At 72.2% G+C, this 50,537-nt stretch carries 45 protein-coding genes; 33 read left to right on the top strand and 12 right to left on the bottom strand.

Features of this window, described 5'->3' with window-relative positions:
• The coding region (locus ACTZWW_RS13975; protein ID WP_444781573.1) for a DUF2339 domain-containing protein at positions 1-1,599 on the top strand (1,599 nt) is incomplete at its 5' end.
• A 102-nt stretch (positions 1,600-1,701) separates the two neighbouring features.
• Positions 1,702-3,339 (top strand): alpha-D-glucose phosphate-specific phosphoglucomutase, encoded by a 1,638-nt coding sequence (locus tag ACTZWW_RS13970; protein WP_444781572.1) that lies wholly within the window; start codon positions 1,702-1,704, stop codon positions 3,337-3,339.
• 12 nt (positions 3,340-3,351) lie between these two features.
• On the opposite strand, the gene ACTZWW_RS13965 is transcribed toward ACTZWW_RS13970, so the two are convergent.
• Complete coding sequence (locus ACTZWW_RS13965; protein WP_444781571.1) at positions 3,352-4,434, bottom strand: tyrosine recombinase; 1,083 nt, start codon at positions 4,432-4,434, stop codon at positions 3,352-3,354.
• A complete protein-coding gene (locus tag ACTZWW_RS13960; protein ID WP_444781570.1) occupies positions 4,431-4,577 on the bottom strand; it encodes a histidine kinase in 147 nt (48 codons plus the stop codon). The genes ACTZWW_RS13965 and ACTZWW_RS13960 overlap by 4 nt, the downstream gene beginning before the upstream one ends.
• Before the next feature lie 297 nt (positions 4,578-4,874).
• On the opposite strand from ACTZWW_RS13960, the gene ACTZWW_RS13955 reads away from it, so the two are divergent.
• Genes ACTZWW_RS13955 through ACTZWW_RS13945 form a run of 3 tightly spaced genes read left to right on the top strand, consistent with a single transcriptional unit; the run spans position 4,875 to position 8,454 of the window.
• Positions 4,875-6,944 carry a CHASE domain-containing protein gene (locus ACTZWW_RS13955; RefSeq protein ID WP_444781569.1) on the top strand — a complete coding sequence of 690 codons (2,070 nt, stop codon included), beginning with the start codon at positions 4,875-4,877 and terminating at the stop codon, positions 6,942-6,944.
• Positions 6,941-7,366 (top strand): response regulator, encoded by a 426-nt coding sequence (locus ACTZWW_RS13950; RefSeq protein WP_372424127.1) that lies wholly within the window; start codon positions 6,941-6,943, stop codon positions 7,364-7,366. Before ACTZWW_RS13955 ends, ACTZWW_RS13950 begins: the two co-directional genes overlap by 4 nt.
• Positions 7,367-7,371: 5 nt before the next feature.
• A complete protein-coding gene (locus tag ACTZWW_RS13945) occupies positions 7,372-8,454 on the top strand; it encodes a sensor histidine kinase (protein WP_444781568.1) in 1,083 nt (360 codons plus the stop codon).
• Between the two features lie 8 nt (positions 8,455-8,462).
• Here ACTZWW_RS13945 and ACTZWW_RS13940 read toward each other — a convergent pair whose 3' ends face one another.
• The 8 genes from ACTZWW_RS13940 to ACTZWW_RS13905 all read right to left on the bottom strand — a co-directional run bounded on the left by ACTZWW_RS13940 (position 8,463) and on the right by ACTZWW_RS13905 (position 19,414).
• Positions 8,463-8,918 carry an acyl-CoA thioesterase gene (locus tag ACTZWW_RS13940; protein ID WP_444781567.1) on the bottom strand — a complete coding sequence of 152 codons (456 nt, stop codon included), beginning with the start codon at positions 8,916-8,918 and terminating at the stop codon, positions 8,463-8,465.
• A 90-nt stretch (positions 8,919-9,008) separates the two neighbouring features.
• A complete protein-coding gene (locus tag ACTZWW_RS13935) occupies positions 9,009-10,376 on the bottom strand; it encodes an L-serine ammonia-lyase (protein WP_444781566.1) in 1,368 nt (455 codons plus the stop codon).
• A gap of 27 nt (positions 10,377-10,403) precedes the next feature.
• Positions 10,404-10,973 (bottom strand): sarcosine oxidase subunit gamma, encoded by a 570-nt coding sequence (locus tag ACTZWW_RS13930; protein ID WP_444781565.1) that lies wholly within the window; start codon positions 10,971-10,973, stop codon positions 10,404-10,406.
• Entirely contained in the window at positions 10,957-13,959 is a 3,003-nt protein-coding gene (locus ACTZWW_RS13925) for a sarcosine oxidase subunit alpha family protein (protein ID WP_444781564.1), read from the bottom strand. The genes ACTZWW_RS13930 and ACTZWW_RS13925 overlap by 17 nt, the downstream gene beginning before the upstream one ends.
• Entirely contained in the window at positions 13,956-14,249 is a 294-nt protein-coding gene (locus ACTZWW_RS13920) for a sarcosine oxidase subunit delta (protein WP_444781563.1), read from the bottom strand. Before ACTZWW_RS13920 ends, ACTZWW_RS13925 begins: the two co-directional genes overlap by 4 nt.
• A 12-nt stretch (positions 14,250-14,261) precedes the next feature.
• Positions 14,262-15,518 carry a sarcosine oxidase subunit beta family protein gene (locus ACTZWW_RS13915; protein WP_444781562.1) on the bottom strand — a complete coding sequence of 419 codons (1,257 nt, stop codon included), beginning with the start codon at positions 15,516-15,518 and terminating at the stop codon, positions 14,262-14,264.
• A 158-nt stretch (positions 15,519-15,676) separates the two neighbouring features.
• On the bottom strand, positions 15,677-16,690 hold the full coding sequence (locus tag ACTZWW_RS13910) for a GlxA family transcriptional regulator (RefSeq protein WP_444781561.1): 1,014 nt from the start codon (positions 16,688-16,690) through the stop codon (positions 15,677-15,679).
• A gap of 213 nt (positions 16,691-16,903) precedes the next feature.
• The gene (locus tag ACTZWW_RS13905) at positions 16,904-19,414 is read right to left on the bottom strand and encodes a GcvT family protein (RefSeq protein WP_444781575.1); all 2,511 of its coding nucleotides are present in this window, start codon (positions 19,412-19,414) and stop codon (positions 16,904-16,906) included.
• A 238-nt stretch (positions 19,415-19,652) separates the two neighbouring features.
• On the opposite strand from ACTZWW_RS13905, the gene ACTZWW_RS13900 reads away from it, so the two are divergent.
• The 10 genes from ACTZWW_RS13900 (at position 19,653) to ACTZWW_RS13855 (ending at position 31,284) form a co-directional block, all read left to right on the top strand.
• Positions 19,653-20,732 carry a GlxA family transcriptional regulator gene (locus ACTZWW_RS13900; protein WP_444781560.1) on the top strand — a complete coding sequence of 360 codons (1,080 nt, stop codon included), beginning with the start codon at positions 19,653-19,655 and terminating at the stop codon, positions 20,730-20,732.
• Between the two features lie 194 nt (positions 20,733-20,926).
• Positions 20,927-21,625, top strand: coding sequence for a lytic transglycosylase domain-containing protein (locus ACTZWW_RS13895; protein WP_444781559.1), 699 nt, complete (start codon positions 20,927-20,929; stop codon positions 21,623-21,625).
• Positions 21,626-21,757: 132 nt separating this feature from the next.
• Positions 21,758-23,299 carry an aromatic amino acid lyase gene (locus ACTZWW_RS13890; RefSeq protein WP_444781558.1) on the top strand — a complete coding sequence of 514 codons (1,542 nt, stop codon included), beginning with the start codon at positions 21,758-21,760 and terminating at the stop codon, positions 23,297-23,299.
• A gap of 68 nt (positions 23,300-23,367) precedes the next feature.
• A complete protein-coding gene (gene osmF / locus ACTZWW_RS13885; protein ID WP_444781557.1) occupies positions 23,368-24,279 on the top strand; it encodes a glycine betaine ABC transporter substrate-binding protein OsmF in 912 nt (303 codons plus the stop codon).
• 126 nt (positions 24,280-24,405) lie between these two features.
• On the top strand, positions 24,406-25,605 hold the full coding sequence (locus ACTZWW_RS13880; RefSeq protein ID WP_444781556.1) for an ABC transporter permease: 1,200 nt from the start codon (positions 24,406-24,408) through the stop codon (positions 25,603-25,605).
• On the top strand, positions 25,602-26,537 hold the full coding sequence (locus tag ACTZWW_RS13875; RefSeq protein ID WP_444781555.1) for an ABC transporter ATP-binding protein: 936 nt from the start codon (positions 25,602-25,604) through the stop codon (positions 26,535-26,537). The genes ACTZWW_RS13880 and ACTZWW_RS13875 overlap by 4 nt, the downstream gene beginning before the upstream one ends.
• Positions 26,534-27,268 carry an ABC transporter permease gene (locus ACTZWW_RS13870; RefSeq protein ID WP_444781554.1) on the top strand — a complete coding sequence of 245 codons (735 nt, stop codon included), beginning with the start codon at positions 26,534-26,536 and terminating at the stop codon, positions 27,266-27,268. Before ACTZWW_RS13875 ends, ACTZWW_RS13870 begins: the two co-directional genes overlap by 4 nt.
• A 281-nt stretch (positions 27,269-27,549) precedes the next feature.
• Complete coding sequence (locus ACTZWW_RS13865) at positions 27,550-28,929, top strand: dihydroorotase (RefSeq protein ID WP_444781553.1); 1,380 nt, start codon at positions 27,550-27,552, stop codon at positions 28,927-28,929.
• Positions 28,926-30,185 carry a Zn-dependent hydrolase gene (locus ACTZWW_RS13860; RefSeq protein ID WP_444781552.1) on the top strand — a complete coding sequence of 420 codons (1,260 nt, stop codon included), beginning with the start codon at positions 28,926-28,928 and terminating at the stop codon, positions 30,183-30,185. The genes ACTZWW_RS13865 and ACTZWW_RS13860 overlap by 4 nt, the downstream gene beginning before the upstream one ends.
• 4 nt (positions 30,186-30,189) lie before the next feature.
• The gene (locus tag ACTZWW_RS13855; protein WP_444781551.1) at positions 30,190-31,284 is read left to right on the top strand and encodes a DUF917 domain-containing protein; all 1,095 of its coding nucleotides are present in this window, start codon (positions 30,190-30,192) and stop codon (positions 31,282-31,284) included.
• Between the two features lie 18 nt (positions 31,285-31,302).
• Here the strand turns inward: ACTZWW_RS13855 and ACTZWW_RS13850 are convergent, their stop codons facing one another.
• Entirely contained in the window at positions 31,303-32,220 is a 918-nt protein-coding gene (locus ACTZWW_RS13850; RefSeq protein ID WP_444781550.1) for a LysR family transcriptional regulator, read from the bottom strand.
• Between the two features lie 88 nt (positions 32,221-32,308).
• Between ACTZWW_RS13850 and amaB the strand changes: the two genes are divergently transcribed.
• The 8 genes from amaB to ACTZWW_RS13810 all read left to right on the top strand — a co-directional run bounded on the left by amaB (position 32,309) and on the right by ACTZWW_RS13810 (position 40,262).
• On the top strand, positions 32,309-33,838 hold the full coding sequence (amaB, locus tag ACTZWW_RS13845; protein WP_444781549.1) for an L-piperidine-6-carboxylate dehydrogenase: 1,530 nt from the start codon (positions 32,309-32,311) through the stop codon (positions 33,836-33,838).
• Positions 33,839-33,880: 42 nt separating this feature from the next.
• A complete protein-coding gene (locus tag ACTZWW_RS13840) occupies positions 33,881-35,110 on the top strand; it encodes an acyl-CoA dehydrogenase (RefSeq protein ID WP_444781548.1) in 1,230 nt (409 codons plus the stop codon).
• A 29-nt stretch (positions 35,111-35,139) separates the two neighbouring features.
• Positions 35,140-35,538 carry a hypothetical protein gene (locus tag ACTZWW_RS13835; RefSeq protein ID WP_444781547.1) on the top strand — a complete coding sequence of 133 codons (399 nt, stop codon included), beginning with the start codon at positions 35,140-35,142 and terminating at the stop codon, positions 35,536-35,538.
• 88 nt (positions 35,539-35,626) lie between these two features.
• Positions 35,627-35,848 (top strand): hypothetical protein, encoded by a 222-nt coding sequence (locus tag ACTZWW_RS13830; RefSeq protein ID WP_444781546.1) that lies wholly within the window; start codon positions 35,627-35,629, stop codon positions 35,846-35,848.
• Positions 35,849-35,904: 56 nt separating this feature from the next.
• The gene (locus ACTZWW_RS13825) at positions 35,905-36,288 is read left to right on the top strand and encodes a hypothetical protein (protein ID WP_444781545.1); all 384 of its coding nucleotides are present in this window, start codon (positions 35,905-35,907) and stop codon (positions 36,286-36,288) included.
• 20 nt (positions 36,289-36,308) lie between these two features.
• Complete coding sequence (locus ACTZWW_RS13820) at positions 36,309-37,487, top strand: CaiB/BaiF CoA transferase family protein (RefSeq protein WP_444781544.1); 1,179 nt, start codon at positions 36,309-36,311, stop codon at positions 37,485-37,487.
• 219 nt (positions 37,488-37,706) lie between these two features.
• Entirely contained in the window at positions 37,707-39,389 is a 1,683-nt protein-coding gene (locus ACTZWW_RS13815) for a thiamine pyrophosphate-binding protein (protein ID WP_444781543.1), read from the top strand.
• A 96-nt stretch (positions 39,390-39,485) separates the two neighbouring features.
• Positions 39,486-40,262 carry a (Fe-S)-binding protein gene (locus ACTZWW_RS13810; protein ID WP_444781542.1) on the top strand — a complete coding sequence of 259 codons (777 nt, stop codon included), beginning with the start codon at positions 39,486-39,488 and terminating at the stop codon, positions 40,260-40,262.
• A gap of 33 nt (positions 40,263-40,295) precedes the next feature.
• On the opposite strand, the gene ACTZWW_RS13805 is transcribed toward ACTZWW_RS13810, so the two are convergent.
• The gene (locus ACTZWW_RS13805; protein ID WP_444781574.1) at positions 40,296-40,730 is read right to left on the bottom strand and encodes a pilus assembly protein N-terminal domain-containing protein; all 435 of its coding nucleotides are present in this window, start codon (positions 40,728-40,730) and stop codon (positions 40,296-40,298) included.
• Positions 40,731-41,440: 710 nt separating this feature from the next.
• Between ACTZWW_RS13805 and ACTZWW_RS13800 the strand changes: the two genes are divergently transcribed.
• The 10 genes from ACTZWW_RS13800 to ACTZWW_RS13755 all read left to right on the top strand — a co-directional run bounded on the left by ACTZWW_RS13800 (position 41,441) and on the right by ACTZWW_RS13755 (position 50,409).
• Positions 41,441-41,635, top strand: coding sequence for a Flp family type IVb pilin (locus ACTZWW_RS13800; protein WP_444781541.1), 195 nt, complete (start codon positions 41,441-41,443; stop codon positions 41,633-41,635).
• Positions 41,636-41,716: 81 nt separating this feature from the next.
• Positions 41,717-41,926 (top strand): Flp family type IVb pilin, encoded by a 210-nt coding sequence (locus tag ACTZWW_RS13795; RefSeq protein ID WP_444781540.1) that lies wholly within the window; start codon positions 41,717-41,719, stop codon positions 41,924-41,926.
• 16 nt (positions 41,927-41,942) lie between these two features.
• Positions 41,943-42,458 (top strand): A24 family peptidase, encoded by a 516-nt coding sequence (locus tag ACTZWW_RS13790; protein ID WP_444781539.1) that lies wholly within the window; start codon positions 41,943-41,945, stop codon positions 42,456-42,458.
• A 108-nt stretch (positions 42,459-42,566) separates the two neighbouring features.
• On the top strand, positions 42,567-43,370 hold the full coding sequence (gene cpaB, locus ACTZWW_RS13785) for a Flp pilus assembly protein CpaB (protein ID WP_444781538.1): 804 nt from the start codon (positions 42,567-42,569) through the stop codon (positions 43,368-43,370).
• 11 nt (positions 43,371-43,381) lie between these two features.
• Positions 43,382-44,881, top strand: a complete 1,500-nt coding sequence (locus ACTZWW_RS13780) for a type II and III secretion system protein family protein (RefSeq protein ID WP_444781537.1) — start codon at positions 43,382-43,384, stop codon at positions 44,879-44,881.
• Between the two features lie 60 nt (positions 44,882-44,941).
• The gene (locus ACTZWW_RS13775; protein ID WP_444781536.1) at positions 44,942-45,637 is read left to right on the top strand and encodes a CpaD family pilus assembly protein; all 696 of its coding nucleotides are present in this window, start codon (positions 44,942-44,944) and stop codon (positions 45,635-45,637) included.
• A gap of 29 nt (positions 45,638-45,666) precedes the next feature.
• Positions 45,667-46,917, top strand: a complete 1,251-nt coding sequence (locus tag ACTZWW_RS13770; protein WP_444781535.1) for an AAA family ATPase — start codon at positions 45,667-45,669, stop codon at positions 46,915-46,917.
• A gap of 31 nt (positions 46,918-46,948) precedes the next feature.
• Positions 46,949-48,442 carry a CpaF family protein gene (locus ACTZWW_RS13765; protein WP_444781534.1) on the top strand — a complete coding sequence of 498 codons (1,494 nt, stop codon included), beginning with the start codon at positions 46,949-46,951 and terminating at the stop codon, positions 48,440-48,442.
• Between the two features lie 16 nt (positions 48,443-48,458).
• On the top strand, positions 48,459-49,436 hold the full coding sequence (locus ACTZWW_RS13760; protein ID WP_444781533.1) for a type II secretion system F family protein: 978 nt from the start codon (positions 48,459-48,461) through the stop codon (positions 49,434-49,436).
• A gap of 10 nt (positions 49,437-49,446) precedes the next feature.
• Positions 49,447-50,409, top strand: coding sequence for a type II secretion system F family protein (locus tag ACTZWW_RS13755; protein ID WP_444781532.1), 963 nt, complete (start codon positions 49,447-49,449; stop codon positions 50,407-50,409).
• Positions 50,410-50,537: the final 128 nt, after the last annotated feature.

The following is a 50,537-nucleotide window of genomic DNA, read 5'->3' as shown; positions in this document are numbered from 1 at the left end:
GCCGTCGCCGCCGTGCTGACCGCGACCGCCCTGCGCTTCGCCCCCGCCGCCTCCGGCGCGCTCCTCGCCGCCATCGTCGTCGCCGGCGCGCTCGCGACCTGGCCGCTCGCCTGGGAGATGGCGGGCGAGCCGCAGCGCCTCGTCCCCGGCGGCGTCGCGCGCACCCCCTGGCCGGAGGCGCTGGGGACCTTCCTCGCCTTCGCCGTCCTGGCGGCGTCGGCGATCGCGGCCGCGTCGGGCCTGAGGCTCGTGCGCGGGGCTGCGCTGCCGCGCCTGCCCGCCGCGGCGCTCGCCGCCGCCGCTTCGGGCGCACCGCTCCTCGTGCTGGTCACCGTCTACTGGGTCCTCACCGACGCCTTCCGCAGCCTCGACGCCGCCCCCTTAGTGCCCTTCGCGGCGGTCGCGGCCGGTCTCGCCCTCGCCTATGCCGGCATCGCCGCATGGCTCCGGCCGCGGCTCGCGGGGGAGGACGGGGAGACGCCGGGGCGCCTGCTCCTGGCCGGCAGCGCCGCGGCGGCGCTCGCGGCGCTCTCCGCCGGCCTCGTCTTCACCCTCGACCGTGGCTCGCTGACGGTGGCGCTGGCGCTCTCGGCGCTCGGCAGCGCGTGGGTCGCGGACCGCACCGGCATCGCGACGCTCAGATGGGCGGTGGGCGTGCTGGGCGTCGTCGTGCTCGCGCGCCTCGTCGCCGATCCCGTCCTCGCGGACGATCCCGGCCGCATGATCCTCCTCAACTGGCTCCTCGTGGGCTACGGCGCGCCGGCGGTCTCCTTCGCTCTGGCGGCGCGGCTCCTCGACCGCACGCGGCGCGACGGCGTTTCGCGTTTCGCCGAGAGCCTCGCCTTCGTGCTCGGCGCCTTCCTCGTCTTCTTCCAGATCCGCCACGCCCTCCACGGTGGCGACCCGCTGGCGCAGGCGACGGACCACGTCGAGATCGGCCTTCTCGCCACCGCCTCCCTCGCCTTCTCGGTCCTCGCGACGCGCCTCGACCTCGCCCGCCGCGACCCCGTCACCGGCATCGCGAGCCTCGCTTTCGCGGTTGTCTCGCTCGCGCTCGTCGCGCTGGGCCTCGGGCTCGGCGCGAATCCGCTGCTCACCGACGAGCCGATCACGGGTGTCGCGATCCTCAACGACCTCCTCCTCGCCTACGGCCTGCCCGCGGCCCTCGCGGCCGTGCTGGCGATCGCCGCCCGCGGGGTGCGGCCGCCCTGGTTCGTCGCCGCCGCCGGCTGGCTCTCCCTGGCCCTCGGCGTCGCCTGGATCGGCCTCGCCATCCGGCATGCGGCGCTCGGTCCCCGGATCGGCCTCGACCGGCCGGCCACGGAGGGCGAGATGTGGGCCTACTCGGCGGCGCTGATCGCGCTCGCGCTCGCGGCCCTCGCCGTGGGCTTCCTGCGCGACTCGCGGCGCGCGCGGCTCGTGGCCATGGCGTTCCTGGCGGCTGCGGTGGCGAAGGTCTTCCTCGTCGACCTCGCCAATCTCGAGGGCGTGCTGCGCGCGGTCTCCTTCATCGGGCTCGGCCTCGCCCTCGTGGGCATCGGCCTCGTCTGGCAGCGTCTGCTGGCCCGGCGTCCCGCGCCGGAAGAGCCGGGCGCGTAGGCGAGGCGCATCGGGACGACGACGGCGCGGGGTCTGGATCGGCGCGCGTCGATCGCTATGCTGCCGGCCACGCACCCATCCCCATCCGTCACGGGAGATCGCATGACCATCGCCGTCGAGACCGTCGAGACGACCCCCTTCCCGGACCAGAAGCCCGGCACGTCCGGCCTGCGCAAGAAGACCGCGGTGTTCCGCCAGCCGCACTACGTCGAGACCTTCGTCCAGGCGATCCTCGACGGCGTGCCCGACAAGCCGGCTGCGACGCTCGTGGTGGGCGGAGACGGGCGGTATCTCGTGCGCGAGGTCGTGCAGATCATCGTGCGCATGGCGGCGGCGAACGGCGTCGGGCGCCTCGTCGTCGGCGCCGAGGGCCTGCTCTCGACCCCCGCCGCCTCGGGCCTGATCCGCGCGCGCAGCGCCGCCGGCGGCATCGTGCTCTCGGCGAGCCACAATCCCGGCGGCCCGGACGGTGATTTCGGCATCAAGTTCAACGTCTCCCACGGCGGTCCCGCGCCGGAGAGCGTGACCCGCGCGATCCACGAGCGCGCGAGCGCCATGCGGGCCTACCGCATCGCCCGCGCGCCGGATCTCGACCTCGGCTCGCTCGGAGAGACCCGGCTCGGCGACACCATCGTCGAGATCGTCGACCCCGTCGCCGACTATGCCGAGCTGATGGGGCGGTTCGTCGATCTCGACGCCATCGCCGGCCTGTTCGCCCGCGGCTTCCGCATGCGCTTCGACGCGATGAGCGCGGTCACCGGCCCCTATGCCACGGCGATCCTCGAGGAGCGGCTCGGCGCGCCGGCGGGAACCGTCGTCAACGGCACGCCGCTCCCCGATTTCGGCGGGCACCACCCCGACCCGAACCCGGTCCACAACGCCGAGCTCGTAGCGCTGATGACGGGCCCCGACCGGCTCGACTTCGCGGCGGCGTCCGACGGCGACGGCGACCGCAACATGATCGTCGCGCCGGGCATGTTCGTCACGCCGAGCGATTCGCTCGCGATCCTCGCGGCGCACGCGCACCTCGCCCCGGGCTACGCGAACGGCATCGCCGGCGTCGCCCGCTCGATGCCGACGAGCCGGGCCGTCGACCGCGTCGCCGCCGCGCTCGGCGTGAAGTCCTACGAGACGCCCACCGGCTGGAAGTTCTTCGCCAACCTCCTCGACGCCGGACTGATCTCGCTGTGCGGCGAGGAGAGTGCGGGAACGGGCTCGTTCCACGTGCGCGAGAAGGACGGCCTGTGGGCGGTGCTCTTGTGGCTCGACATCCTGGCCAAGACCGGGGAGAGCGCCGACGCGCTGGTGCGGGCGCACTGGAAGCGCTTCGGGCGCGACTACTACCAGCGCCACGACTACGAGGAGGTCGATGCCGAGGCCGCCGCGGCATTGATGGACGACCTGCGCGCGCGCCTGCCGACGCTTCCCGGGTCGGCCGCCGCGGGCCTGCGCGTCGAGGCGGCGGACGACTTCGCCTACACCGATCCCGTCGACGGCTCCGTCACCGCCGCGCAGGGTGTGCGGATCTACTTCGCCAATGGCGGGCGCGCGGTCTACCGCCTCTCGGGCACCGGCACCGCGGGGGCGACGCTGCGGGTCTATCTCGAGCGCTTCGAGCCGGCCGACGGCGACCATGATCTCGACGTGGGCGCGGCGCTGGCGGAGGTGGTCGCCGCGGCGAGGGAGATCGCCGGCATCGAGGCGCGCACCGGTCGTGCGGAGCCGAGCGTGATCACCTGAGGCGCGATCACTCTAGTCCTCGGCCTCCGGTTGCGCGGCCGGGTGCGGACGCGCGTCGCCGAGCGGATGGAGGTCGCGCACCATCGCGGCGACGCGGGCGTCGAGGACGTGGGTGTAGATCTGCGTCGTGGCGATGTCGGCATGGCCGAGCAGCTCCTGGATGACCCGCAGGTCGGCGCCATTCTGCAGGAGGTGGCTGGCGAAGGCGTGGCGCAGCACGTGCGGGCTCACCAGCCGCGCCGGGATGCCGGCGGCGCCGGCGAGCGCCTTCAGCTCGCGGGCGAAGGCCTGGCGGGTGAGGTGGCCGCTCTCGCTGTCCGCCGGGAACAGCCAGGCCGATCCCGCCGGAGGCTTTCCGGAGCCCGCCGGAGGCTTTCCGAAGCCCGCCGGAGGCTTGCCCGATCCGGCATCCTCCTCTTCCAGCGCCGCGAGGTAATCCTGCGCGGCGGCCCGGGCGGGCTCGGTGACCGGCACGAGCCGCTCCTTGCCGCCCTTGCCGCGGATCACGAGCGCGCGCTCGCGGGTGCGCGCCGCCGAGCGCGGCAGCGCGACGAGTTCGGAGACGCGAAGCCCCGTGGCGTAGAGATATTCGAGCAGGCAGCGCAGCCTGAGCGCCCGCAGGCGCGCCTTCGGGCCGATGCCGGGCACGTCTGCGGCCTCGGTCGCGGCCGCGAGCAGCCGGTCGACCTCCTCCACCGAGAGCGTCTTCGGCAGGCCGCGCGCCTGCTTGGGGCCCTGCAGCGTCGCGGTCGGATCGTGTCCGGCGATGCCCTCGGTCAGCAGGAAGGCGTGGAAACGGCGCACCGCCGAGAGCCGCCGGGCGCTCGAGGAAGCCTTGAGGCCGCGCTCGGCGATGGAGGCGAGGAAGCCGCGCACCGTCTCCGCCCGCGCCTCGACGGCGCCGGTTCCGACCTCGGCGAGGTAGTCGAGGTAGTCCGCGAGATCGCGACCGTAGGCGTCCAGCGTGTTGCGGGCCGCCCCGCGCTCGGCGGCCAGCATGTCGAGGAACAGCCCCACCAGCCGTTCGTCGCCCGGCCGCTCGTCGCCACCCCGCGCCGCGCCCGCCGACGGAAGGCTCCGTCCCGGCGCGCTCATCGCGGGGCGAGCCGCGAGGGCGGCACCGTCGTCGAGATCTCGCGCACGTCGGGCTCGACCAGAACGGCGAGCGCCCACATGCCGGCATAGGCCAGGCCGGCCAGCAGGCCGAGCATCACGACGAGGCGGAACAGGGTGGGCACGGTCTGGCGGCTCCCGGGCTGTCGGACGGCACGAGCACCATGAAAATGCCCGCGTCGCGCCATTTCCGGGCCACGGGGCCGGGCTAGGCGCAGTGCGCGAACCCTAGGCGCCCGCTGTCGGCTTGCCTAGCCCCGTGAGGACCACGAGTTCTCGGGTTCGTGTCGCGGCCGATCGCGACGGGACCGCACCCGGTGGAACCATCCCCCCTGCGGCGCGTTGCCTCTCGTGGCATTCCGGCTTCGCCCGGCCTCATGCCGCATGGACGGGGCCCGGGACGAAGAAGCAAGAGCGACGGAATGGACGACATGAACGCCGCACGGCGGGACGACGCCGGCGGTGCCAAGAAGCGCGATGAACGGCCGACGCGCATGGCCGGTCGCAACCTGCTCGCTCCCGCAATCGTGTTCGCGGTCGGCCTCGCCAGCACCCTGGTGGTCGGCCTCGCCTACGATCGCGTGGCCGCCGAGCGCGATGCGCAGCGCTTCCAGTCCCTCGTGGCGCAGCGCGTGATCTCGATCGACGAGCGCATGGGCTTGTATGTGGGGCTCCTGCGCGGGGTCGCAGCGTACTTCGCCGCCGAAGGCGAGGTCGATCGGGCGGGCTTCGACGCGTTGATCCAGCGCATGCGTATCGACGAGGAGTATCCCGGCGTGCAGGGTGTCGGCTTCACCGTGCTGATCTCGAGCGCAGCGGAGGAGGCGGCGCTGGAGGAAGCGATGCGTGCACAGGGGATGGAGGCCTTCTCCGTCTGGCCCGGCGACGACGATGCGCCGCCGGGAGCCGCAGACGCTGCGGGCGCGGGCGAGATCCTGCGGACCTCGATCGTCTTCCTGCATCCGGATGACGACCGGAATCGTCAGGCCCTCGGCTTCGACATGGCCTCCGAGGAGACGCGCCGGGACGCCATGCTGCGCGCGCGCGACCGCGGGCTCTCCACTGCCTCCGGCCGCGTGCGGCTGGTGCAGGAGACCGCCACCGACGTGCAGCCCGGCTTCCTCATCTACGTCCCCGTCTATGCCGGGGGGCGCATTCCCGGCACCGTCGAGGAGCGTCGGCGCCTGCTCGAGGGCTGGGTCTACGCGCCCTTCCGCGCCCGCGACCTGTTCGACCGCGCCCTGTTCCAGGGCCTCGGCGGCGAGCTCGACTTCGCCGTCTACGACGGCGACGGCACGGAACCGGAGAACCTGCTCTACAGCACCCGTGACATGGACGGCCCGGGACGGCTCGGCTTCGCCGAGGTCGAGCGGATCGCGATCGCCGACCAGCCTTGGACGGTCGTGCTGACGACGACGCCGCTGTTCGAGCGCGCCTCGCCGCGGGTGTTCACACCGTTCATCTTTCTCGCCGGCGTGGTCGCCACAGGCATGCTCACCGCCGCGAGCGTCCGGCAGGCCCGGGCCGTGGATGCCGCCGAGCAGGCGCGCACGCAGGTCGAGGAGCTCAACCACACGCTCGAGCACCGGGTCGAGCGCCGCACCGCGCAGCTCGAGCGGGCCCGGGCGCGGCTCGCCGAGCTCAACGTCGACCTCGAGCGGGCCGTGCAGGCGCGCACGGCGGAGCTCACCGCCGCCAACGAGGAGATCCAGCGCTTCGCCTACATCGTCAGCCACGACCTGCGCGCTCCGCTGGTGAACGTGATGGGCTTCACCGCCGAACTCGAGACCGTGCGCGCCGATGTCGAGGCCTTCCTCGCCGAGGTCGCGGAGAAGGCGCCGGAGATCGCCAGCGAGGACGCGCGGCGGGCCATCGAGACCGACCTGCCCGAGGCGCTCGGCTTCATCCGCGCCTCGACGCAGAAGATGGACCGGCTGATCAACGCCATCCTCAAGCTCTCGCGCGAGGGCCGGCGGGTGCTGTCTGCGGAGCCGGTGGCGCTCGCCGAGATCGTCGAGAGCCTGCGGGAGAGCCTGGCCCACCAGCTCGTCGAGCGCGATGCCACGATCGAGATCGGCCCGCTGCCGACGATCACCTCCGATCGCCTCGCGCTGGAGCAGATCATCGGCAACGTCGTCGAGAACGCGGTGAAGTACCTCGACCCCGCGCGTCCCGGGCTCATCCGGGTCACCGCGCAGGATGCCGGTCCGGAGGTTCGGCTCGCGGTCGCCGACAATGGCCGAGGCATCTCGCAGACCGATTTCGAGCGCATCTTCGACCTGTTCCGCCGCGCCGGGCGCCAGGACGTGCCCGGCGAGGGCATCGGCCTCGCCCACACCCGCGCGCTCGTGCGCCGGCTCGGCGGCGCGATCGACGTCGCATCGATCGCAGGCGAGGGCTCGACATTCACGATCACCTTGCCGAAAGTGCTCGACGACGCCGCGAAGGCGTCCAAGGACGAGAACAAGGACGAGAAGGAGAGCGCGGCATGAGCCCGCAGCCCGTCACCATCATCATGGTCGAGGACGATCAGGGCCACGCCCGCCTCATCGAGAAGAACGTCCGCCGCGCCGGCGTGAACAACGAGATCCGCCATTTCGTCGACGGCACCTCCGCGCTCGCCCACGTGATGCAGGAGGAGGTGCGCGCGAACGGCCCGCTCCTCGTTCTCCTCGACCTCAACCTGCCGGACATGAGCGGCATCGACATCCTGGCCAAGCTCAAGGCCGACGAGCGGCTTCGCCGCGCGCCGGTGATCGTGCTGACCACGACCGACGACCAGCGCGAGATCCAGCGCTGCTACGACCTCGGCTGCAACGTCTACATAACCAAGCCCGTCGAGTACGAGACCTTCGCCCAGGCAATCCGGCAGCTGGGTCTCTTCCTCTCCGTGATGCAGGTGCCAGAGGCCTGACGATCGTGCCCTACCAGCTCGAAGGCGTGCGCCTCCTCTACATCGACGACGATCCCGCCTTCGGCCGCCTGGTCGAGCGGACCCTAGCCCGCAAGGGCATCGCCGTCACCTTCGCGCTCGGGGGCGACGAGGGCGTCGCGGCGCTCGGGGCGGGCGGCTTCGACGTGGTCGCTCTCGACCATTTCATGCCGGGCAAGGAGGGACTCGAGGTGCTGACCGAGATCCGCGCCCTCCCTGATCCGCCCCCGGTCGTCTACGTCACCGGCGCGGACGAGGGCCGTATCGCGGTCGCGGCGCTGAAGGCGGGTGCGGCGGACTACATCGTCAAGGACGTCGGCGGCGCCTTCTTCGACCTGCTCGTCGCCGGGATCGGCCAGTCTCTGAACCAGGAGCGCGTGCGCCGTGCCAAGGAGGCGGCGGAACGAGAGGTGCGCGAGCAGCGCGACCGGGCGGAGATGCTGCTGCGCGAGGTGAACCACCGCGTCGCCAACTCGCTTCAGCTCGTCTCCTCGCTCGTGTCGATGCAGAAGTCGCTCGTCACCGATCCCGGCGCGCGTTCGGTCCTGGTGGAGACGCAGTCGCGCATCACTGCGATCGCGCAGATCCACCGGCGGCTCTACACCTCGCCGGACATCCGCGCCGTCTCCATGGATGCCTACCTCCGCGGGCTGATCGAGGAGCTCGCCGCCGCCCTGCAGGCGCAGGGCGAGCGACACGAGCTGAAGGTGGAGGCCGAGGGCGTGCCGATGCCCACCGACAAGGCGGTCTCGCTCGGCGTGATCGTCGCGGAGCTCGTCACCAATGCGGTGAAGTACGCCTATCCGGTGGGTGCCGGTGGCGAGGTCCGGGTTTGCCTCCTGCGCGACGGCCTCGGGATGGCCCGGCTCGTCGTCGAGGACGACGGCTCCGGCTGGCGCGGCGAGGAGCCGGCGACGGGGAGCGGGCTGGGGACGCGCATCATCAAGTCGATGGCGTCGGCGCTCCAGTCGAAGCTGGAATTCGATCCGAGCCATCGAGGGACGAAGGTGATGCTGCGCTTCGCGTTCGAGGAGGAGGCGCAGGAGGACCCGGCCCGCTGCGCCGGGTGAGCGGGTTCTCAGGCGGGGAGCGGGGGCACAGCGCGCGCCAGACGCTCCAGCGCTGACCGGGTGCGGTCCGGGATCGGCACCGGACGGCTGTTTTCACGTGAAACGAAGACGTGCGTGAACCGCCCGGCGGCGGCGGCTTCGGCGGCGCCGGTCTTGAAGATCCCGACCGCATACGTCACCGACGAGGTGCCGAGCCGCGTCACCGCGATGCCCGCCTCCAGCGCCTCAGGGAACGCCACGCTTTCGAAATAGGCGCAGGACGTCTCGACCACGAGACCGACGACGGGGCTCGTCGCGATCTCGAGCAGGCCCTCGTCGAGGTACCAGCCGTTCACCGCCGTGTCGAAGTAGCTGTAGTAGACCACGTTGTTCACGTGGCCGTAGACGTCGTTGTCCATCCACCGCGTCTGGATCTGCCGGAAGACGGCGAAGGCGTCGCGCGTGGGGCGGGGCTGGCGGGACACGCGGATCTCCTTCGGCGATGCAATCGCCATCGAGCATAGGCCCCGTACCGGCCGCCGTCACCCCGCCCATCCAGAGGGGGAAGGTGGTCCTCAGCACTCGGCCACGTTCACCGCGAGCCCACCCTGGGAGGTCTCCTTGTACTTCGACTGCATGTCGAGCCCGGTCTGCCGCATGGTCTCGATGACGCAGTCGAGGGAGACGTGGTGGATGCCGTCGCCGTGGAGCGCCAGGGAGGCGGCGGCGATGGCCTTGATGGCGCCGAAGGCGTTGCGCTCGATACAGGGGATCTGGACGAGGCCGCCGACGGGGTCGCAGGTCATGCCGAGGTGGTGCTCCATCGCGATCTCTGCGGCGTTCTCCACCTGCTCGGGCGTTGCGCCGAGGGCGGCGGCGAGCCCGGCGGCGGCCATCGAGGCGGCGGAGCCGACCTCGCCCTGGCAGCCGACCTCGGCGCCGGAGATCGAGGCCTTGCGCTTTATCAGCCCGCCGATGGCGGCGGCGGTGAGCAGGAAGATGCGTGTCGTCTCCGGCGCGTTCTCGCCGCAGATCTCGCGCAGGTAGCGCAGCACCGCCGGGACGATGCCGGCCGCGCCGTTGGTGGGCGCGGTGACGACCCGCCCGCCTGCGGCGTTCTCCTCGTTGACGGCAATGGCGAAGGTCGAGACCCGGTCCATCGTCTCGCTGGGCGAGCGGGCGTTGGCGCGCTCCCCGGCCTGCAGGCGGGCGTGGAGGTCCCTGGCCCGGCGCCGCACCTTCAGCCGCCCCGGCAAGGTCCCGCCCGTCGAGAGTCCCCGCTCGATGCAGGCGAGCATCGCCTCCGCGACGCGGTCGAGCCCTGCCTCCACCTCGCCGAGAGGGCGCAGGGCAACCTCGTTCTCCAGCTGGACCGAGGCGATGTCGATCCCGCGCGCGGCGCACAGCGCCAGGAGCTCGGCGGCGCTTTCGAAGGGCAGCGGCGCTGCGACGTCGATCGGCGCTTGCGCCGCGGCATCCGTCGCCGTCTCCTCGCCGACGACGAAGCCGCCGCCGATCGAGTAGTACACCCGCTCCAGCACCATCGCGCCGGCTCCGTCGAAGGCGCGAAAGCGCATGCCGTTGGTGTGGCCGGGCAGCATCTCGGCGGTGTCGAGGACGAGGTCCGCCTCCGGGTCGAAGGCGACATCCCGGTTGTCGAGACGGATGGCGCGGTCCCGCGCGAGCCCGGCGACGAGGTCCGGCACCGCGTCGGGATCGACCGCGTCCGGCCGTTCGCCGAGGAGGCCGAGGCAGATCGCGGTGTCGCTCGCGTGACCGCGCCCGGTGAAAGCGAGCGAGCCGTGCAGGCTCACCGTCACGCGTTGCGGGGCGGGGAGCCCGCGCAGGTCCCCACGGAAGCGCGCCGCCGCCACCATCGGCCCGACCGTATGTGAGCTCGAGGGGCCGATGCCGATCTTGAAGAGCTCGAAGACACTGATCATCGTACTCGACGCCTCCGCCGCGACCGCTCAGAGGCCACGCGCGGCCTCGAGGAGAAAGCCGTGGAGATAGTCCCCCCAGGAGCGCCAGCATTCCACCTCGAAGGCCTCCGCGTCGAGGCGCGCGAGCAGGATCTCCGTCTTGGCGAGAACCGTGCGCGTCGCCGTGCCGATCGGGAACGCCTTCGGCGAAAGGTCGAGCGGGCAGCCGGCATTCAGCGCCGCCACGGCACCGGCCCCGGTCACCGCGAGGCCGCAGGAGCGGTGGCTCACGTCGACGAGCGCGTGGAAGGTGCCCTCGAGCGCGCCGGCGACCTGGGCTGCGAGCTCGTCGCCGTCGTCGGCATCGGCGAGGAGGAGCCATTCGTCCGGCCCGAGCCGCAGGGCGCGCCGGCCGTTCGCCGTACGCGTCGCGTTGATCGGCATGTCGAGCGACAGGCCCGCGACCGTGCCGACACCCATGCCCTCCGCCGGGCGCAGGCGCAGGCGCAGCGACAGCCGTGTGCGCGGGGGGAGCGGCGCGATGGCGACGCTGCCGATAGTCTGCGCCGCGAGGGGGAAGGGCGCCGCGCGGGTCGCCCGGTTACGAATCTCGAGCATGGACGCGCACTCCTTCCGCATCGACGAAGACGCTGTCGCGGATCGTGGCGCGGGCGAAGCCGGCCATCGTGGTGACGTGGACGGTCTCGCCCATGCGTGCGCGCCCGTCGGCGACGAGGGCGAGCGCGATGGTGCGCCCGCAGGCGGGGCTGAAGTAGCTCGAGGTGACGTGGCCGAGCATCGGCACCGGGATCGGCGCCGAGGGGTCGGCCACGACCTGCGCGCCCTCGTCGAGCCGCTCGTTCGGGTCCTCGGTCTCCAGCCCGACGAGCTGCTTGCGGCCCGAAGCCAAGAGATCGGGGCGCGCCAGCGAGCGCTTGCCGACGAAGTCGCGCTTCACCTTCGAGACCATCCCGCCGAGCCCGACGTCGTCGGGCGTCACCGTGCCGTCGGTCTCCTGGCCGACGATGATGAAGCCCTTCTCGGCGCGCAGCACGTGCATGGTCTCGGTGCCGTAGGGCGTGATGCCGTGCTCGAGCCCCGCCTCCCACAGCGCCTCCCAGACCGCACGGCCGTAGTCCGCCGGCACGTTGATCTCGTAGCCGAGCTCCCCGGTGAAGGAGACGCGCATCAGCCGCGTCGGAATCCCGCAGACGAAGCCCTCGCGCACCGACATGTGCGGCAGCGCCTCGTTGGAGAGGTCGATCTCGGATACGAAGGGCGCGAGCACGTCGCGCGCCCGCGGACCCTGCAGCGCGATCACCGCCCATTGCTCGGTGACGCTGGTCAGGAAGACGTCGAGTTCCGGCCACTCGGTCTGGAGGTAGTCCTCCATCAGCGCGAGCACCCGCGGCGCGCCGCCGGTCGTGGTCGTCACGTGGAACCGGTCTTCCGCCAGGCGCGCCACGACCCCGTCGTCGAGGATGAAGCCGTCCTCCTTGAGCATCAGGCCATAGCGGCACTTGCCCGGCGCGAGCTTCGACCAGCCGTTGACGTACATCCGGTTCAGGAACTCGGCGGCATCCGGCCCCACGACCTCGATCTTGCCGAGCGTCGAGGCGTCGAAGATGCCGACGCCGTCGCGCACGGCCCGGCATTCGCGCGCGACCGCGGCGTGCATGTCCTCGCCGGCCTTCGGGAAGTACCAGGCGCGGCGCCACAGCGAGACCGGCTCGAACACGGCGCCCCGGGCCTCCGCCCAGGGATCGACCGGCGTCTTGCGGACGGGGTCGAACAACGCCCCCTTGCTCGGCCCCACCAGCGCGCCGAAGGAGACCGGCGTGTAGGGCGGGCGGAACGTCGTCGTGCCGACGGCCGGCAGCTCCTTGTCGAGGAGCCCGGCGACGAGGCCCAGCGCGTTCATGTTCGACGTCTTGCCCTGGTCGGTCGCCATGCCCGTCGTCGTGTAGCGCTTGACGTGCTCGATCGAGTGGAAGCCCTCGCGCACGGCGAGCTTCAGGTCCTTGGCGGTGACGTCGTTCTGGAAGTCGACGAAGGCGCGCACGCGGCCGGTGTCCGCGTCGGTGGGCAGCACCCGCATCGGCTGGAAGCCGCTGCGCGTCGGGCTCGCCGTGAAGGCGCGCGTCTCCTCGAGCCCCGCCGCCTGCGCGCCCGCGGCGAAGCCGGCCGCGAGGCAGGCGGCGAGATCGTAGGCGCCGGCGCAGGCGCCGGCCGAGCGCTCGGCCTGGGCGTGCCCGGCGGGCAGGAAGGCGTCGCGCGCGGCGTCGTAGGCGAGCTTGCCGCGCGATTGCGAGAACAGATGCACCGCGGGCGTCCAGCCGCCCGACATGCCGACGCAGTCGCAGGGCAGCGTCCGGCGCGGGCCGACCGAGCCGTCCGCCCGCAGCGGCGCGACGATCAGGCCCGACACCCGCCGTCGGCCCTTCGCGCCGACGACCGTGTGCCCCGGCAGCACCGTGACCCCGCGATCCGCCGCGAAGGCGGTGTCGGCGACGCAATCGGCGGCGAGGCGCGCGTCGACGACCGTCACGGCCAGCCCCGCCGCCTTCAGGTCGGCGGCGACGGTGTAGGCGGAGGAGCCCGTCGTCGCGATCACGACCTCGCGGCCAGGCGCCACCGCGTAGCGATTGACGAGCACGCGCAGGCTCTCGGCCAGCATGATGCCGGGTCGGTCGTTGTCGGCGAAGACCAGCGGGCGCTCGTGGGCGCCGGTGGCCAGCACGACCTCGGCCGCGCGGACCTGCCAGAGCCGCTCGCGCGGCGCCTCGCGGGTCTCGCCCGAGGGAAGGTGGTCGGTGATCCGCTCCACCAGGGCGACGTGGTTGTGGTTGTAGTAGCCGAAGGCCGTGGTCCGCGGCAGCACCACCACGCTCTCGTGCGCGTCCAGCGCGGCGATCGCCTGCGCGATCCACTCCTGCGCCGGCACGCCGTCGATCGTCGACGTGACGTCGTGCAGCAGCGAGCCGCCCGGCTCCGCCTGCTCGTCGGCGAGCACGACCCGCTTGCCCGAGCGCGCGGCGGCGAGCGCCGCGGCGAGGCCGGCGGGCCCGGCGCCGACGATCAGCACGTCGCAATGGGCGTGGCGGTGCGCGTAGCGGTCCGGGTCCGGCTCCTTCGGCGCGACGCCCAGCCCCGCCGCGGCGCGAATGATCGGCTCGTAGACCTTGTCCCAGAAGGAACGCGGCCACATGAAGGTCTTGTAGTAGAAGCCCGCGACGAAGACCGGCGAGAGCACGTCGTTGACGGCGCCGACGTCGAAGGCGAGTGACGGCCAGCGGTTCTGCGAGCCGGTGACGAGGCCGTCCACGGCCTCCACCGCTCCGGCGCGGTTGTTCGGGTCGACGCGGCCCGGGCCGCGATCGACCGACAGCAGCGCGTTCGGCTCGTCGGTGCCCACGGACAGCAGCCCGCGCGGGCGGTGGTACTTGAAGGAGCGACCCATCAGGTGGACGCCGTTGGCGAGGAGCGTCGAGGCCACCGTGTCGCCGGCATAGCCCTCGTAGGTCGCGCCGTCGAAGCGGATGGTGAGCGGGCGCGCGCGGTCGACCCGCCCGCCGTCGGCGAGGCGGAAAGGTTGCCGGCTCATCGAACGCCCTCCCCCGCGAGGTCCGGGCGCGGCGCCCCCGCCGGATAGGTGGTCACGAACGCGTCCGAGTGCGTGTCGCGCAGGGCGTTGAACCAGCGCTGGCAGCCGTGCGCGTGGTTCCAGCGCTCGGCGAAGACCCCCTTGGGATTGTTGCGCACGAACAGGAATTCCGACCATTCCCGGTCGTCGAGCGCGGACGGATCGGCCGGGCGCGCGACGTGCGCCTCGCCGCCATACGTGAACTCGAGCTCGGGGCGCGGCCCGCAATGGGGGCAGGTGATCAGCAGCATGGCTCTCGCCCTTCAGTGCGCGACGGCGGCGGCGGCCGCCTCGTCGATCAGCCGTCCGGTGCGGAAGCGATCGAGCGTGAACGGCGCGTTGATCGGGTGCGGCTCGCCGGTGGCGAGCGTGTGGGCGAAGACGTGGGCGGAGCCCGGCGTCGCCTTGAAGCCGCCGGTGCCCCAGCCGCAATTGACGAACAGGCCGGGCACCGGTGTCTTGCCGATGATCGGCGAGCGATCCGGCGTCACGTCGACGATGCCGCCCCAGTTGCGCAGCATCCGCATCCGCGAGAAGCGTGGGAAGATCTCGCAGATGGCGTCGAGCGTGTGCGTGGAGATCTGCAGGCCGCCCTGCTGGGAATAGGACACGTACTGGTCCGTGCCGGCGCCGATGACGAGCTCGCCCTTGTCCGATTGCGAGATGTAGGCGTGGACCGCGTTCGACATCACCACGCACGGGAAGACCGGCTTCACCGGCTCCGAGACCAGCGCCTGGAGCGGGAAGCTCTGGAGCGGCATGCGCACGCCGGCGCGCTCCATGATCACGGACGTGTGCCCCGCCGCCACGACGCCGACGCGCCCGGCGCCGATGAAGCCCCGCGTCGTGTCGACGCCGGTGACGGCGCCAGTCGCGGGATCGCGCCGGAAGCCCGTCACCTCGCAATTCTGAATGATGTCGACGCCGCGCGCGTCCGCGGCGCGGGCGTAGCCCCAGGCGACCGCGTCGTGGCGCGCCGTGCCGCCGCGGCGCTGGAGCGCGGCGCCGAGCACCGGATAGCGCGCGCGGGGGTCGATGGAGAGCGGCGGGCAATAGGCCTGCGCCTCCTCCGGCGTCAGCCACTCGTTGTCGACGCCGTTGAGACGGTTGGCGTAGACGTGGCGCTTGAAGACCTGCACGTCGTGGACATTGTGCGCGAGCATCATGACCCCGCGCTGCGAATACATCACGTTGTAGTTCAGGTCCTGGGAGAGCCCCTCCCAGAGCTTGACCGCATGCTCGTAGAGGTGCGCACTCTCGTCGTAGAGGTAGTTCGAGCGGATGATCGTGGTGTTGCGGCCCGTGTTGCCGCCGCCGATCCAGCCCTTCTCCAGCACCGCCACGTTGGTGATGCCGTGCACCTTGGCGAGGTAGTGCGCCGTGCCGAGCCCGTGCCCGCCGCCGCCGACGATGATCACGTCGTAGCGCGGCTTGGGCTCCGGGGATCGCCACTGGCGGTCCCAGCCCTCGTGCCCGCGCAGGGCCTCGGAGAGGAGGGTGCCGAGGTTGAAACGGCGCATGGCGGTCGCTCGCTCGTCGCCCGCCGGGCACGCGGCGGGATGGCGGATCGGGATGATGCGCCCATCCTGCGCCGGCACGCCCGCCGCCGCTTGAGCGCCCGCGACGTTCTCTTGCGCGGATGCGACGCGATGCGTCGCCTGCGCTCAAGCTCAACCGCTCACGGGACCGCCGCCGGCGCGCTCTCCTGCGGGCGCGCCGCGCGCACCAGGCTCGGCGAGAGGTTGAAGTAGCCCTTGAACTGCCGCGAGAAATGCGCCGCGTCGCAGAAGCCCGTCTCCACCGCCACCGTGGTGACGGGCTTGGCGGTGTTCTCGATGAGCCAGCGCGCGTGCCGCAGGCGCAGCTGGCGGTAGACCACCGCCGGGCGCAGCCGCAGCCGCGCCTGGAACAGGCGCTCGAGCTGGCGCGTGGAGAGCGCGAGCGATCGCGCGATCGCCGCGATCGTCAGCGGCTCGGCGATGTTCTGCTCCATCAGCCGCAGCGCCCGCTTCACCCGCTCGTCGCCGATCCGGTCCAGCGGCATGGCGTGGGGCTGGGCGTCGCTCGCCGCGCGGGCGTGCTGGAGCAGGAGCACGTGCAGCGCCTTCTGGGCGACCGCGCGGCCGAGATGCTTCTCGATCAGCCAGGCGGCGAGGTCGGCGACGCCGGCGCCGCCCGAGCAGGTGATGCGGTCGCGGTCGACGAGGAAGAGCTGGTCGGAGATGGGCGTCGTGTCGGCGAACTCGGCCTCGTAGTCGGCGTGGTGGTACCACGACACGCAGGCGCGGCGGTTCTTCATCAGCCCGGCGCGGGCGACGACGAAGGAGCCGGTGCACACGCCGATGAGCGGCACGCCGGCGGCTGCCGCGGTCTTCAGCCAGGCCTGCGTCTGCGTGTCGATCTGCCGGCCGCCGTGGAGCAGCCCGCCCACCACGACGACGTAGTCGAAGCCGCGGGGATCGGAGAGCGGCGCCGTGCGCCCCACCGTCAGCCCGCAGCTCGCCCGCACGGGTTCGGCGCTCGCCGCCATGATCGCCCACGAGCAGCGGATCGGCCGCGAGCGATCCCCCTCGTCGGCGGCGAGCCGCAGCGGATCGACGAAGAGCGAGAGCGCCGAGAGCGTGAAGTCCTGGGCGAGCACGAAGCCGACGCGGAGCGCGAGAGGGGGAGCGGCAGTGGCGCCTGCGGGCATCGTTGTCGTCCTCCCTCGATCGAAGCCGGCGAGACGGATGGGGCGCGCGGGACACGCGTTCGGCGAAGCCGAAATGCCCCGCTCGACCCGGACACGTCGGCTTCCGCTTCGCGGAACGCGCCGCTTTCGCGTCGCGCACCATCCGTCATCGGCTTCGCCGGCGCCACCTTCCCCTGCAGGAAAGGACAGGCGGCGCCGCGCCCGCTCGGATTCTCACCCGCGCAGCCGCGCATTCTCCGGATCATGGGGCGATTCGCCGATGACCATGCACCGGTGCGGCTTGCCGAGGATGACGATGTCGAGCTCGGTGCCGATCTCGCCGAGGTCCGGGCGGACCATGCCGAGCGCCAGCGACTTGCCCGTGCGCCAGCCGAAGCCGCCGGAGGTGGCGCGCCCGACGAGCGCGCCGTTCCTCGTCAGCGCCTCGTTGCCGCGCGCGTCGGCGTCGGTCACGTCGTAGACCTCCAGCGTCACGAACCGGTTCGCGAACCCGTGCGCCTGCCGGGCCAGCAGCGCCTCGCGGCCGAGGAAGTCGCCCTTGTCGGGCTTGACGAAGCGCTCGAGGCCGCTCTCGAGCGCCGCGTACTCGATCGACAGCTCGCGGGGCAGCACGCGGTAGGACTTCTCGAGGCGCATCGAGTCCATGGCGCGCACGCCGTAGGGGGCGATGCCCCAGGCCTGGCCGGCCTCCATCAGGAGGTCGAAGGCGTAGGCCGTCGTCTCGACGGGCAGGTGCAGCTCGAAGCCGAGCTCGCCGACGAAGTTGACGCGCAGCGCCTTCGCGTTGGCCCAGCCGAGATCGATATTCTTGCCGGTGAGCCAGGGGAAGGCGGCGTTCGAGAGGTCCGTGTCGGTGACGCTCTGGAGCACGTCGCGAGCGTGGGGGCCGGCGAGGCCGAGCACGCCGATCTGCGTCGTGATCGCCTGGAGGTCGACCGAGCCGTCGCGGGGCCGCAGCTTCGAGAGGGTGTCGAAATCGTGCCGCTCGGCCGAGCCCATGCCGACGAGGTAGAAGCGCTCCGGCCCCTCGCGATACACGGTGAACTCGGCCCGCACGCCGCCGTTCTGCGCCAGCATGTGGGCGAGACCGATGCGCCCGGTCTTCTGCGGCAGCCGGTTCGCCAGGATCCGGTCGAGCCAGGCCTCGGCGCCGGGGCCGGAGACCGCGTACTTGGCGAAGGCGGTGAGGTCCTGGATGCCGACCGCCTCGTGCACGCGCCGGACCTCGCGGCCGACGTGCTCGAAGTAATTCGAGCGGCGGAAGGACCAGCGCTCGCGCGGTCGCTCGCCCGGCTTCACGGGCGGGTGGTTCTCGGCGAGGAGCACGTCCTCCCGGCCGAGATCGGCCTCGTCGAGGCCGTAGCCCTCCGGCGCGAACCAGTTCGGCCGCTCCCAGCCGTAGACCGAGCCGAACACGGCGCCCAGCGCCGCCATGCGCTCGTGCACCGGCGAGCGGCGCAGCGGACGCGCGGCGGCGCGCTCCTCGTCGGGGTAGTGCACCGTGAAGACGTTGGCGTAGGCCTCCTCGTTCTTCGCCTTCAGGTACCCGCGGGTGGCGTGCGGGCCGAAGCGGCGCGGGTCGACGCCGCCCATGTCGATCGTCGGCTCGCCGTCGACGATCCACTCGGCGAGCTGCCAGCCGGCGCCGCCGGCGGCGGTGACGCCGAAGGAATGGCCCTCGTTGAGCCAGAAGTTCGGCAGGTCCCAGGCCGGGCCGATGATCGGCGAGCCGTCGGGCGTGTAGGCGATGGCGCCGTTGTAGACCTTCTTGACGCCGACCTCGCCGAAGACGGGCACGCGTGCGATCGCCGCCTCGATGTGCGGCCCGAGCCGGTCGAGCTCCTCCTGGAACAGCTCGTACTCGCTGCCCGCGTCCGGCCCGTCGACGTAGCAGCAGGGCGCGCCCTTCTCGTAGGGCCCGAGGATGAGCCCGCCCGCCTCCTCGCGCATGTACCAGCCGGAATCGGACTCGCGCAGCACGCCCATTTCCGGCAGCCCCTGCCGGTGGCGGGCGACGATCTCGGGATGCGGCTCGGTGACGATGTACTGGTGCTCGACCGGGATCACCGGGATGTCGAGGCCCACCATAGCCCCGGTCTTCCGGGCGAAGTTGCCGGTGGCGCAGACCACGTGCTCGCAGCCGATCGCGCCCTTGTCGGTCTCCACCCGCCAGCGCCCGTCGCCGGTGCGCGCGATGCCGGTCACGGTGGTGAAGCGGTGGATCTCCGCACCCCGCGCCCGGGCGCCGATGGCGAAGGCCTGGGTGAGGTCGGCGGGCTGGATGTAGCCGTCGTCGGGATGGCGGATGGCGCCGATCAGCCCGTCGGTCTCGCACAGCGGCCAGATCTCCTTCACCTGCGCGGGGGTGAGCACCTCGACCCGCACGCCGAGCGTATCGGCGATGTTCTTGTAGGTCATGTACTCGTCCCAACGGTCCCTGGTCCGCGCGAGGCGGATGTTGGACACGCGCCGGAAGCCGACGTCCTGGCCGGTCTCCTCCTGGAGCGTCGCGTAGAGCTCGACCGAGTACTTGTGGATGCGTCCGACGGAGTAGCTCATGTTGAACAGCGGCAGGAGGCCCGCCGCATGCCAGGTCGAGCCGGAGGTCAGCTCCCGGCGCTCGATCAGCACGACGTCGGACCAGCCCTTCTTCGCGAGGTGGTAGAGCGTCCCCGCCCCGACCACGCCGCCGCCGATCACGACGACCCGCGCCTCGCTCCGCATCCCGCCCGTCGCCATGGCTCGCCTCCGCCCGCGCGGCCCGCTCCGGGCCCGCGACCATGCTCGCCGGGCCCCCGCCCCGCCGCTTGCGCGAAGGCGACGCGGGATGTCGCGCGGGCGTCATGGCGTGGCGTGCGAGTGTTTCGCTCCAGCGGAATGTGCATCCTCGCACGAATGCCGTTTTTGCGCCACGGATGGCGGAAAGACTACGCTTCGTCGGCTTTCTGCCGCGGAGGCGTGCATGGCGGGACGGTTCGATCTCGAGAGGCCGCTCGCGCTCGGCTTCCTCCTCACCCCGAACTTCTCGATGATCGCCTTCACCTCGGCGATCGAGCCGTTCCGGCTGGCGAACTACGCCACCGGGCGCGATCTCTATTCCTGGCGGCTGTACTCGCCGGACGGGGAGCCGGTACGCGGCTCGAACGCGGTCGCGGTCGCCGCGGACGCGCGGATGTCCGCCGCGCAGGGGCTCGACCGGGTGTTCGTCTGCGGCGGCAACGGCGTGCAGGACTTCGACCACCACGAGACCATCGCCGCCGTGCGGCGGCTGGCCGCGCACGGGGCCGAGGTCGGCGCGGTCTGCACCGGCGCCTGGGTGCTCGCCAAGGCCGGCCTGCTCGACGGCTACCGCGCCACGATCCACTGGGTCTACCGCTCGGGCCTCGTCGCCGACTTCCCCGATCTCGAGGTCAGCGAGGAGCTGTTCGAGATCGACCGCAACCGCTTCACCTGCGCGGGCGGCATGGCCGCCGCCGACATGGCGCTCTCGCTCGTGGCGCAGGACAGGGGGGCGGAGGTCGCGGCGCAGGTCACCGATCTCCTGATCCACAATCGTATCCGCGAGGCCCGCGAGCGCCAGCGCATGGACCTGCGCGCCCGCGTCGGCGTCGCCCATCCCAAGCTGCTCGCGGTCGTCGAGACCATGGAGGCGACCGTGGAGCAGCCGCTCGCCTGCGCCGATCTCGCCCGCACGGCGGGCGTGTCGCAGCGCCAGCTGGAGCGGCTCTTCGTCAAGTATCTCGGAGAGCCTCCGACGCGCTACTACATGAAGGTGCGCCTCCAGCGCGCCCGCCAGCTGCTGCGCCAGACCAGCCTGCCGGTGCTCGAGATCGCGCTCTCGTGCGGCTTCGTCTCGGCCTCGTACTTCTCCAAGACCTACCTCGAGCATTTCGGCCGCTCGCCGTCCGCCGAGCGCAAGCCGGGCGCACGCGAGAGCCTCGCGGTCGCCGGCCCAGGGACGCGTGGAACGGGAACGCGTGGAACGGGAACGCGTGGAACGGGGGCTCGCGGGCGCGGACGCGCCCTCGCCGACGCGGGCTGACGCACCGCCTTATTCTCGTCTCTCTTCGCCGCGAGAAGCCCACCCGTCGGCACGCGAGGCGCGCCGACGCCCCTGCGCCACCCGGCGCATCGACCGGCGCCCGGAGAACCGGAGCCGATCCCAGCGGCGAGCCCCCGGAACGCGGCGGCGCTCGATCCCGCGCGACACGATCATCACCTTAGGAGAACGAGACGATGCGAATCGCTCTCGCGACCGCGCTCGCCTTGATCCTGGCGACCCCCGCGCTCGCCAACGACAACGCCGCGCTCTTCCTCGCCGAGCACGCCGCCGCGCAGACCGAAGCGGCCGAGACGCCGAAGGACGCGCCGGCGGAGGCCGAGACCACCACGGCCGCCACCGACGAAGCGACGCGGACGCCGCCCACCGCCGCTCCCGCCCACGCGAGCCACCCGGCCCAGGCCTTCTTCCTCGCCGACGCCGCCGCCCGCGCCGACGAGGCGCCGGCCGCCACCACCTCCGTCGCCGAAACGCCCGCCGCCGCGACGCCCGCCGCCGGAGGCGGCTCGGTCCAGGCGATGGTCACCGCCGCCGCGCTGCGCCACGGCATCGACCCGACGCTCGCCCACGCCATGGCGATGGTGGAGAGCAACTACCGCTGCTCGGCGGTGGGCCGCGCCGGCGAGCTCGGCGTCATGCAGGTGAAGCCCGCCACGGCCCGCTCCGTCGGCGTCACCGGCAACCTGCGCGACTGCGCCACCGGCATCGAGGCCGGCATGCGCTACCTGCGCGCCTCGATCGACCGGCACGGCGCCGGTTGCGGCGGGATCTCGGCCTACAACATGGGCATCCACCGCCAGGCGAGCTTCTGCAACGGCTACGGCCGCAAGGTCATGGCCCGGATGAGCCGCGTCCAGCTCGCCTCGCTCGATTGATCGAGCGGCCCGCGCGCGCCGCGCGGCCTCGGGGTGCCCTCGCCTCGAGGTGCACTTGCGGCGCGGCGAGGCCCGTGGTCAGCATCGGACGTCGGCGCGGCCCTGCGCCGACGTCCGTCACATGAGGACCCGATGACCGCCCCGCCCGCCATCATCCTCACCGGAGCGCCGCTCTCCTTCGAGACGATGGCGCGCATCGGGTCCGGGGCCGCGGTGCCGCGGGCGGACGAGGACGCGCTCGCCCGCGTGCGCCGGGCACGCGCCGTGATCGACCGCGCCATCGAGGCCGGCGAACCCGTCTACGGCGCGACGACCGGCGTCGGCGCGATGAAGGACGTGACGTGGTCGCAGGACGCGCTCGACACGTTCAGTGCGGGGCTGGTGCGCGCCCACCATTTCGGCACGGGCGCGCCGTTCCCGCTGTCGACCGTGCGCAACGCGATCACGATCCGCATCAACACGGCGCTGACCGGCCGCGTGGGATGCTCGACGGAGCTCGTCGCCGCCTACGTCGCGCTGCTCGAGCACGACGTCGTTCCCGTCGTGCGCCGCACGGGCTCGATCGGCTGCGCCGACATCGGGCTGATGGGCCAGATCGGCGCCATGCTCACCGGCGTCGGCGAGGCGATCTACCGGGAGAAGCGCCTGCCCGCGGCAATGGCGCTGGAGCAGGCGGGGCTCGCGCCGATCCGCCTGATGCCGCGCGATTCCCTCGCCGCGATCTCGGTGAACGCCATCGGCCACGCCGCCGCGGCGGAGGCGACCCGCGCCGCCGCGCACATGATGCGCATCATGCTCGCCACGGGGCTCGCAACGGCGGGCGCGCTCGGCGCGTCGCGCGCGCCCTGGAAGGCGGTGGCGCACGTCGGCACCGAGCGGGAGGCCACCGTCGGCGCCTGGCTCTACGAGAACGCGCGGGGCTGGGACTGGCCGCACGCGACCTCCGTGCAGGACCCGCTCAGCTTGCGCATGATGGCGCAGGTCTTCGGCACGCTGTTCCAGAGCCTACTCGTCTGCGCCGACAAGGTGCTCGCCGCCACCGGCCGGACCGACGACAACCCCGTCGTCATCGACGGCGAGGTGCTCACCTCCGGCGGCTCGCTGCCGCTCGACGTGACGCTGTTCATGGAGACGCTGCAGGTCGCGCTCTGCCATGCGGCGCGCAACTCGTTCAACCGCTGCGTCCTGCTCGGCAACGGCGCACGCCGCGACCTGCCGGTGAACCTCGTCGTGCCCGGCACGATCGCAACCGGCTTCGGCCCCGTGATCAAGCTCGCGGGCGAGCTGTTCACGCGCATCCTGTCGATGTCGAACCCGGTCTCCGCCCAGCCGCTCGTCGTCGCCGGCGGGCTGGAGGACGAGGCGGCGTTCCTGCCGCTCGTCAACGAGCGCGTCGATCGCCAGGTCCGGGCCCTGCGCCGCATGGCGGCGCTCGAGGGGCTCCTCGCCGCGCAGGCGATGGACATCCTCGGCGACCGGCCCCGCGGCGTCGCCGCCTTCGTCTACGATCTCGTGCGCCGCCACGCCGCCTTCTACGACGTCGACCGCCCGATCTCGGCGGAGGTGGAGGCGATCGAGGGCGACCTCGCCTCGGAAAACGTGCTGGGGCAGTTGATATCCCTGGCACCCCTGCCAGAATTGGACGACCTCTTCGCCCTGCGGCCGATCCGATAGCCGCGCTTGGGCGTTCCCCGACAGTGCCGGCGCGTCGTCGGCCCCCCGAGACTCGAAGGGAGAACCGCATGCGTCCCGTCTTCACCACCCTCGCCGCCGCCGCGATACTGGCCGGCGGCGCGGCCGCCGCCCACGCCCAGGTCGTCGTCTCCTCCAAGATCGACACCGAGGGCGGCGTGCTCGGCAACATCATCCTGCAGGCGCTGGACGAGGCCGGGATCGAGACCACCGACCGCATCCAGCTCGGCGGCACGCCGATCCTGCGCGAGGCGATCACCGCGGGCGAGGTGGACGTCTATCCCGAGTACACCGGCAACGCCGCGTTCTTCTTCAACGAGGCGGACTCGGAGGTGTGGAAGGATTTCGACGCCGGCTGGGCGCGCGCCGCCGAGCTCGACCGAGAGGCCAACGACATCGTCTGGCTCCAGCCGGCGCCGGCGAACAACACCTGGGCCATCGCGGTGCGATCCGACCTCGCCGAGGCGAACGACCTCGCCACGATGAGCGACTTCGCGCAGTACGTCTCCGGCGGCGGCGAGGTGATCCTCGCTGCCTCCTCGGAGTTCGTGAACTCGCCCGCGGCGCTGCCGGCCTTCCAGGAGACCTACGGCTTCACGCTCTCCCCCGACCAGCTGATCACGCTGTCGGGCGGCGACACCGCGGCGACGATCGCGGCGGCCGCACGCCGGACCTCGGGTGCCAATGCCGCCATGGTCTACGGCACCGACGGCGGCATCGAGCCCTCCGGCCTCGTCGTGATGGAGGACGACCAGGGTGTCCAGCCGGTCTACGCGCCGGCGCCGCTGGTGCGCGCCTCGGTGCTCGAGGACTACCCGCAGATTTCCGAGATCCTGAACCCGATCTTCGAGTCGCTCACCCTGGAGACGCTCCAGGAGCTCAACGCCCGCGTCCAGGTCGGCGGCGAGGCCGCGAGCGGCGTGGCGCGGGATTATCTCACGCGCGCGGGGTTCGTGCAGTGAGGTGAGACGAAGGTCGCGCCCGCCGGCGGCGTGCCCGACCTGTTCCCCTCTCCACGAGGGAGAGGGGAGACCGTCGGGGCCTTCATCTGGCGTCATCGATCGCCGACGGCGGGGGACTGATCAGCCATGGCCCAGGGCATCTCCATCGCCTTCTCGAGCAGGCCGGTCTCCCTCGACAAGCTCGGCGTCCTCCTCGCCGCGCTGGTCGCGGGCGCCGCCCTGGCGCTGCCGTTCGCGACCTTCCGGGCGAACCGGATCGTGCTCGGTGAGCCGCGGGGCATCCTCGATTCGCTCGAGCCGGCGCTCGCCTGGACTCTCCTCGCGCTCCTCGCCGCGGCGGGGCTCGTCGCGCTCGTGCGCATGCCGGTGCGGCTGCGGCTCGCCGCGGGGCTCGTCGCGCTCGTCGCGCTCCTCCTCGCCATCGGCCGGGCCGGAACCTTCCTCACGCCGGAGGAGAACGGCTTCGCGCGGGTCTCGCCGGCCTCGGGCTTCTGGCTCCTGCTCTTCGCCTTCGCGCTGATGGTGGCCGACGCACTCTCCCGGCTCGCGCTCTCGCCGGCCCGGCGTCTCGCCGGCCTCGCCGCCGGCACGGCGGTGCTGGCGGCGATCCTCGTCTCGGGGTTGTGGGACGACCTCTCGATGCTGCGCGAGTACGCCACCCGCGCGGACGCCTTCTGGCGCGAGGCGCGCACGCACGTGGTCCTCGCCTTCGGCTCGCTGGCGCTGGCGACGCTGACGGGCGTGCCCATCGGCATCGCCTGCACCCGCTCGGCGCGCCTGCGCGGGCCGGTCCTCAACGTCCTCAACATCGTCCAGACCATCCCCTCGATCGCGCTGTTCGGGCTGCTCATCGCGCCGATGGCCTGGATCGCGGCGACCGTGCCCGGCGCCGCGGCGATCGGCATCGCCGGCATCGGCGCGGCGCCGGCGCTGGTAGCGCTCTACGCCTACTCTCTGCTGCCCGTCGTCTCGAACACGGTGGTGGGCCTCGACGGCGTGCCGCGCCAGACGGTGGACGCAGCGCGCGGCATGGGCATGACCGACCGCCAGCGCCTCCTGCGGGTCGAGCTGCCCCTCGCCTTCCCGGTGATCCTGACGGGCATCCGCATCGTGCTCGTCCAGAACATCGGGCTCGCCACGATCGCCGCGCTGATCGGCGGGGGCGGCTTCGGCGTCTTCGTCTTCCAGGGTATCGGGCAGACGGCGATGGATCTCGTCCTCCTCGGCGCCGTCCCCACGGTCGTGCTCGCGGTCGCCGCCGCGATCGTGCTCGACGCCCTCGTCGAGATGAGCGAGCGCCCGGGCGTCAGGGAGGCGCGAGGATGATCGAGATCGACGCCGTCACCAAGGTCTACGGCGAAGCCACCGTGGTGGATTCCGTCTCCATGATGGTGCCGTCCGGCACGATCGCGGTGATCGTCGGCACCTCGGGGTCCGGCAAGACGACCCTGATGCGCACCATCAACCGCCTGGTCGAGCCCACCTCGGGCGCGGTCCGCATCGACGGGGAGGACAACCGCGCGCTCCCGGCCTACCAGCTTCGCCGGCGCATCGGCTACGCCATCCAGGGGCACGGGCTGTTCCCGCACCGCACGGTGGCGCAGAACATCGGCACCGTGCCGAGCCTGCTCGGCTGGGACGAGACGCGCATCGCGCGGCGGGTCGACGACCTGCTCGAGCTGTTCCAGCTCGAGCCCGGCGCCTTCCGCGAGCGCATGCCGCACGAGCTCTCCGGCGGGCAGCAGCAGCGCATCGGCGTCGCCCGCGCGCTCGCGGCGGAGCCGAACATCCTCCTGATGGACGAGCCCTTCGGCGCGCTCGACCCGATCATCCGCGCCAAGGCGCAGGACGACCTCCTCGCCATCCAGGCGCGGTTCGGCACCACGATCGTCCTCGTCACCCACGACATGGAGGAGGCCATCCGGCTGGGGCACCGCATCGCGGTGATGGATGCGGGCCGGCTCCTGCAATACGCCGAGCCCGCCGACATCATCGCGCGGCCGGCGACGGCCTTCGTGAAGGAGCTGATTGGCGCGCCCGAGCGGCCGTTCCGGCTGCTTTCGCTCGTGCGGGTGGGCGATCTCGCCGAGCCCGGGGACGCGCCGGGCGAGCCGCTCGATGCGGGCCTCTCCGCGCGCGACGCCCTGGCGGAGCTGCTCTGGTCCGGCCGCGTCGCGGCGCCCGTCGCGCGCGACGGGACGGTCGTGGGATGCGTGCAGCGCGACGCGCTCGAGCGGCGCGCTGCGAGGCCGTCATGAGCGTGGGCGTCGTCCTGCGGGGCGCGACCCTCGTCGTGCTCCTCGCCTTCCTGATGGCGCCGGAGGCCTTCGCGCCGGTCTTCGCGCCGCTGACCGAACGCGGCGCGCCGCCGATCTACGTGCAGGCCGACATGCTGGCGCTCGCCGGCAACCACCTCGCCCTCGTCTTCGCCGCGGTCCTCGCGGCGACGATCGTGGCGGTGGGCCTCGCCATCGTGGTGACGCGGCCCTTCGGCGCGGAATTCCTGCCCCTGTCGCGCTCGATCGCCAACATCGGCCAGACCTTTCCGCCGATCGCCGTGCTCGCGCTGGCGGTCCCCGCGCTCGGCTTCGGCGCGGCGCCGACCTTCGTGGCGCTGTTCCTCTACGGCCTCCTGCCGATCTTCGAGAACGCGCTCACCGGGCTCGGCGGCATCCAGCCGACGGTGCGCGAGGCCGCCGACGGCATGGGCATGACCGAGCGCCAGCGCCTCGTCCGGGTCGAGCTGCCGCTCGCGCTCCCCGTCATCCTCGCCGGCATCCGCCTCTCCACCGTGATCGCGCTCGCCACCGCCACGATCGGCTCGACGGTGGCGGCCTCGACGCTCGGCGAGGTGATCATCGCCGGCTTGCTGACGAACAACGTCGCCTTCATCCTCCAGGGCGGGCTCGTCGTGGGCGCGCTCGCGGTGCTGATCTACGACGCGTTCGTGTGGACGGAGCGCCGGCTGGCGCGCAGGATGGGGCGGTAGGTGGTGGGTGCGAGGACGTCGATCGTGGATCGCCGCGAGCCTCACCAGCGACGGCACGCTCGACTGGTTCCCCTCTCCCTCGTGGAGAGGGGCTAGGGGTGTGGGGTGTGGGGCGTGCAGGATCGCGGCCGACGTGGATGGAGGCCTTCATCTGCGTTCCGCGAAACCACGACGCCCCACACCCCCGACCCCTCTCCGAAAGAAGGGAAACCTGGGAGAGGGGAGACCCGCCCCTCCTGCATCGCGCGTCGCGCATCGTCTCGAACCGGAGCCGACACGTCATGTCCGACTTCGACCTCGTTCTCTCCGGCATCGTCGTCCTGCCCGACCGCATCCTGGCGCCGGGCTGGGTGGGCGTGCGGGGCGAGCAGATCGCCGCCGTCGGCGAGGGCGTCGCGCCGGCGGCGCGGGAGAGGCACGATCTCGGGCGGGCGCTGATCCTGCCCGGCGCCATCGACGCGCAGACGCACTCTCTCTCTCAGAAGGGCCAGGAGGGTTTCGCCTGGTCGTCGCGCTCCGCGGCGGCTGGGGGCGTCACCACGCTCGTCGACATGCCCTACGACGAGGGCGCGGTGGTGAGCAACGCCGCGCAGGTGGCGGCGAAGGCGCGCGAGGCGCAGCGAGAGGCGCGGGTCGATTTCGCGCTCTACGGCACGATCGACCCGGAGGAGGGCGTCGCGCGCATTCAAGAGCAGGTCGAGGCGGGCGTGTGCGCCTTCAAGTTCTCGACCTTCGGCACGCACCCCACGCGCTTCCCGCGCATCCCGCCGCCGCTGCTCGCCGACTGCTTCGCCGCCGTGGCGAGGACGGGGCTGACCGCGGGCGTGCACAACGAGGACGACGAGTCGGTGCGCGCCGGCATCGCACGCACGAAGGCGGCCGGCATCACCGACTGGCGCGCCCACGGCCTCTCGCGCCCGCCGCTGACCGAGCTCCTCGCCATGGCGCAGATCTACGAGACGGGTGCGGCCACCGGCTGCCCGGCCCACGTGGTGCATTGCTCGCTCGCGCGCGGCTACGACCTCGCCGCGAGCTATCGCGCGCAAGGGTTCGCGGCCACCGCCGAGTGCCTGATCCACTATCTCGTGCTGGCCGAGGAGGAGGACATGCCGCGGCTGGGCGGGCGGGGCAAGGCGAACCCGCCGATCCGCTCGGCGGCCGAGCGCGAGGGGCTGTGGCGGCAGGTGGCGGCGGGCAACGTATGGCTCGTCTCGACCGACCACGTCTCGTGGTCGCTCGATCGCAAGAGCCACGCGGACATGTTCGACAACGCGTCCGGCGTGCCCGGGCTCGAGGCGCTGGTGCCGGCCTTCGTCGCCGGCGCGCTCGCGCGCGGCGTGCCGCTGACCTGGGCGGCGCGGCTCATGGCGCAGAACCCGGCGCGGCACTTCCGCATCGACCGGGTCAAGGGCGCGCTGACCCCGGGGCGCGACGCCGACATCTGCGTGCTCACTCCCGAGCCGATCGTGTTCGACGCGGCGACGAGCGGCCACAACGTGGTCGGATGGTCGCCCTACGACGGGCTGACCTTCCCCTATCGCGTCGCCGCCACCTGGTCGCGCGGCACGCGCGTCTTCGACGGCACGACCGTCGCCGATCCCGGCCGCGGGCGCTTCGCGCGCCCGCCCCTCACCCACGTTCTCGCAGAAGACGAAGCATGAGCGCCAATCTCCCCGTCGATCCCGCCCGCATCGCCGCCGACATCGACGGCCTCGCCGCCCTCACCGAGCCCGGCCGGCCGTGGACGCGCCGCGCCTTCGGGCCGATGTTCCTGGAAGGCCGCGCCTTCCTCGAGGCGCGCATGCGCGAGGCGGGCCTCGAGACCCGCATCGACTCCGCAGGCAACCTCGTCGGCCGCCGCGCCGGGGCGAAGCCCGGCCTCGGCGTGATCCTGGTCGGCTCGCATTCGGACACCGTGCCCTCCGGCGGGCGCTTCGACGGCATCGCCGGCGTCGCCGCCGGGCTCGAGGTGGCGCGCGCCCTCGCCGCGGCGGGCATGACGCTCGACCACGATCTCGAGGTCGTCGACTTCCTCGGCGAGGAGGTCACCGTCTTCGGCGTCTCCTGCGTCGGCTCGCGGGGCATGGCGGGTCTCGTGCCCGAGGCCTGGCTCGAGCGCCGGGACGCCGACGGGCGCGCCCTGCCCGAGGGCCTCGCGATGGTCGGCGGCGACGCCGCCCGGCTGGCGCAGGCGGTGCGCACGGACGTGAAGGCCTTCCTGGAGCTGCACATCGAGCAGGGCCCGGTGCTCGAGGCCGAGCGCGTCGACATCGGCGTCGTCTCGGCCATTGCCGGCATCACCAGGCTCGAGATCGTGGTCGAGGGTCGCGCCGACCACGCCGGCACGACGCCGATGGGGTCGCGCGCGGACGCGCTCGTCGCCGCCGCGCGGATCGTCGAGGACGTGCGCGCCCTCGCCCGCGGCCTCGCCGCGGGGCCGGAGCACTTCGCGGCCACCGTGGGCGAGTTCGCGATCGAGCCCGGGGCGGCCAACATCGTGCCCTCGCGGGCGCGCATGCTGATCGACGCGCGCGCCGAGAACCGGGCGACGATGGAGATGTTCTGCACCCGCGTCGCCGGCATCGCCGCGGAGGCCGCCGCCGCGGAGGGCGTCGCCATCGCCCCGCCGACGCGGGTCTCGGACGCGATGCCCACGCCTCTCGACCCGCTCGTGATCGAGACCCTCGCCGCCGCCTGCGACGCGGTCGGCGCCTCGCGCCGCCCGATGGCGTCGGGCGCCGGGCACGACACCGGCTGGATGGCGCGCATCGCCAAGGCCGGCATGATCTTCGTGCCCTGCGCCGGCGGGCGCTCGCACGCGCCGGAGGAAGCCGCCGAGATCGCCGACATCGCGCTCGGCGCCGCCGTGCTCACGGAGGCTGTCGTGCGCCTCGACAAGAGCCTCCAGGAGGGCTGACGTCATGGGCCGCATCCTCACCGAGACCGACGTCGAGGCCGCCGTGAAGGGCGGCTCGGTCTACGCCGCCGGCGGCGGCGGCTGGGCCGATCACGGCCGCATGCTGGGGCGCGCCGCCGTCTCGATCGGCGAGCCGGAGCTCGTCTCCATCGACGAGCTCGACGCCGACGACTGGGTGGCGACCGCCGCCGCCATCGGCGCGCCGGCCTCGACCACGCCCTGGGAGATGCGCGGGGTCGATTACGTCAAGGCCGTGCAGCTCCTGCAGGAGGCGCTGGGCGCTCGGATCGCCGGCCTGATCGTCGGCCAGAACGGCCGCTCGTCCACGCTCAACGCCTGGCTCCCCTCCGCCATCCTCGGGACGAAGGTGGTGGACGCGGTGGGCGACGTGCGCGCGCACCCGACCGGCGACATGGGCTCGATCGGGCTCGCCGGGAGCCCCGAGCCGATGATCCAGACGGCGGTCGGGGGAAACCGCGCCGAGAACCGCTACATCGAGCTCGTGGTGCGCGGCGCCACCGCCAAGATCTCGCCGATCCTGCGCACGGCCGCGGACCAGTCGGGCGGCTTCATCGCCTCCGCCCGCAACCCCGTGCGCGCGTCCTACGTGCGCGCCAACGCGGCGCTCGGCGGCATCTCGCTCGCGCTGACCCTCGGCGAGGCCATCCTCGCCGCCGAGCGCAAAGGCGGCGCGGCGGTGATCGACGCCATCGTCGAGACGACCAAGGGCGCGATCATCGCGCGTGGGACGATCTCGAGGAAGGCCGTCGTCTACACCAACGAGGCCTTCGACATCGGCACGGTGACCGTGGGCGCCGGCGACGACGCGCGCGTGCTCCACGTCATGAACGAGTACATGGCGGTGGAGGACATGGCCGGCACGCGCCTCGCCACCTTCCCCGACGTGATCACCACGCTCGACCCGACGGGCGAGCCGCTCTCGGTGGGGCAGTTGCGGGAGGGTATGGAGGTCGTCGTGCTGCAGGTGCCCAAGAGCGTCATTCCGCTCGCCTCGAGCGTGCTCGACCCCTCGGTGTACCCCTCCGTCGAGAAGGCGATGGGGATCGCCATTGCGTCCTATGCGCTCGACGGGCGGTGAGGCGGCAGGCGTCGCGCCTCACGCCGTCTCCGCCAGCAGCCACTCGCGGAAGGCGGCGACCGCCGGCAGGGCGGCCTTCTCCTCGGGATAGACCAGCCAATAGGCCTCCCGCGAGCGGGACGGCCGGTCGAACGGGATCACCAGCACGCCGGCGCGCAGCTCGTCCTCCACGAGAAAGCGCGGCACGATCGCGAGGCCCAGCCCGGCGACGGCGGCCTGCGCCACCATGGCGAACTGCTCGAAGCGCGGGCCCGGCGTCGCCCGCGCGGGGTCGAGCCCCGCCTCGCCGAGCCATTGCTCCCAGGCGCGCGGGCGCGTCGCCTGCTGGAGGAGCGGCACGCGCAGCACGTCCGCGGGCTCGACGAGGCGATGGCGCGCGACCAGCGCGGGGCTCGCCACCGGCACGATCTCCTCCCCCATCAGCCGATGAAGCTTCGCGCCCGGCCAGATCGGCTCGCCGAAGTGGATCGCGGCGTCGTGGCCCTCGCGGGCGAAGTCGAAGGGCCGCACGCGGGTGGCGAAGTTGATGGTCACGCCCGGATGCGCCTCGGTGAAGCGCGGCAGGCGCGGGATCAGCCAGCGTGTGCCGAAGGTCGGCAGGATGGCGAGGTCGAGCACGCCGCCCGCGCCGCGGAAGGCCATCACGTTGAGCGTGGCCGCCGACAGCCCGCGCAACGCCCCGCGCACCTCGGCCGCGTAAGCCGCGCCGGCGGCGGTGAGCGTCACGCGCTGGCGCACGCGCTCGAACAGCTTCACGCCGATCTGCGCCTCGAGCCCGGCCACCTGCCGGCTGATCGCGCCCTGCGTCAGCGCCAGCTCCTCCGCCGCGCGGGTGAAGCTGAGATGGCGCGCCGCCGCCTCGAAGGCTGCGAGCGCCCCGAGCGAGGGCAGGTGCGAGGAGAGGTGCGGACGGGCGGCGGCGACGGTCTCGGTCATGCCTGTTCCTCATGAAGTCGTGAGAACATATCGGTTGCGCGCCCGACCGAAAAGGCCGATCCTTCCGGCCGTTTTCGATGATGAGGTCATGATGACGGAACTCGCCCCCGCGCGCCCCCAGGCGCTCGCCATCCTGGAGCGGCTCGGCGTCTCGCCGGACGCATTCGCCGACGGCGGCCTCGTCGCCCGCTCGCCGATCACCGGGGAGACGCTCGCCTCCGTGCGCGAGACGACGCCGGCCCAGGCGGGCGAGATCATCGGCCGGGCGCATGAGGCCTTCCTCGCCTGGCGCGAGGTCCCGGCCCCGCGCCGCGGCGAGCTGGTGCGGCTTCTCGGCGAGGAGCTGCGCGCCGCCAAGGACGACCTCGGCATGCTGGTGACGCTCGAGGCCGGCAAGATCGTCTCGGAGGGCCTCGGCGAGGTCCAGGAGATGATCGACATCTGCGACTTCGCCGTGGGTCTCTCGCGCCAGCTCTACGGCCTGTCCGTCGCCACCGAGCGCCGGCATCATCGCATGGCCGAGACCTGGCATCCGCTCGGCGTCTGCGGCGTGATCTCCGCCTTCAACTTCCCCGTGGCGGTCTGGTCCTGGAACGCGGCGATCGCCTTCGTCTGCGGCGATCCGGTGGTGTGGAAGCCCTCCGAGAAGACCCCGCTCACCGCGCTCGCGGTCGACGCGATCCTGAGGCGCGCCATCGCCCGCTTCGGCGCGGACGCGCCGGACGGCCTGCACGCCGTGCTGATCGGTGCCCGCGAGGTCGGCGAGGTCCTCGTCGAGGATCACCGCGTGCCGGTGGTCTCGGCCACCGGCTCGACGCGCATGGGCCGCGAGGTCGGCCCGCGGCTGGCGAAGCGCTTCGCCCGCGCGATCCTGGAGCTCGGCGGCAACAACGCCGCCATCGTCGCGCCGTCCGCCGACCTCGACCTGACGCTGCGCGCCGTCGCCTTCTCGGCGATGGGCACGGCGGGCCAGCGCTGCACGACGCTGCGCCGGCTCATCGTCCACGAGAGCGTCTACGACGCCCTCGTGCCGAAGCTCGCCCAGGTCTACGGCTCGGTCGCCATCGGTGATCCGCGCACCGACGGCACGCTGGTCGGGCCGCTGATCGACGCCGACGCGCTCGCGGGCATGGACCGCGCGCTGGAGGAGGCCCGCGGGCTCGGCGCCACGGTCCACGGCGGCGGGCGCGCCGCCGTTCCCGGCGAGGGCGTCTACGCCCGCCCGGCGCTCGTCGAGATGCCCCGTCAGGAGGGGCCGATGCTGAGCGAGACGTTCGCTCCGATCCTCTACGTGACGAAGTACGCCGGGTTCGAGGAGGCGATCGCGCTCCACAACGGGGTGGGCGCGGGCCTGTCCTCCTCCATCTTCACCCTCGACATGCGCGAGGCAGAGCGCTTCCTCTCGGACGCGGGCTCCGATTGCGGCATCGCCAACGTCAACATCGGCCCCTCGGGCGCCGAGATCGGCGGCGCCTTCGGCGGCGAGAAGGAGACCGGCGGCGGCCGCGAGGCGGGCTCCGACGCGTGGAAGGCCTACATGCGCCGCGCCACCAACACCGTGAACTTCGGCACCACGCTCCCGCTGGCGCAGGGCGTGAAGTTCGACATCGACGCGTAACCTCCCAGGGGAGAGCCCCTTCATCGACGAGGACCGACACGTATGACCGCTCTCGCCAATCCCCCCTCGACCCCCGCCAAGGACGCCCCGAACCCCGGCGCCTTCGCCTGGGAGGACCCCTTCCTGCTGGAGGACCAGCTCTCCGACGAGGAGCGCATGATCCGCGACGCGGCGCGGGCGTTCGCGCAGGCCGAGCTCGCGCCGCGGGTGATCGAGGCCTATCGCGAGGAGAAGACGGACCGCGCGATCTTCTCGAAGATGGGCGAGACGGGGCTCCTCGGCGTGACGCTGCCGGAGGAGTACGGCTGCGCCGGTGCCAGCTACGTCGCCTACGGGCTCGTGGCGCGGGAGATCGAGCGGGTGGATTCCGGCTACCGCTCGATGATGAGCGTGCAATCCTCCCTCGTCATGTACCCCATCTACGCCTATGGCGACGAGAGCCAGCGCCGGAAGTACCTGCCCAAGCTCGCCTCGGGCGAGTGGGTCGGCTGCTTCGGCCTGACCGAGCCCGACGCCGGCTCGGACCCCGCCGGCATGAAGACAGTCGCGAAGAAGACCGCCGGCGGCTACGTGCTGAACGGCGCCAAGATGTGGATCTCGAACTCGCCCATCGCCGACGTCTTCGTCGTCTGGGCGAAGTCCGAGGCGCACGAGGGCAAGATCAGGGGCTTCGTGCTCGAGAAGGGCATGAAGGGGCTCTCGGCGCCCAAGATCGGCGGCAAGCTCAGCTTGCGCGCCTCGATCACGGGCGAGATCGTGATGGACGGCGTCGAGGTCGGCGAGGACGCGCTGCTGCCCAACGTGTCGGGGCTGAAGGGTCCGTTCGGCTGCCTCAACCGCGCCCGCTACGGCATCTCCTGGGGCGTGATGGGCGCGGCGGAAGATTGCTGGCACCGCGCGCGCAGCTACACGCTCGAGCGCGTGCAGTTCGGCCGGCCGCTGGCCCAGACGCAGCTCGTCCAGAAGAAGCTCGCCGACATGCAGACCGAGATCGCGCTCGGCCTCCAGGGTAGCTTGCGCGTCGGACGCCTGTTCGACGAGGGCCGCGCCGCGCCGGAGATGATCTCGCTCGTCAAGCGCAACAATTGCGGCAAGGCGCTGGACATCGCCCGGGTCGCCCGGGACATGCACGGCGGCAACGGCATCATGGAGGAGTACCACGTGATGCGGCATGCCGCGAACCTCGAGACGGTGAACACCTACGAGGGCACCCACGACGTCCACGCGCTGATCCTCGGCCGGGCGCAGACGGGGCTGCAGGCGTTCTTCTGAGAGGCGCGGCCGGCGGGAGGGAGGCCGGGATGGGACGTGCGCTCCTCGCGGGATGCGTGTACTTCGCCCTCGTCTTCGCCGCCGGCTTCGTGCTGGGCGTCGTGCGGGCCTTCCTGCTGACGCCTGCGCTCGGTCACGTCGGCGCGGTCGTCGTCGAGCTGCCGGTGATCATCGCGATCTCGGCGCTCGTGGCGCGCTGGTGCGTGCGCCGCTTCGCCGTCCCCGGCGCGCTCGCGGCCCGCGCGGCGATGGGGGCGCTCGCCTTCGCGCTGCTGATGGCGGCGGAGCTCGCGCTCTCGGTCTTCCTGTTCGGACGCACGCCGGCGGAACACTGGGCGGCCTACGGGCGGCTCGCTGCGCAGCTGGGGCTCGTCGGGCAGGTGGTGTACGGGCTGCTGCCGGTGTTCGTGGCGCGGGGGAGAGGCTGACGTGAGCGCGTGCGCCGAGATCTTCCGCAACGAGTTGCAATCGTGTCGATCAGCATGCTAAAGATTGGCGAGCTTGGAGGATCGAGCGATGAGCGAAGGAGCGCCCGAGCGCTTCCCGACGGACGAGGATATTCGCCGCGCCGTCGACCTCGCGCGGCGCGTACCGCGCGCGAGCGAGCCCTCCAAGCGGCCGGATTGGCGCCTCGGAGCCATCTACGAGATCCTGGGGCCGGATGGCGTCACCCGTACGCGGATCGCGCCCGGCATCATGGAACGTGCGCTGCGCGGGGCAGGGCGCGCGAGCCGATGACGGAGCGCGTCCGACCGAGCGCGTTCGAGCGCTTCGTCGATGCGTCGCGAGAGGACGTGTCGGAGCTTCTCGCTTACGCGCTGTACGAGCGTGACAAGCGCGAGCTCGTCGACGCCGATGGCATCGCGCCGGAACGCCTCGTGGATCATCACCTGCTGCTGTCGTCCGGGCAGATCGAGCTCTACAAGTCCTCCGCCTACGAGCGTCTCGAGCGATTTGCCCTCATCGTGGTCGACGAGGTGAAGCCGCAGCTGGAAGAGGAGACTCGAACCCGCGCGATCGAAGTGGCGAAAGCCGAGATCATCGCCGCCGTTCGAGCGAGCACCTCCTGGCGGACCATCGTCGTATGGAACGTCGTCGCCTGGCTGCTCACGCTCGCCATCACCTTCCTCGTCGCGGTCGGCTTCGGCAACCTGACGCTGACGATCAACCCCGCCTGAGGGCGGCGAGACCTTCGCACATGAAACCCCTCTCCGGCATCAAGGTCCTCGAGCTCGCGCGCATCCTCGCGGGGCCGTGGACGGGGCAGCTCCTCGCAGACCTCGGCGCGGACGTGGTCAAGGTCGAGCGGCCCGGGGAGGGCGACGACACCCGAGGCTGGGGGCCGCCCTTCGTGCAGGGGGCCGACGGCACGCCGCACGCGGCCGCCTATTTCCATGCGGCGAACCGCGGCAAGCGCTCGGTTGCGGTGGACTTCACCACGCCGGAGGGGCAGGAGACCGTGCGTCGGCTCGCCGCGCATGCCGATGTCGTGATCGAGAACTTCAAGGTCGGCGGGCTGGTGAAGTACGGGCTCGACGCGCAGAGCCTGCGGGCGGCGCACCCCCGCCTCGTCGTGTGCTCGATCACCGGTTTCGGCCAGGACGGGCCCTACGCGCACCGTGCCGGCTACGACTTCATGATCCAGGGCATGGGCGGGATCATGGACCTCACCGGCGCGCCGGACGGGGAGCCCCAGAAGATCGGCGTCGCCTTCGCCGACGTCTTCACCGGCGTCTACGCCACGGTCGGCATCCTCGCGGCGCTGCGCCGACGCGAGGTCACGGGGGAGGGCGGCCACGTCGACATGGCGCTGCTCGACACCCAGGTGAGCGTGCTCGCCAACCAGGCGATGAACCATCTCGTCTCCGGCGGGGTGCCCACGCGCATGGGCAACGCGCATCCCAACATCGTGCCCTACCAGGTCTTTCCGGTCGCGGACGGCCACGCGATCATCGCGGTCGGGAACGACGGGCAGTATCGCCGCCTGTGCGCGCTCCTCGGCGATCCCGCGCTGGGGGAGGACCCGCGCTTCCTCACGAACCGCGACCGTGTGGCGAACCGCACCGTGCTGATCGCGCTCCTGTCGGGCCTCACCGCGCGCACGACCCGCGCCGACCTGCTCGCGGCCTGCGAGGCGGCGGGCGTCCCCGCCGGCCCGATCAACACCGTCGCCGACGTCTTCGCGGACCCCCAGGTGATCGCCCGCGCGATGCGCCTAGACCTCGAGGCGCCCGACGTCGCCGGCGGCCGCGTTCCCTCCGTGCGCTCCCCGATCGTGCTCGACGGCGAGCCCCAGGCGTCGGGCCGGGCCTCTCCGGGGCTCGGGGCGCACACGGCCGAAGTGCTGGCCGACCCCGCCTGGGGAGCCGGGGGATGACGCCGGACGCCAGCCTCCCGCTCCTCCCCCTTCGGGGGACGTGGATCGGCGCCGCAGGCGACGGGACGGAGGGGGTGCGCCGCAAGGCGCGCTTCGGCGAAGCCGAAATTCCACGCGTCGAGCCGGGAGACCCCGCCCCAGGCTCGCTCCGCTCGCCGTCCCCGCCCCGATGGGCGGGAGCGCGGCGTCGCCGTTCGAACCCCGTTCGGGAGTAGCCCCATGACCACCCCTCCCCTCCGCACCGGCGGGCGGATCCTCGTCGACCAGCTGCGGGTCCACGGCGCCTCCCACGTCTTCTGCGTGCCGGGCGAGAGCTACCTCGCCGCGCTGGACGCCCTGCACGAGTCCGCGATCGCGCTCACCGTCTGCCGGCAGGAAGGCGGTGCGGCGATGATGGCGGAGGCGCACGGCAAGCTCTCCGGTCGGCCGGGGATCTGCTTCGTCACCCGCGGGCCGGGCGCCACCAACGCCGCGCCGGGGCTGCACATCGCTCGCCAGGATTCGACTCCGATGATCCTGTTCGTCGGCCAGGTCGCGCGGGAGATGAGGGAGCGCGAGGCCTTCCAGGAGCTCGACTACCGCGCCGTGTTCGGCACGATCGCCAAGTGGGCGACGGAGATCGACGATCCCGCCCGCATCCCGGAGATCGTCTCGCGCGCCTTCCACGTCGCCACGTCCGGCCGACCTGGGCCTGTGGTCGTCGCGTTGCCCGAGGACATGCTCACCGAGACGGCCGCCGTCGCCGACGCGCCGCCCGTCGCCCCGATCGAGACACATCCCGGCCTCGGCCAGATGGCCGAGCTGCAGAAGCTGCTCTGGGCCGCGAAGCGCCCGGTCGCGCTCCTGGGCGGCGCGCGCTGGAGCGAGGCGGCGGTGGCGCGCTTCACCCGCTTCGCCGAGCGCTTCGCCCTGCCGGTCGCCTGCACCTTCCGCCGGCAGATGCTGTTTTCGCACGATCACCCCTGCTACGCCGGCGATCTCGGCCTCGGCGTCAACCCGAAGCTGCTCGCGCGCATCCGCGAGGCGGACCTCGTGCTCGCGGTCGGCGGGCGGCTGTCGGAGATCCCGAGCCAGTCCTACGCGCTGTTCGGCATCCCCGATCCCGGCGTCGATCTCGTCCACGTCCATCCGGACCCGGCGGAGCTCGGGCGCGTCTACCGACCGCGTCTGGCGATCAACGCCGCGCCGACCGCCTTCACCGCGGCGCTCGAGGGCGTCCAGCCGCCCGGCACGATCCCCTGGGCCGGCACGGCGGAGGAGGCGCACGACGCCTACCGTGCATGGTCGGACCCGCGCACGATCAACCATCCCGGCGACCTGCAGATGGGCGCCGTGATGGCCCACCTCGCCGAGGTCCTGCCGGCGGACGCGATCCTGTGCAACGGCGCGGGCAACTACGCCACCTGGATCCACCGCTTCCACAAGTTCGGTCGCTGGGGCACCCAGCTCGCGCCGACCTCTGGCTCGATGGGCTACGGCGTGCCCGCGGCGGTCGCGGCCAAGCGCCTGCATCCGGCGCGCACCGTCGTCGCCTTCGCCGGCGACGGCTGCTTCCTGATGAACGGCCAGGAATTCGCCACCGCCGTGCAGTACGACCTGCCCATCGTCGTCGTCGTCGTCGACAACGGCATGTACGGCACGATCCGCATGCACCAGGAACGGGAATACCCCGGCCGGGTGACGGCGACCGCGCTGAAGAACCCCGACTTCGCCGCCTACGCCCGCGCCTTCGGCGGCCACGGCGAGACGGTGGCGCGCACGGCGGATTTCGCCCCCGCCCTCGCGCGGGCGACCGCCTCGGGAAAGCCCGCGATCCTGCATCTCCTCATCGATCCGGAGGCGATCACGCCGACGACCACGCTCACGGCGCTGCGCGAGACGGCGCTGGCGATGCGCGAGTGAGCGAGGCGCGGCGGCGCCCGCTCGCCGCCGCGCCATCCTGCCGCTTGACGCGGGGGCCGCGGGGGGGACAATGCCGGCCCGCGATGAGGAGCCCCGATGCCGCAAGCCACGCCCCGCCCGAACCGCGCGCCGCGCGTCGGCCTGTTCGTCACCTGCCTCGTCGACCTGATGCGCCCCTCCGTCGGCTTCGCCGCGGTGAAGCTGCTGGAGGACGCCGGCTGCGTCGTCGAGGTCCCCACGCAGACCTGCTGCGGCCAGCCGGCCTTCAACTCGGGTGACCGCGCCACCGCCCGGGCGCTGGCCGAGCAGACGATCCGGGAGTTCTCGCGCTTCGACTTCGTGGTCGCGCCGTCCGGATCCTGCGCCGGGCAGATCAAGGCGCATTATCCCGAGCTGTTCTCCGACGACCCGAACTGGGCTCCGAAGGCGCATGCGCTCGCGGCGAAGACGCACGAGCTCGTCTCCTTCCTCACCGACGTGCTCGGCGTCACCCGGGTCGAGGCCTCCTTCGATGGAGCGGTGACCTATCACGACAGCTGTGCGGGCCTGCGCGAGCTCGGGGTCAAGTCGCAGCCGCGCAAGCTGCTGGCGAGCGTCGACGGGCTCGAGCTCGTGGAGATGGCCGACACCGACGTCTGCTGCGGCTTCGGTGGCACCTTCGCCGTGAAGTACGGCGAGATCTCCTCGGCCATCGTCGAGCAGAAGACGAAGAACATCGTCGCCTCCGGCGCGCCGACGCTGCTCGCGGGCGACCTCGGCTGCCTGATGAACATGGCCGGCAGGCTGCAGCGGGAGGGGCGGGACGTGAAGGTGCGCCACGTCGCCGAGGTGCTCGCCGGGATGACGGACGAGCCGGCGATCGGCGAGGCCTGAGCGGGCGCGATCGCCCCCCGCGCCCGGCTCGCGTCAGCGTGCCTGCGTGGCGAAGCCCGCGCGCTGCGTGGCCTGGCCGCCGACCGCGCCGAAATAGCCGTCCGAATCGCCGAGCCTGAGCGAGGGCTGGCAGTCGGGCGTGCAGGAATAGCTCTCGCGGTCGAGCCCGCGTTGAACCACGACGACGGAATCCTCGAGCGGCGCCTGCACGCTCACCATGCTCTCGGCGAGCAGCAGGCCCTGCGCGTCGAGCGCGATCAGGTTCGTCGCGCCGTAGGCCTTGCCGGTGACGACGAGGATGCCGTTGCGCTGCACCGTCACGTCCGCGATGAAGGGGTTGCCGACGATCACCGTCTGCGTCCGCTCCGGCAGGCGAATCACCTTGGCGTGATCGAGGAAGACGGTGAGCACGTCGCGCGGCCCGCTGCCGGGGGCCGGCGCATCGGCCTGCGGTGCGTCGGCCGGCACCGCCGCCGTGGGCGTGCGGCGTTCTTCCGCGGGACGCGTGATGGCGACGATGCGCGGCGCCGCGATTCCAGGAGCCGGGCCGGGCGCATCCGGCCGCTCGACACGCGGGCGCTCGCCATCGTCGCTCACGACGGCTTCGTCCTCCTCCTGCGCGCCGGCGTCGGGCACGAGGAGCGCGCCGAGGCCGAGGCCGAGGGCGATCGCGGCCGCGAGTGCCGGGGCGATGGCGCGGACGGGGCGGATGCGCATGGTCCAGGTCTCTTCCTGCGACGCCGGTCGGCTACCGGCGGATGAAAGGCTAGCACGCCGCCAAGGACAGCCGAAAATGGTGAACAATCGCCTAATCGGGCCGGAACGACTTGTCGCGAAGCCGCGATGTTCCTGCCCCATCGCCACCCGCTACGCCGTCGCGCCTCGACGCGCCCCGCTTCGCGACAGCATAGCTGCGGCGAATACTCTGTTGTGAACGCCATTTCACCAATTTTTGCTTGGTGAGTTTCATCGCGGCACAAAAATTTAGCTCGATGACGCAAAACATGGCGGCTCAGAAAAGATTAACCATCGGAAAGACATTGGCGGGATCTTTGGGAATGCTTGATCCGCTTAACCCGCTGGCAAGAGGTGGCGGGTAGGGTCCCCTCATCGCCGCTCGGTTCCAGAAGCGAGAAAGCCGGGGCGCGCGTCGAAGCACAGTCGTACAGGAGCACACCATGACCAACCTTCTCAAGCGCTTCGTCAAGGACGAGTCCGGCGCCACCGCGATCGAGTACGCCCTCATCGCCGCCGTGATGGCGGTCCTGCTGCTCGCCGTGTTCGGTCTCATCGACGACCCGATGAACGCCGCGTTCCAGACGATCGCGAACCAGCTGAACCAGGCCGGCACGGCCACCGTGATCAACAACTGATCGACCCTCGCTCGGGCTCGTGCGCGGCGTCGTCCGCGCCGAGCCGCATCGCCTCGGCCACGTCACCAGGGAGCCCGCGCCATGCCGTCATCGTCGCAGAGCGGCGCGCGCGCGGGCTTCCTCGCCGACGAACGCGGGGCCACCGCCATCGAGTACGCGCTGATCGCCGCGGTCATGGCCATGATCATGCTCGCGACGCTCTCGCTCCTCCAGGACCCGATGAACGTCGCCTTCCAGCTCATCGCCGACACCCTCGAGGACTCGGCGGAAGACATGACGCTCGTCCAGTAGCGAGAGGCCGCCTCCCGTGTCCCAGCAGATCGCCCTCGCATTCGTCGCGGCCTTCGTCGGCCTCCTCGCCGCCGCCGCGCTGAGCGACGCGCGCACGATGCGCATCCCCAACCGAATCAGCCTTCTCCTGGTCGCGGCGTTCCTGCCCTTCGCCCCGCTCGCGGGGCTCGAGCTCGCCCAGATCGGGCTCCATCTCGGGATCGGGATCGCCGTCCTGGCCGGCACCTTCGCGCTGTTCGCGCTCGGCCTGATCGGCGGAGGCGACGCGAAGCTGATCGCCGCCGCCGCCGTGTGGTTCGGCGCATCGGACGTGGGCGGATTCCTCTTCGCCACGGCGATGGCGGGCGGCGTCCTCACGCTCGCCATCGTGGCTCTGCGGGCCGTCCCGATGCCCGCCGCGGCGGGCGCGTGGCCCTGGCTGGCACGCCTGCGCAGCAAGGAGGTCGGCGTTCCCTACGGCATCGCCATCGCCGCCGGTGCCTTCGTCGCGCTGCCGCAGAGCGTCGCCTGGCGCCTCGCGACCGGCGCCTGAGCGGAGCGACCGACGCGCAGCCCTCGAAAAGTTCCCTTAACCATAATTTGACGATTCACTGGTGACATCCGACGCACGAGACCTCCGTAGCGTTCGGGACGTCGAACCATGAAGCGAGCACAACTGGCAGTCCTCGGACTCGCATTGGCGGCCGGCGCGGGCGCGATGCTGCTGATGCGCGGCGACCCTCCGCCGCCGCCGCAGGTCCAGGTCGTCGAGGCACCCCGGGTCGAGACGACGGGGATCCTGGTCGCCGCCGCCCCGATCCCGATGGGCCAGACCCTCTCCGAGCAGGACCTGCGCTGGCAGGACTGGCCGGCGAACGCCGTGCCGGAGGGAATGATCACCCGCGACCAGGGCATGGACGCCGCCGCCGGCGCCATGGCGCGCCAGAGCATCCTCGCCGGCGAGCCGATCCGGCTCGAGCGCCTCATCCGCGCGGACGGCAGCGGCTTCATGTCGGCGATCCTGCCCGCGGGCAAGCGGGCCATCTCGATCTCGATCGATTCGCGCGGCTCGAGCTCGGCGGGCGGCTTCATCCTGCCAAACGACCGCGTCGACATCATCCGCACCTTCCGCAACGAGACAGCCTCCCAGCAGGGGGGCGGCGACGTGCTGGTGTCGGAGACGATCCTGCGCAACGTGCGCATCCTCGCCATCGGCAAGAACGTGCAGGTCGACGAGGAGGGCAACTCCTTCGTGGACGGCGAGCACGCGACCCTCGAGCTGACGCCGAGCCAGGCGGAGGCGATCACGCTGGCCCAGCGTACCGGCCAGCTGTCGCTCGCGCTGCGCAGCCTCGCCGATGCCGCGCCGACGGCCGTCGAGGCGGAGGAGGAGGTCGTCGAGGAGCAGCTCGGCAGCCTCGACATCGTGCGCTTCGGCGTCTCCATGCCGACCCCGATCCCGTGAGGAGAGGCAGGATGACCCGCGCCTTCGCAAAGATCTCCGCCAGCGACACGTCCACCGCTCGGCCGCGCGCCACGCGGCGGGCCGGCCTCCTCGGCGTCGCCTCGGCGCTCGCGCTCGCCGCGACGCTCCTCGGCGGCGCGCCCCCCGCGGCCGCCGTCGACTGGAACCCCGGCGGGCCGGTGGCGCACGCGCCCACCGCGCCCATCGTGCGCATCGGCCCCGGTGAGGGCGCGATCTCACGACGCGTCGACGTCGCGGTCGGCAAGTCCGTGATCGTCGAGCTGCCGGCGGACGCCCGCGAGGTCTTCGTGGCGAACCCCGCCGTGGCGAACGCGGTGGTGCGCTCGGCCCGCAAGATCTTCCTCATCGGCCAGGCGCCGGGCGCGACCTCGGTCTTCGCCTTCGACGCGGAGGGCCGCCAGATCGCCTCGCTCGACGTCGACGTCGGCCGCGACCTCCAGGCTCTTCGCCAGACGCTGCGCGGCTCGATCCCCAACGGGCAGATCGACGTGCGGGCGGCCGGTGATTCGATCCTGCTCACCGGCCAGGTCGATTCGAACCTCGACGCCCAGCGCGCGGTCGACATCGCCAACGCCTTCGTGGGGGCGAGCGGCGGGACGACGGGCGCCGTCGTGAACTCCCTCACGGTCGGCGGCGAGGACCAGGTGATGCTGCGCGTCACCGTCGTCGAGGTGGAGCGCTCCGTGCTCAAGCGCTTCGGCATCGACACGACGGCGGGATGGGCGCCGACCCCGGTCGCGGTCGACCAGGGAATCAACCTCGCGACCACGGGTGCGAGCGGCACGGTGCGCGCCGGGCTCCAGGCGGCGGGCTTCAGCCTGCAGGCGACCCTCAACGCCTTCGAGAGCGCGGGCATGCTGCGGGTGCTGGCCGAGCCGACGCTCGTCGCGATCTCCGGCGAGACGGCCGACTTCCAGGCCGGCGGCGAGATCCCGATCCGCACGTGCTCGGGAACCGGCGTCGACCGGACCTGCGCCATCGAGCTCCTCGACTTCGGCGTGAACCTCTCGTTCACGCCCGTCGTGCTCTCGAGCGGGCGCATCTCGCTCCAGGTCTCGACGCGCGTGCGCGAGCTCGACGGCGGCAACTCGGTCCAGATCGACGGCGCCACCTATCCCGGCTTCAAGACCCGCGAATCGGCGACGAGCCTCGAGCTCGCCTCCGGCTCGACCATCATGACCGCGGGCCTCATCTCCTCGCGCGTCGACCGCCGGGTGTCGGGCATGCCGGGGCTGCTCAACCTGCCGATCCTCGGCACGCTGTTCCGCTCGCAGGCCTACGACCGGCGGGAGACCGAGCTGATGATCCTGGTCACCCCGCTCATCGCCCAGGCGATGGAGCCCTCGGAGGTGGCGCGTCCCGACGACGGTTTCGTCGACGCCTACGACCCGCAGGCCATCCTGCTCGGGCGGCTCAACCGGCTCTACGGCACCGTCGAGGCGGCCGACCCGATCGGCCTGCGCGGCACCTTCGGCTTCATCGCGGACTGACCGGGTCCTCGCCCCGCGAGAGGACGCCTCACCAGAGGACGACGACGAGAGATGGCCCGCATGATTTCCGCCAGCACCCGGATCGCTTGCCGCAGGCTCGCCCGCCTCGGCCTCGTCGCCGGGCTCGCCGCGACGCTCGGCGCCTGCGCCGACCGCGTGATCGAGACCGGCTCGACGGCCTATCCGTACGACTACCGCGAGCGCCACCCGATCGCGCTCCAGCAGGCGCCGGAGGTGCTCGACGTGATCGTGCGCGGCGTCGGGCTCGACCGGCGCCAGCGCACCGACGTCGCCGCCTTCGCCGACGCGTATCGCCAGGGCGGCAGCGGGGCGCTGCACGTCCAGGTCCCGCAGGGCGGCGACGAGGTCGGCACGCGGCGCACCCTCGAGGCGGTGCGCGCGACCCTGAACGAGGCCGGGGTGCCGGCGACCTACCTCTCGGTGACGACCTATCGCCCGGGCGACCCGAGCCTCGCCGTGGCGATTCGCCTGTCCTATCGGGCGCTGCAGGCGCGGGTGCAGAGCCGCTGCGGGCAATGGCCGCAGGATCTCGGCGTGTCGGACGCCGCCTTCAACCTGCGCAACGAGCCCTACTGGAACCTCGGCTGCGCCATGCAGACGAACGTCGCCGCCCAGACCGCAGACCCCGTCGACCTGATCCGCGGGCGCACGCGCACCCCCGCCGACCTGCAGGCTCGCCTGCCCGACATCCAGGCGGTGCGCCAGGCGACGTCGCCCGCGACGGGCAACGAGTGAGCGCCGACAGCGAGGGAGGAGCCCAGACGATGACCGAGAGCCCGACGCGCGACGACCTGATCCCGCCGGTGCCGCGCATCACGCTGCAGGCCTTCTGCGAGACCGCGGAGGTCGCCGCGACGCTCGAGGCCGCCGCGGCCGACCGGCGGATGGTCAAGGCGCACGTGCGCGTCCAGACCGGTGGCGTCCCGGCGGCCGTCGCCGCCTACTCGCAGGCGCCGACGCCCAACGTCGTGCTGCTCGAGACGCGCATGACCTCGCAGCCGGACTTCCTGGCGCAGCTCGACCAGCTCTCGGAGGTCTGCGACGCGGGCACCAAGGTGATGGTGCTCGGCCATGTCAACGACGTGGGATTCTACCGCGAGCTGATCCGGCGCGGGGTGAGCGAGTACCTCATCGCCCCGGTGGAGCCGATCGATCTCGTGCGCGCCATCTCGGGCCTCTACGCCACGCCGGGCGCGCCGCCGGTGGGGCGCACGGTCGCCGTCATCGGTGCCAAGGGCGGCGTCGGCGCCTCGACGGTGGCGCACAATCTCGGCTGGTCGTTCTCGCGCAAGCTGGCGATGGCCACCGTGATCGTCGACCTCGACATCGCCTTCGGCACCGCCGGGCTCGACTTCAACCAGGACCCGCCGCAGGGCATCGCCGAGGCGATCTTCGCGCCCGACCGGCTCGACGCCAACATGGTCGACCGCCTGCTCTCGAAGTGCTCGGACCGGCTCAGCCTCCTCACCGCGCCTGCGGTGCTCGATCGCACCTGCGACCTCACGGAGACGGCCTTCGACCAGATCATCGACATCCTGCGCACCTCGACCCCGGCGATCGTTCTCGACGTGCCGCACGTCTGGACCGCCTGGGCGCGCCGGGTCCTGATCGGCGCGGACGAGGTCGTCGTCGTGGCGGCTCCCGAGCTCGCCTCGCTGCGCAACGCCAAGAACCTCGTCGACCTCCTGCGCCAGGCGCGCCCGAACGACCGCCCACCGCGGGTCGTGCTCAACCAGGCGAGCCTGGCCAAGCGCCCCGAGATCGCCGCGGCCGACTTCGCCAAGGCGCTCGACGTGGCGCTCGCGGCCGCGATCCCCTTCGACGCCCAGCTCTTCGGCACGGCGGCGAACAATGGGCAGATGGTGGCGGAGATCCAGCCCGGATCGAAGCCGGCGGAGGCCTTCGACGAGCTGGCGCAGGCTATCGCCGGGCGTCCCGCCGAGCGCCGCGGCGCGCGCGCGGCGAGCCTGCTCGATCCGCTCCTGTCGAAGATCGTGCGCCGCAAGGCCTCCTGAGGCCGCGCGGCGAACCGGAGAGTGAATGAGCATGTTCGGCAAACGATCGACGTCCGGGACCGCGAGCGACGCCGCTCCCCGCCCGATCCACGCCGCCCCCGCCCCGGCTCCCCCGCCGGCGGCGGAGCCGCAGCCGAGCGCGGTCCCGGTCCTCGCCGAGACCGGATACGTCCCCGCGTCCTCGCTGGAGCCCCGCGCCGCGCACGAGAAGCCGCTCGTCGTCGAGGAGCGGCAGAAGTCCGACAAGTACTACCAGACGAAGAGCATGGTGTTCGGGGCCCTGATCGAGGCCATCGACCTGTCCCAGCTCTCGCGCCTCGACGCCGATTCGGCGCGCGAGGAGATCCGCGACATCGTCAACGAGATCATCGCCCTCAAGAACGTCGTGCTCTCGATCGCCGAGCAGGAGGAGCTGCTCGAGGACATCTGCAACGACGTGCTCGGCTACGGCCCGCTCGAGCCGCTGCTTGCGCGCGACGACATCGCCGACATCATGGTGAACGGCGCCAACAAGGCCTACATCGAGGTCTCCGGCAAGATCCAGCTCACCAACGTCCGCTTCCGCGACAACCAGCAGCTGATGAACATCTGCCAGCGGATCGTCAGCCAGGTGGGCCGACGCGTCGACGAATCGAGCCCGATCTGCGATGCGCGCCTGCCCGACGGCTCGCGCGTCAACGTGATCGCCCCGCCGCTCGCGCTGGACGGCCCCGCGCTCACCATCCGCAAGTTCAAGAAGGACAAGCTCACCCTCGACCAGCTCACGCGCTTCGGCGCGATCTCGCCGCCGGGGGCGGACATCCTCAAGATCATCGGCCGGGTGCGCGCCAACACCGTGATCTCGGGGGGCACGGGCTCGGGCAAGACGACGCTGCTCAACTGCCTGACGAACTACATCGAGCACGACGAGCGCATCATCACCTGCGAGGACGCCGCCGAGCTCCAGCTCCAGCAGCCGCACGTGGTGCGCCTGGAGACGCGTCCGCCCAACCTCGAGGGGCAGGGCCAGATCACCATGCGCGACCTCGTGCGCAACTGCCTGCGCATGCGCCCCGAGCGGATCATCGTCGGCGAGGTGCGCGGCCCGGAGGCGTTCGACCTGCTCCAGGCCATGAACACCGGCCACGACGGCTCGATGGGGACGCTGCACGCCAACTCCCCGCGCGAGTGCCTGTCGCGTATCGAATCGATGATCACGATGGGCGGCTTCGCCCTGCCCTCGCGCACGATCCGCGAGATGATCGTCTCCTCGATCGACGTCATCATCCAGGCCGCGCGCCTGCGCGACGGCTCGCGCCGGATCACGCACATCACCGAGGTGCTGGGCATGGAAGGCGACGTGATCATCACCCAGGACGTCGTCGTCTACGACATCCTCGGCGAGGACGCGAACGGGCGCCTGATCGGCCGCCACCGCTCCACCGGCGTCGGCCGCCCGCGCTTCTGGGAGCGTGCGCGCTACTATGGATGCGAGGCGGCGCTCGCAGCCGCCCTCGACAAGCTCGAGCCGAGCGACGCCGAATGAGTCGGGGGTGCGCGACATGGACCTGAACGCTATCGCGGTCGCCGTCTTCGCCACCGTCGCGGTGGGCGGCCTCGCCTGGGTCTTCCTCTATCCGCTGATCTCGGGCGAGCGCCGCGCCGAGAAGCGCCAGCAGACGCTCGTCATGCGTACGCCCGAGGCGCGCATGGAGCGCGTCAACGCCGCGGCGCGCCGCGAGCAGATCGCGCAGAGCCTCAAGGAGCTCGATTCCGTCGCCAAGGGCAACAAGGGCAAGCTGACGCTCGAGCAGCGCCTCACCCAGGCGGGCCTCGACTGGACCCCGAGGAAGTTCTGGCTCGTGAGCGCGGGACTGGGCCTCTTCGTCGCGCTCCTCGCGTTGGGCGGCACGGGCTCTGCGCTGATCGCCCTCCTCGCGGGCTTCGCGGGCGCGCTCGGCCTGCCGCGCTGGACGCTGACCTACCTGACCCGGAAGCGCATCAACGGCTTCATCTCGGAGCTGCCCAACGCCATCGACATCATCGTGCGCGGCATCCGCTCCGGCCTGCCGCTGGGCGACTGCATGCGCGAGATCGCCTACAACGCCCGCGAGCCGTTGCGCTCCGAGTTCCGGATCGTGATGGAATCGCAGTCCGTCGGCATGCCGCTGTCCGAGTCGATCACCAAGCTCGCCCAGCGCGTGCCGGTGCCGGAGGCGAACTTCTTCGCCATCGTCATCACCATCCAGTCGAAGGCCGGCGGCAACCTGTCCGAGGCGCTCGGCAACCTGTCCCGGGTGCTGCGCGATCGCAAGAAGATGCAGGACAAGGTCAAGGCCATGAGCACCGAGGCCAAGACCTCGGCCGCGATCATCGGCGCGCTGCCCTTCGGCGTGGCGCTGATCACCTTCTTCACGAGCCCGGACTACATCTCGCTGCTCTGGACGACGCTGCTCGGCAAGATCGTGCTCGGCGTGTGCGCCGTGTGGATGACGATCGGCGTGCTCGTGATGCGCAAGATGATCAACTTCGAGGTCTGAGGGACGCGCCATGGACCTCCTCTCCGATCCCAACATCGTCCCGATGCTGCTCGCGGGCGTCGCCGCGGCGGCCACCGTCTGGTCGCTCGCGATGTCCCTCGTGCCGGCGGACACGCTCGACAAGCGTCTCAAGGCGGTGGCGGTCGAGCGCGAGAAGATCCGCGCGCGCGAGCGCGAGCGCATGAATTCCGATCGCCAGCGCGCCACGCTCCGCCAGCGTCCGACGACACGGCTCAAGGACATCGTCGACCGCTTCAAGCTCTCCGACTGGCTCGGCACCGAGACCGCCAAGGCGCAGCTCGTCCAGGCGGGCTATCGCGGCCAGAAGGCGGAATACACGTTCCTGTTCTTTCGCCTGGTGACGCCGATCGGCTTCCTGCTGTTCGGCTTCCTGTACCTGTTCTTCATCAACGACCACGATCTCGCCCCGCTCCTGCGGGTCGCCGGCGTGATGACCGCCGCCTACGTGGGCATCAAGGCGCCCGAGCTCTACCTGTCGAACCAGCGCACGAAGCGCCAGCTCTCGCTCAAGCGCGCCTGGCCGGACGCGCTCGACCTCCTGCTGATCTGCGTCGAATCGGGCATGTCGATCGAGCAGGCCTTCAAGCGTGTCGGCGCCGAGGTCGGCGCGAACTCGATCCCGCTCGCCGAGGAGCTCGCGCTCACCAGCGCCGAGATGGCCTATCTCAGCGACCGGCGCCAGGCCTACGAGAACCTCGCCCAGCGCACGGGGCTCGACCAGGTCAAGAGCGTCGTCACCGCGCTCGTCCAGGCCGAGCGCTACGGCACGCCGCTCGGCCAGGCCCTGCGCGTGCTCGCGCAGGAGAGCCGCGACCAGCGGCTCAACGAGGCGGAGAAGAAGGCCGCCTCGCTGCCGCCCAAGCTCACCGTGCCGATGATCATCTTCTTCCTGCCGATCCTGTTCGCGGTGCTGCTGACGCCCGCGGCGGTGCAGGTGATGGACGCGTTCTGATCCGCCGCGCGCGGCCAGCGCCGCGCGCCAGGCGGCCTCCGGCACCCGCGTCGCCGCCGCGATCCCCGCGGCCGCCGCCGGCGCCAGCCGCGCGCCCGCGACGAGGGCGGCGCGGCCGAGCCCGCCGG

It is taken from the genome of Salinarimonas sp. NSM (genome assembly GCF_052380005.1).
GTDB lineage: Bacteria > Pseudomonadota > Alphaproteobacteria > Rhizobiales > Beijerinckiaceae > Salinarimonas.
The sequence above is the reverse complement of the archived record's forward strand: the minus strand, read 5'-3'. Positions and strand labels throughout refer to the sequence as shown.

Excerpts from the sequence above, each read along its gene's own strand:
- ACTZWW_RS13910 (WP_444781561.1), bottom strand. The coding sequence starts at position 16,690 with ATGCCCGCAGGCGCCACTGCCGCTCCCCCTCTCGCGCTCCGCGTCGGC.
- ACTZWW_RS13875 (WP_444781555.1), top strand. The coding sequence starts at position 25,602 with ATGATCGAGATCGACGCCGTCACCAAGGTCTACGGCGAAGCCACCGTG.
- ACTZWW_RS13895 (WP_444781559.1), top strand. The coding sequence starts at position 20,927 with ATGCGAATCGCTCTCGCGACCGCGCTCGCCTTGATCCTGGCGACCCCC.
- ACTZWW_RS13840 (WP_444781548.1), top strand. The coding sequence starts at position 33,881 with ATGACCGCTCTCGCCAATCCCCCCTCGACCCCCGCCAAGGACGCCCCG.
- ACTZWW_RS13870 (WP_444781554.1), top strand. The coding sequence starts at position 26,534 with ATGAGCGTGGGCGTCGTCCTGCGGGGCGCGACCCTCGTCGTGCTCCTC.
- ACTZWW_RS13855 (WP_444781551.1), top strand. The coding sequence starts at position 30,190 with ATGGGCCGCATCCTCACCGAGACCGACGTCGAGGCCGCCGTGAAGGGC.
- ACTZWW_RS13890 (WP_444781558.1), top strand. The coding sequence starts at position 21,758 with ATGACCGCCCCGCCCGCCATCATCCTCACCGGAGCGCCGCTCTCCTTC.
- ACTZWW_RS13810 (WP_444781542.1), top strand. The coding sequence starts at position 39,486 with ATGCCGCAAGCCACGCCCCGCCCGAACCGCGCGCCGCGCGTCGGCCTG.
- ACTZWW_RS13795 (WP_444781540.1), top strand. The coding sequence starts at position 41,717 with ATGCCGTCATCGTCGCAGAGCGGCGCGCGCGCGGGCTTCCTCGCCGAC.
- ACTZWW_RS13800 (WP_444781541.1), top strand. The coding sequence starts at position 41,441 with ATGACCAACCTTCTCAAGCGCTTCGTCAAGGACGAGTCCGGCGCCACC.
- ACTZWW_RS13830 (WP_444781546.1), top strand. The coding sequence starts at position 35,627 with ATGAGCGAAGGAGCGCCCGAGCGCTTCCCGACGGACGAGGATATTCGC.
- ACTZWW_RS13760 (WP_444781533.1), top strand. The coding sequence starts at position 48,459 with ATGGACCTGAACGCTATCGCGGTCGCCGTCTTCGCCACCGTCGCGGTG.
- ACTZWW_RS13935 (WP_444781566.1), bottom strand. The coding sequence starts at position 10,376 with ATGATCAGTGTCTTCGAGCTCTTCAAGATCGGCATCGGCCCCTCGAGC.
- ACTZWW_RS13835 (WP_444781547.1), top strand. The coding sequence starts at position 35,140 with ATGGGACGTGCGCTCCTCGCGGGATGCGTGTACTTCGCCCTCGTCTTC.
- ACTZWW_RS13905 (WP_444781575.1), bottom strand. The coding sequence starts at position 19,414 with ATGCGGAGCGAGGCGCGGGTCGTCGTGATCGGCGGCGGCGTGGTCGGG.
- ACTZWW_RS13770 (WP_444781535.1), top strand. The coding sequence starts at position 45,667 with ATGACCGAGAGCCCGACGCGCGACGACCTGATCCCGCCGGTGCCGCGC.
- ACTZWW_RS13850 (WP_444781550.1), bottom strand. The coding sequence starts at position 32,220 with ATGACCGAGACCGTCGCCGCCGCCCGTCCGCACCTCTCCTCGCACCTG.
- ACTZWW_RS13865 (WP_444781553.1), top strand. The coding sequence starts at position 27,550 with ATGTCCGACTTCGACCTCGTTCTCTCCGGCATCGTCGTCCTGCCCGAC.
- ACTZWW_RS13925 (WP_444781564.1), bottom strand. The coding sequence starts at position 13,959 with ATGAGCCGGCAACCTTTCCGCCTCGCCGACGGCGGGCGGGTCGACCGC.
- ACTZWW_RS13815 (WP_444781543.1), top strand. The coding sequence starts at position 37,707 with ATGACCACCCCTCCCCTCCGCACCGGCGGGCGGATCCTCGTCGACCAG.
- ACTZWW_RS13860 (WP_444781552.1), top strand. The coding sequence starts at position 28,926 with ATGAGCGCCAATCTCCCCGTCGATCCCGCCCGCATCGCCGCCGACATC.
- osmF (WP_444781557.1), top strand. The coding sequence starts at position 23,368 with ATGCGTCCCGTCTTCACCACCCTCGCCGCCGCCGCGATACTGGCCGGC.
- ACTZWW_RS13915 (WP_444781562.1), bottom strand. The coding sequence starts at position 15,518 with ATGCGCCGTTTCAACCTCGGCACCCTCCTCTCCGAGGCCCTGCGCGGG.
- ACTZWW_RS13950 (WP_372424127.1), top strand. The coding sequence starts at position 6,941 with ATGAGCCCGCAGCCCGTCACCATCATCATGGTCGAGGACGATCAGGGC.
- ACTZWW_RS13920 (WP_444781563.1), bottom strand. The coding sequence starts at position 14,249 with ATGCTGCTGATCACCTGCCCCCATTGCGGGCCGCGCCCCGAGCTCGAG.
- ACTZWW_RS13900 (WP_444781560.1), top strand. The coding sequence starts at position 19,653 with ATGGCGGGACGGTTCGATCTCGAGAGGCCGCTCGCGCTCGGCTTCCTC.
- amaB (WP_444781549.1), top strand. The coding sequence starts at position 32,309 with ATGATGACGGAACTCGCCCCCGCGCGCCCCCAGGCGCTCGCCATCCTG.
- cpaB (WP_444781538.1), top strand. The coding sequence starts at position 42,567 with ATGAAGCGAGCACAACTGGCAGTCCTCGGACTCGCATTGGCGGCCGGC.
- ACTZWW_RS13775 (WP_444781536.1), top strand. The coding sequence starts at position 44,942 with ATGATTTCCGCCAGCACCCGGATCGCTTGCCGCAGGCTCGCCCGCCTC.
- ACTZWW_RS13880 (WP_444781556.1), top strand. The coding sequence starts at position 24,406 with ATGGCCCAGGGCATCTCCATCGCCTTCTCGAGCAGGCCGGTCTCCCTC.
- ACTZWW_RS13955 (WP_444781569.1), top strand. The coding sequence starts at position 4,875 with ATGGACGACATGAACGCCGCACGGCGGGACGACGCCGGCGGTGCCAAG.
- ACTZWW_RS13780 (WP_444781537.1), top strand. The coding sequence starts at position 43,382 with ATGACCCGCGCCTTCGCAAAGATCTCCGCCAGCGACACGTCCACCGCT.
- ACTZWW_RS13820 (WP_444781544.1), top strand. The coding sequence starts at position 36,309 with ATGAAACCCCTCTCCGGCATCAAGGTCCTCGAGCTCGCGCGCATCCTC.
- ACTZWW_RS13970 (WP_444781572.1), top strand. The coding sequence starts at position 1,702 with ATGACCATCGCCGTCGAGACCGTCGAGACGACCCCCTTCCCGGACCAG.
- ACTZWW_RS13965 (WP_444781571.1), bottom strand. The coding sequence starts at position 4,434 with ATGAGCGCGCCGGGACGGAGCCTTCCGTCGGCGGGCGCGGCGCGGGGT.
- ACTZWW_RS13930 (WP_444781565.1), bottom strand. The coding sequence starts at position 10,973 with ATGCTCGAGATTCGTAACCGGGCGACCCGCGCGGCGCCCTTCCCCCTC.
- ACTZWW_RS13755 (WP_444781532.1), top strand. The coding sequence starts at position 49,447 with ATGGACCTCCTCTCCGATCCCAACATCGTCCCGATGCTGCTCGCGGGC.
- ACTZWW_RS13765 (WP_444781534.1), top strand. The coding sequence starts at position 46,949 with ATGTTCGGCAAACGATCGACGTCCGGGACCGCGAGCGACGCCGCTCCC.